Source organism: Aquisphaera insulae, assembly GCF_011064615.1.
GTDB classification, from domain to species: Bacteria; Planctomycetota; Planctomycetia; order Isosphaerales; family Isosphaeraceae; genus Aquisphaera; species Aquisphaera insulae.
Map to the genome: position 1 here is coordinate 1 of NZ_JAALJH010000059.1, position 57671 is coordinate 57671.

Genomic DNA, 57671 nt, shown 5'->3' on the forward strand with positions numbered 1-57671 from the left:
TGTTCGTCAAGTCGGCCGTCGCCGATGGCACGATGGTCGTCCGCTGAGTGAGAAAGAGGCGTGATTCCGCCAGGCTCGTTTCCGGCCGATCACTGGATCCTAACGGAAGTGACGCCCCCGCTCGGTCTTGCCGCGATCTCGTCGAATAATCGACTGCGTAGGGCCCAGGGCGGCCTCGAAAGAAGGCCGCCTTCGGCGCCATCCGCGCTGATGACAGCCTGGCCGATCTCGGACCGAGACGTTCTTCTCGGCGAATCATCCTGGGCGATTCACGCCGACTCGCGGTGGTAGTGGATCTCGTAGAGCTTGCGATAGAGCGGCGAGGTCCGCCGCAGCTCCTGGTCGGTCCCCTGGGCGACGATCTTGCCGTCGTCGATCAGGATGATCCGGTCGGCGCACTGGATGGTCCCCAGGCTGTGCGAGATCAGGAAGGTCGTCCGGCCCTTCGAGAATTCCTCGATGGCCTTGCGGATCAGGGCCTCGTCCTGGATGTCCACGGCGCTGGTGGCCTCGTCCAGGATCAGGATCGTCGGATTCCGGAGCATCGCCCGCGCCAGGGCGATCCGCTGGCGCTGGCCGCCGGAAAGGCCGTGACCGCGCTCGCCGATGAGGGTGTCATACCCTTGCGGCAATTGCATGATGAACTGGTGAGCATAGGACCGCTTGGCCGCCTCGATGATGGCCTCGCGGCTGGCGCCCGGGTCGCCGTAGGCGATGTTCCGGGCGATCGTGTCCTGGAAGAGGATCGTCTCCTGGGGGACGATGCCGATCTGGCGGCGGAAGCTCCGGATCCGGACGTCCTTGACGTCCTGGCCGTCCACCCGGATCGTCCCCGACTCCACGTCCCAGAACCGCGGCAGCAGGTTCATCAGCGTCGTCTTGCCGCAGCCGTTGGGGCCAACCAGGGCCACGGTCTCGCCGTGCTGGACCTTGAGGTGGATCCCCTTCAGGAGCGGCGGCCGCCCCTCGTAGTGGAACCGGACGTCGTCGAACTCGATCGACTCCTCGTGCCGCGGCAGGTCGATCGCGGCGGGCCTCTCCACGACCTGAGGTTCCCGGTCCATCAGGGCGCAGATCCGGTCGGAGGCCGCGGCAGCCCGCTGGATCTTGGAGTGGACGTTGGACAGCTTGCGGATCGGGTCCGAGGCGCCGGCGAGCATCGTGTAGAGCGTGAGCAGCTCCTCGATCGCCATGACTTGCCCGGCGAGCTGGATGTTGAACGGGCCGATCGGCAGGTAGATGGTCTTGTTGAGCACCAGGTAGGAGCCGGCCAGCAGGGCGATGGCCACGGTGATCAGGGTGAGCATCTCGAGGACCGGGTCGGACATGGCGTCGATCATGGCCACCCGCATCGCCTTGCGATAGAAGTTCTTGGTCTCGACGAAGAACCGCCGCCGCTCGGGCCGCTCCATGGCGAATGCCTTGACGACCCTGATCCCCTGGAAGCTCTCCTGGAGGATCTTGTAGATCGACGACATGCTCTCGAGCGATCGCCGCATGGCGCGCTTCATCGTCCGTCCCACCCGCACGGTGACGAGCGCGGATATCGGCACGACGACCAGGGTCAGGCAGGTCAACCTCCAGTTCAGATAGAGGGCCCCGCCCAGGCAGAAGAGGACACGAAGGGGCTCCCGGCTCAACTTCGAGAGGAGCGTCACCAATCCCTGCCCGAACGAGTCCATGTCGTTCGTGAACCGCGCCATCAGCTCCGCGGAGCCCTGGCTCGAGAAGCTCCCCAGGTCCAGCGCCAGGGTCCGCCGGAAGAAGAGGTTGCGAATGTCGAACTGGGTCCGTTGCATGACGTTGGCGACGAGGACTTCCTGGATGAACATGAAGAAGCCCTTGATCGCCACCCCGACGATCAGCAGCCCGATGAGCAACACGAGGCTTCGAAAGCTGTCCGACGGCAGGTACTCGCAGATGAACGGCTTGAGCCTCTGGTATCGAGCGAGCCAGGTTTTCTCCCCGGCCCGGTCCTTGGCGATCTTCTGGACCCGATAGCGGATGGCGGCCCAATCCCCCTCGCGGAGCGCCTTGCTGCCGTGGTTCAGCTCGTTGATCCGGCCTTCCACGACCTCCAACTGGAGCCGGAGGTCCTCGACCGCGGCCTCCTGCGCATCGATCTCCGCCCGAGAGAGTCCCGCCAGGGCCGGCAGGTCGACGGCTCGCTGGCTGAGCCGGAGCTTGTTCTCGATCTCGTCGGACTCGTTCGTGAGCTGCTTGAAGTAGGACGGCAGCTTGGCGATCTCGGCCTCGCCCAGCTCCGCGGCCCGCGCGACCCGCTCCGCCTCGTCGGCCTGGGCGTCAAGCAGCACCAGCCGCGACTCGATCGTGTGGACCTTGCTGGTGACCCAGCGCTGGGGAGTCTCGCTCTTGAAGAGGATCGTGAGCAGGGGAAGGACGGCCCCGAGCTCCGTGAAGTAGAAGAGCGCGACCATGACCGCCGCCGCGATCGAGGCCGCGATGCGGAACCGGTGGGGCCAGGCGAATTTGACCAGGCGGACGAAGTTTTTCATGTCGACCGGAACCGCCGAGAGGTTCGCCCGATGCGCCTCCATGCATTCCCGGAGCATCTAGGCGTGCTCCGGCCATCGAGCGGGGGGTATCTCTACCAGTTCCTTCGAGGACCGGCAATCCGAACTTCCTCGCCGCAAGCTCGGTCCGAAATGTCCGTCTCCGGCCGGCTTGCGCCGGCTCAGCCGCCGCTGGGCCTGGGGAGGAACGGCAGGAGCTGGCGGGCGAACCCGGGCAACTGGCGCGTCTGCATGTAGATCGTGCCCGGCCCCCGGTATCGGCAGACGAAGCCCTCGCCGGAGAGGGCCGACTGCACCATCCCCTTGAGGAAGCCCCCCACGCCCTGCGTCTTGCCGGTGGCCTTCTCCAGGCGGTACTGCACCGAGCCCTCGAAGGCGACGATGTGGCCGGTGTCGACGATGTACTCCTCACCGGGCGCGAGCTGTCGCGCGTGGATCGCGCCGAAGGAGGAGAGGAGCAGGAGCCCGCTCCCCTCGACCGTCAGGAGGAAGAGCCCCTCGCCGGAGAGCATCGCCCGCATCGAGCCCTGGACGCCGATGTTGAGCCCGGGATGGCCGGCCAGGTAGCTCCCCGGCTGGACGTAGAACCGCGAGCCCGACAGCTCCACGGCCATGACGTCGCCCATGGCCGAGGGGGCCAGGGTGATCTCACCCGGCCCCTCCTCCGCCGTGAAGGTCGTCCGGAACAGGGATTCGCCTCCCATCGCGCTTTTCACCGCGCCGAAGAACCCGCCGCCGGACGCGGCCGCCTGGAGCCGGATCGTCGGCGACATGCTGACCATGGCCCCGGATTCGGCCATGATCTGCTCACCCCGGGCGAGCTCGACCAGGGCCAGGCTGAACGCCGGCTCATAAAGGATCTTGTAGCGCACGGGAACGCTCCCCTTTGTCTGGCGAGATCGCCACGGCGAATGACGGGCAACTCCGGGCGGCTGATTTCGAACGATGGGCCGGCCCGATCGCGGCCCACCGGTCTCCCGGAAGAGGCGTCGCTCGCTCCCTCGTCTCAATCGCAGGGATCGGAGATTGCCGGGCGATGCATCCTCCAGTACATTGAACCATACGACACGTGGGATGTCTCCGGGTGGGGCGTGGATCCGAGTCGGCGCTCTCGACCTCACCATCGCGGCGGGAACGCTCGATGAAACAGGCCACACCAAGCCCGGTTCAACCGCCGGCTCACTTCCGGGATTACCTGCACCTGCTGGCGCGACGGACCCTGGATCCCCGGCTCCGCACCCTGCTCGATCCGTCCGACCTGGTGCAACAGACGCTCGTGACCGCGATCGAGAAGATCGACCAGTTTCGAGGTCGCACCAATGCCGAGATGGCCGGCTGGCTGCGGATGATCCTGGCGAACCAGCTGGCTCGGGCGACGCGACGGCACATCAATCATCCCGCCGGGCGACTGAATTCCCTGGAGGCTCAGCTCGCCAGGTCTTCGGGCCGGCTGGAGTTACTGCTGGCGGGCAACGACCCGTCGCCCGGCTCCGCGGTCGCCCGGGCGGAGCTCGCGGTCAAGCTCGCCGCCGCGATAGCCCGCCTGCCGGAGGACCAGAGGACGGCCATCGAGCTGCGGCACCTGGAGGCGCTACCCGTCGCCGGGGTCGCCGAGAAGATGGGCCGCTCGATCCCGGCCGTCGCCGGTCTCCTCTTCCGTGCCGCGAGACAGCTTCGGGAGATCATCGACGCGCGGGGCGAGGATCGGCGCGGAGGAGGCTGAGCTCCGGAACGCGGCATCAATTCTCCTCGCCCTGCAAGCCGGACGGACGTGATCGGACTCGCAGCATCCGAGGTGGGGGCGTGATGATCTCGGGAGTTTCGCGCAGCAATGACCGACTCCTGAGGGTACTGGGTGCCTACTACGAGGCGGCCGGGTCCGGCGCGGAGCCGGATCGGAGCGAGTGGATCGCTCGGCATCCGGAGTTGGCGTCGGAGCTCGCCGAATTCTTCGCCGGCCAGGACCGCGTCCGCTCGATGGTGGCGAAGGCCAGCGACCGTGAGACGGTCCTGCAGATCCCGGAGAGCATCGAGGGTTACCGGATGGTGCGGGTGATAGCCCGCGGCGGGATGGGGGTCGTCTTCGAGGCCAGACAGGAAGGACTCAATCGGGCGGTCGCAATCAAGATGGTCCTGGGCGGCCCCCTCGCCTCGGACGAGGGCCTCAGGCGCTTTCGGGTCGAGGCGGAAGCCGTCGCGGCCCTGGATCACCCGGGGATCGTGCCGATCTACGAGGTCGGACAGCACGCCGACGGTCCTTTCTTCAGCATGAAGCTCATGGCCGGCGGGACGCTCGCCGACGCCCTGGGAAAGTACCAAGAGGATCCGAAGGGGGCCGCCGCGATCGTCGCGGCAATCTCGCGGGCCGTGGACCATGCCCATCGTCGAGGCGTCCTGCATCGCGACCTCAAGCCCTCGAATATCCTCCTCGATGCCGACGGTTCGCCTCACGTCGCCGACTTCGGCCTTGCCTGCAAGCTCCAGGGCGACTCCGACTTAACCTCGACCGGCGTCCTCATCGGCTCTCCGTCGTACATGGCCCCCGAACAGGCGACCGGCCGCAAGGGGGCCGTCAGCATGGCGACGGACGTCTACGGCCTCGGCGCGATCCTCTATGCGCTCCTGACCGGGGTCGCTCCCTTCCGCGGGCGGACTGCCTTCGAGACCCTGCAGCGGGTCCGCGAAGACGTACCCGAGCGACCGCGTCCGAAGAACCCGAAGGTCGATCGTGACCTGGAGACCATCTGCCTGAAGTGCCTGGAGAAGGACCCCGCCCACAGGTATGCCGACGCGGCATCACTGGCGGACGACCTGGACCGATGGGATCGGGGAGAGCCCATCTTGGCCCGCCCTTTCGGCCTGGCCGAGAGGGCCTGGCGATGGTCCCGCCGCAGGCCGTTGCACGCCCTCGCCGTCGGGCTCGCCGCCTCCACGCTGGTCGCCGCCACGTTCGGCTTCGTCGCGGCCAGCCGTGCCCAGGCCAACTTCCTCAGGGGGAACGACCACTTCAATTCGCTCATCCACGTCTTCTCTCGGATCGCGCAGCGGGTCCACGATCGGACGATCCCGGATTCGCCGCAACTGCGAGCCATGAGGGACGAAGTCACCGCGCTCATGCTCGACCGCCTCGTCGACGCGAGCAACCCGGAACGGGCCGATTCGCTCTCGCGCATGGACGCCGGAGGGATCTACCAGCACCTGGCGGAGCTCGAGTTCATCCGGGGGAGGAATGCGGAGGGGAGACGCTGGCTGGCGTCATCGATCGAGCTCCTCGAGCGGTTGACCAGGGAACAGCCCGGCGACGTCGGGCCGCTTTGCCAGCTCGGCCAGGCCCACCATATCCTCGCCCTCCGCGATGCGGGCCTGGGACAGTCGTCTCATTCGGTCAAGGAGCACTGTACGGCCGCGTCCCGGGCCTATGAGCAGGCCTTGCGGATGAGCCCCGACGATCCGGCGCTCCTGAATTACCTCTCGTGGTTCCTCGCGATCAGTCCCGACCCGAGCTTTCGCGATCCCGATCGCGCCATCGCGCTGGCTCGCCGGGCCATCAGGAATCCGACGGCCTATGGGAGCATCGGCCTGTTGAACAACCTGGGCGTCGCGCTCTACCGCGCCGGTCGCTACGAAGAGGCGATCGAGGCCCTCGAGGAATCGGCCCGACGCCGGAAGCGGACGGATGGCTTTGACGGCTTCTTCCTGGCCATGGCCCACTCTCGGCTCGGTGACCCTATCGAGGCCAGGTGGCACCTCCAGGAATCAATCGCCACGATGGAGCGTGAGAGCCCGGCTCATCACGAGTTGATCCTCTTCCGCGCAGAAGCGGAATCTCTCTGTGGCTCCCTCCTCGACGAGGCGCAATCGTCTCCCAAATGATGCCGAAAAACAACCGCCTCGGACAAGTCTGCGGATGACGAGCGTGTGAGTTCGTATTCGCTCACAAGTTTGCCCTCGCTCCGCGCTCGGAAATCTCTTCCCGCGCATCCATATCTGGGAGCGAGTGGATCCGCGCCCTCGCCGGGCGGTGGGAAAGCCTATTCCGCGATGTCCTCGGTCCGTCAAGCCCGTGTCGGAATGCGCAACGCCGCCGTCCCTAACCAATACGTCGCAACCCGGATTCGATCGATGAGGTATCCAGCATCATGAGCAGCAAGATCCGCCATATCTTCGCCCTCTCCATCTCTCTCGCCCTCGGAACGGCCACCTTCAACCCAGCCCGAGGGGCACTCATTCACGAGTGGAACTTCAACAACGTAGTCGGCAGCACAGTCTTCGACTCGGCCGGCAGCCTGAACGGCACGATCGTCGGGGGTGCGACGATCGATCCTGGCGCGGGCGTTGGCGGCAGCGCCGCGCTCGAAGTCTCACCAAGTCATGACGGCTATGTCGACTTCGGCAACGTGCTGCCGATGACCAGCGGCTCGTTCTCGTTCCAGGTTTGGGTCAAGACGAACTCAGCCGGGCTCGCGGGCGGCAAGCATCATTCGGGGTTCTGGAACGGATACTTCATGGGCATTGACAATAATGGTGGCGCGTACTTCTACGCCGGCGGGTTCACCAGCGGGTCGTCGAACGCAGTTGTTACTGACGGCCTATGGCATCAGCTCGTCGGGGTATACGATACCACGGCAAATGCGACGTCCATCTACGTCGATGGCAAGCTCGAGTCGTCCGCGCCGAGGGCGTCGATCCAGGGAAATGACGCCGATTTCATCATCGGTGGGATCAATATCGCCGGGACGAATGGTCGCACGTTCAACGGCCTCCTGGACAACGTGAGCATCTTCAACAGCTCGCTCACCGCGGCTCAGGTCCGAGAGCTTTACGCGAGTCAAGTCGTGCCAGAGCCGGCGTCTGCCTCGCTGCTAGGAATGGGCATCGCAGCCACCATCGGCCTGTTCAGGCTCCGAGGCCGTGCCAAAGCATGAGCCGGCCTGAGCTTTACCAGCTTCCGAGTTGATCCCCTCGGACCTTTCTCAAGAATCCGCCGGGATCAGCCGGATGCCGTTAGGCCCTGCGCTATGCGAAGCCGCCCGATGGAGTGCGTCCGAAAGCGATGCGTAGGCCGCGGCTCGACCGGCCGCCGGAGGGTATCGGATGATACGGGATGAAACCTCCGTTCGCGTGCGAGGCGTCTGGCGATCCACTTTCGATCGCGGAAGTCGGATTTCGGAAACCATCGCCTCTGGCCCTTTGAACGCGATGGTTCCGAGGAGTATATTAATGTCCGGTGAAGGCCCCCCGATCCGGACATCGACACTCTCCCCCACGACGTTGTTCTAGCACACGCCCGATGCAGGGCCGTGAGCGATCGGGGTTCATCTGGATCAACGGGCGGCGGGCGCGTTGGGGCACGTCCGCACCCGTCCTGGACCTCTCCTCGATGCTCTCTCGAGACCGCTCCCGCCGCCGGGCTCGCCGGCCGATGCGTCCGCTCCTTCCCGGGCAGGAACTCGCCCTCGAGCCTCGCCAGCTCCTGGACGCCGGGTCGCTCGGGCTGATGATCAGCGAGTTCATGGCGTCCAACAAGGACGGGCTGAAGGACCAGGACGGCGACGCCTCGGACTGGCTCGAGATCTACAACCCGACGTCCCAGCCCGTCGACCTGTCGGGTTGGGGGCTGACCGACGATTCGGCCGTGCCCCTGAAGTGGACGTTCCCGTCGGAATCCCTGGCGGCCGGGGGGTTCCTGGTCGTCTTCGCCTCCAGCAAGAACCGGGCGGTCGCGGGGTCGGAGCTGCACGCCAACTTCAAGATCGGGGCGACCGCCGGGGGCTACCTGGCGCTCGACCGGCCCGACGGCACCGTCGCCGACGCATACGATTCGTACCCGCAGCAATTCTCCGACGTCTCGTACGGCCATCCCTTCGGCGCGTCCCACCTCGTGGCGGCCGGGGGATCGGCCACCTACAAGGTCCCGACGGACGGCTCGCTCGGGTCCGCCTGGACCGGGACCGGCTTCCAGCCCGACGCGTCCTGGTCGAGCGGCCCGACCGGGCTCAGTTACGGCATGGTCCAGCCGGGATTCGTCGTCCAGTACGTCGAGTCGACCGTCGACCTGAACGACCTGGCGACGGCGAAGGCCGTGCTCGCCAGCCCCTCCCAGCAGCTCGAGTCGCGGGACGGGACCGCGACCGTGATCAACTACCTGGACACCGGCCCGTCGGCGAACTTCGCCGACGACAGCCCCTTCCCGGGCCAGCAGATCGGCGTGGACAACGATCGATTCGCGATCCAGGCGACCGGCACCATCACCATCCCGACGGCCGGGGACTGGACCTTCGGCGTCAGCAGCGACGACGGCTTCGAACTGACCCTCTCCCGGGACGGGCAGACCTACCGGATGGCCTTCGAGGGGCTTCGCGGCCCCGACAACTCCCTGAGCACATTCAACCTGCCGGCGGGGGATTACAGCGCCCATCTCGTCTACTTCGAGAACCAGGGCTGGGCGAGCGTCGAGCTCTTCGCGGCCCAGGGTGCGAAGAGTTCCTTCGACGGCTCGTTCCAGCTCGTCGGCGACACCGCGTCCGGCGGCCTGGCCGTTTCGAGCCCGCCGTCCAACCCGGCCGTGGTCGCCACCGACGTTTCGTCGGCGATGGCGGGCAAGAATGCCTCGATGGACGTGATCCTCCCCTTCGATGTGTCCGACCCCTCCGCCTTCGACACGCTCGCCCTCAAGGTCCGCTACGACGACGGGTTCGTGGCCTATCTCAACGGCGTGGAGGTGGCCCGCCGCAACGCCCCGGCGACCCTGTCGTGGAATTCCGCCGCCGCCGCGGCCCGCACCGGGAGCGACGTCCTGACACCGGAGATCATCAGCCTGACCGACCGGCTCGGCCTCCTCAAGGCGGGCGCGAACGTGCTGGCCTTGCAGGCCCTCAACGCCTCGGCGTCGGACGCCGACTTCCTGATCCTCCCCGAGCTGGTCGGGACGTCGATCGACACCGGCACGCCCGCCTACTTCGAGGACGCAACGCCCGGCGACTTCAACGCGACGGCCTACCGGGGCGTCGCGGGGGACGTGGCCGTCAGTGCCGGCCGAGGGTTCTTCAGCAGCCCGTTCAGCCTGTCCCTGAGCACGGCAACCCCCGGGGCGTCGATCTATTACACGCTCGACGGCAGCCGGCCGTCTCCGACGAACGGCATGCTCTATGGCGGCCCGCTCCAGGTCGCGGCGACGACCGTGATCCGGGCCGGGGCCTTCCTGGACGACTTCATCCCGTCGCACGTCGAGTCGGACTCCTACATCTTCGTGGCCGACGTGATCCACCAATCGGAGGACGGCTCGGCGCCGGCCGGCTGGCCGGGCACGAACAACGGGCAATTCACGATCAACTACGGCATGGATCCGTCGATCGTGGATGACCCGACCTACGGCGGCCAGGCCCTCGAGGACGCCCTGACGGCGATCCCCACGATCTCGATCACGACCGACCTGGCCAACCTCTTCGACCCCTCGAAGGGGATCTACGCGAACCCCTACGGGAAGGGGGACGACTGGGAGCGTTCGGCGTCGGTCGAGCTGATCAACCCCGACGGCTCGAAGGGCTTCCAGATCGATGCCGGGCTGCGGATCCGGGGCGGCTACAGCCGGAGCACCGACAACCCCAAGCACGCGTTCCGCCTCTTCTTCAACAACGATTACGACGGCGCGCTCGATTTCCCCCTCTTCGGCAGCGAGGGGGTCAGCTCGTTCGCCAAGCTCGACCTGCGGACCGACCAGAACTACTCGTGGAGCTTCGACGGCAGCTCCGCCAACACGGCGGTGCGCGAGGTCTTCTCGCGGGACACGATGCGTGACATGGGCCAGCCCTACACGCGAAGCCGGTACTACCAGCTCTACATCGACGGCCAGTACTGGGGCCTCTACCAGTCCGAGGAGCGCCCGGAGGCCAACTGGGCGTCGAGCTATTTCGGCGGGCGTCCCGATGACTACGACGTCGTCAAGGTGGAGAACTACTCCTACGACGTCTACGCGACCGACGGCAATCTCGACGCCTGGACGCGGCTCTACAACGCAGCCGTCGCCGGCTTCGCCTCCGACGCCGACTATTACAGGGTCCAGGGCAGGAACCCGGACGGCACGGTCAATCCGAACTACGAGAACCTGGTGGACGTCGACAACCTGATCGACTACATGCAGACGATCCTGTTCACCGGCAACTTCGACGCGCCGATCTCTGCCTTCCTGGGCAACGACCGCCCCAACAACTTCTACGCCTTCCGCGACCGCACCGGCGCGCACGGCGGCTTCCGGTTCGTGACCCACGACAGCGAGCACACGCTCTTCGACGTCAACCAGGACCGCAACGGCCCCTGGCCGGCCGGGTCCAGCCTCGAGACCTTCAACCCGCAATGGCTGCACCAGCAGCTCATGGCCAACCCCGAGTACCGCCAGCTCTTCGCCGACCACGTGCGGAAGAACTTCTTCGACGACGGCCCGCTCACGACCGACCGGAACATCGCGCGGTTCCAGGCCCGGGCCGCCCAGATCGCCCAGGCGATCGACGGCGAGTCCGCCCGCTGGGGCGACTCCAGGCGCGAGCCGGCCTACACGGTGGCCGACTGGCAGGCCGCGATCGACTATGTCGAGGGCTATTACCTCCCCAATCGCAACGCCGTCGTCCTCGCCCAGTTCCAGAACAACGGGCTCTATCCGAGCCTGGACTTCCCCGAATTCTACGTCAACGGCGTAATTCAGGACGGAGGTCGCGTCCTGTCCGGGACGAAGGTCCACCTGGCGGCCTCGTCCGGCCTGATCTATTACACGACCGACGGCAGCGATCCGCGCGAGATCGGCGGCGGGATCAGCCCCTGGGCGATCCTCTTCGACCCGGCCACGTCCCCGGACCTGGCCCTCGGCAAGACCACCCGGCTGCTGGCCCGCAGCTTCGACGGCACGACCTGGTCCGCGCTCCAGGCGGCCGACTTCCAGGTGAACGACCCGGCCTCGGCGAACAACCTGGTGCTCACGGAGCTGAACTACAGCCCCTACCCGACCAGCGACACGTCGGTCGACCGCGAGACGTTCGAGTTCCTCGAGCTCAGGAACGTCGGCACCGTCGAGCTCGACCTGACCGGCGTGAAGATCACCGACGGCGTCACCTTCGCCTTCCCCGCGAACACGTACCTGGCGCCGGGGGCCTACATCGTCGTCGTGCACGACCTGTCCGCCTTCCGATCGCGGTACGGCAACGCGCCGGTCGTGGCCGGGGCCTACGCCGGGAGCCTCAACAACAAGGGCGAGCACGTCGAGATCGTCGACGCGACCGGCGCCGACATCGTGAGCTTCACCTACTCGAACAAGGCCCCCTGGCCGACGAATCCCGACGGCAAGGGGAAGTCGCTGGTGGCGATCGCCAAGGCGCCGCACAGCGACCTGAGCAAGGCCGGCTCGTGGCGGGAGAGCGTTGAGCAGGGCGGTTCACCGGGGAGCCAGGGCGATACGGCCCCCGACGTGACCGCCCCGGGCGACTTGGCCACGGCCGAAGACACGCCCGTCTTGAATCTCGGCGTGACGATCGCCGACGCCGAATCCGGGGCCGACGCGCTGACCGTCAAGGTCACGTCGAACAACCCAGACTTGCTCCCGGCCGGGAGCATCGTCCTCGCGGGATCCGGGGCCTCGCGGACGCTGGCCCTCACGCCCGCCGGCGACCAGTCCGGCAAGGCGACGATCACCGTGACGGCCGACGACGGACAGGGGGGAGTCACCTCGAAGACCTTCGTGCTGACCGTCAATCCGGTCAACGATCCGCCCGTGGCCAGGGACGACTCGTACGCCGCGGACCAGGACACGACGATCGCCGTCGATGCGGCCGGCGGGTTGCTCGCCAACGATTCCGACGTGGACAGCCCCGGGCTGACCGCCGTGCTGCTCACCTCGCCGGCCCACGGCACCTTGACGTTCCACGACGACGGCAGCTTCTCGTACGTCCCGGACGCCGCCTACCGCGGGGGCGACACGTTCACCTATGCGACCTCCGACGGCCTGGCGCAGAGTGCGTCCGCGACCGTGACGTTCACGCTTCGCCCCGTCAACCACGCCCCGGTCGCGGCCGGCGACTCCTTCGCCACGGACGAGGACACGCCGCTGCTCCTGGGCCGGACGGCGGGCGTGCTCGCCGACGACCTGGACCCGGACCGCGATGCCCTCAAGGCCCAGCTCGTCTCGACGACCGCCCACGGCAAGCTCACCTTCAACGACGACGGCGGCTTCGCCTACCAGCCGGACCTGAACTTCCACGGCACGGACGGCTTCACGTATCGGGCCGGCGACGGCGAGCTCTCGAGCGCGATCGCCACCGTCGCGATCACCGTCCGGTCCGTGGACGACGCACCGCGTCTCGCCCCGATCGCCGACCAGACCGTCTCCGAGGGGTCGACGATCCGCCTCACGGCGACGGCCTCCGACGTGGATACTCCGGCGAGCAAGCTCACATTCTCGCTCGCCCCGGGGGCGCCGGCGGGCATGACGATCGATCCGGACGGCACGCTGACGTGGCGGGCCGACGCCGGGCCGCGGGACGTCGTCGTCGGCCTGATCGTCTCCGACAACGAGAGTCCGGCGATGACCGATCGCCGGGACGTGACGATCCACGTGCTCAACGTCGAGCCGACCGTCGTCGCGGGGCCGGTCGGCTCGGCGGAGGCGGGCTCGACCTTCGCCGCCTCGGGCTCGTTCAACGACCCCGGGACCGAGAGCTGGTTCGGCACCGTCGATTACGGCGACGGCTCCGGGGTCACGCCCCTGGCGATCGGCCCCGGCCAGACATTCCCGCTCGCGCACGTCTTCGCCGCGCCCGGGACCTACACCGTGACGGTCCGCGTCAGCGACGGCAACGCCGCGGGGACCGACGCGTTCGTCGTCACGGTGACCCCGGAGCCGGATCGGACGCCACCGGCCCTCGTCTCGCTCACCGCGGACGTGTCGAAACGGACGGCCGTCGCCCTCCGACTCGGCTTCAGCGAGCCCTTGACCGCATCGCTCGCGACCGGCCTCGGCGCCTATCGCCTGGTGCAGGCGGGACGCGACAAGAAGTTCGGGACCAGGGACGACGTCGTCGTGAAGCTCAAGTCGGCGTCGATCGCGGCTTCGGGAACCCAGGTCGTCCTGACGGCGAAGAAGAAGCTCCAGGCCGGCAAGCCGTATCAGCTCACCGTCGTTGGGACGGGGGCGGCCGGACTCAACGACCTGTCCGGGAACCTGCTGGATGGGGACGGAGACGGCCACCCCGGGGGAGACGGCTCGCGGCGATTCGCGATCAACCGAAAGGGCACGCTCGGGCCGGCGGTCCTGGCCGCCCCGACCGGTGCCACCGCCCGCGGCTTCCATCGCCTACGATCGGGGCCGGGACTCGCGGCGATCCGCGGTTGAGAGGAACCGGCGCGGCGGCCTCGCCCCGGGCGAGGCCGCCGCGATGAAAGGTCAGTATCGACTGCCCCAAAGCCGGGACCTGGACGTGACGTCTTCTGTTGCGCCTGACGCGGCCCGCGATGCCGTTGGGAACCGGGCCCCGGCGCGATCGCCAGCCAGCGCCTGGCTCGGCAGGAGCCTCGCCCTCCCTTCCGGAGAAGAGCCCCTCCCAGCCCGGGAGGGCGAGGCTCCTGCCGAGCCAGGCGCTGGCCGAGGCTTGCCGACAGGCCTCGTTCCCGCGCAACGAATCCTGGACAGGACGCCCGGCGCGTCCAGGCCAACTTCTCATCGCGCCAGGGCGAGGCCGCCGGCTTCGGGTCCGAGGACCGGACCCGTCACGCCATGGCGATCCGCAGCTTCTCGAGGGCCTTCTCCTGGATCTGACGGACGCGCTCCTTGGAGAGGCCGACGACATCCGAGACCTCGCCGAGCGAGTGCTTCTCTTCGCCGTTGAGGCCGAACCTGAGGCGGATGATCTCCCGTTCTCGCGGGCTCAAGGTCCTCAGGAGCGTCTCCACGCCCTCGCGGTCGTCGATCAGGCCGGTCGCGTCCCCCCTCGGATCGGCGAGCATGCGGCCCGAGTCGGACTCGCCGTTGTTGACCTCGTCCAGCCAGACCGTCGGGCGGGTCACCTCCCGGAGCCGCACGAGGTTCTCCTCGGAGACGACCGAATCGGGCGTGTCGTCGAGCCCGCGACTCGACGGGAGGTTGGCCTCCTGCTCCCTCCGGCGACGGTCCGCGGCCAGCGCCCGCAGGCATCGCGGATTGAGGCGGACCGGGTAGGCCCCGGCGGCCACGGCCGCCTGCATCCGCTGCCGGACCCACCAGATCGCGTACGCCGCCAGCCGATTCGAGCTGGAGGTGTCGAACCGGTCGATGGCCTCGAGCAGCCCGCAGAAGCCCTCCTGAAGGATGTCCGAGTAGGGGATCCCGCGATTCCGGTATCGCCTGGCCGAATGGGTGACGAGGTTGAAAGTCCCCAGCGCCAGCTTCGAACGAATCTCGAGATACCGATTGCGGATCTCTTCACGGCGGGGATCGACGACGCCGTCGCCGGCCGCCGACGCGTTCGCATCACCGCCGGCCTCGAGCGCGGCCAGATCCTTGCGGCACCGGTCCAGTCGCTCGAGGAGGCCACGCTCCTCCTCCGGGGTGAGCGCGTCCTCCTCGGGGCTCGTGTGCAGGTCGTGGCGCCTCGTCGTTCGTGCAAACTTCGTGGTGCTCATCTCGTGGATACTCCAGGCATCACCCGGGCCGCCGCCTTGCGGATGCGTGGCGGCGAGGGCGAGCGACGGTTGCGAAAGAACCGGTCGCGACCATCCATACCTTATGCGGAGGCATGGCGGGGCGAACCGCGTCGTGGACGGGTCGGCACACACGTCCCCGTGCCCAGGCGCACGGAGAACGTCGCGGCCCTGGAAGCGTCCTTGCTCGTAACCAATTTCCTGATAAGTCATGGTTGCCGCAGGTCCCGCGGCCGCGGGGCCTGGGCCAAAGTTCGAGGCGCAACGTGGCCTCTTCAGGATCGGGCCGAATCGCGTCGGCTCTCCTAAGGCCCGATCCGTCCCTCACGCCCGCCGAGGTGCTTCGATGCCTCGACCGGGCCGAGGTCCCGGACGTCGCCGACTACACGCCCAGCCCCATCCGTTCCCGAAGGCGGAGCACGGCTCGAAGGAGTCGGACCTTCACGGCGCCTTCCGCAATCCCCAGCGCGTCGGCGATCTCGGCGGTACTGAGCTGCTCCTGGTGCCTCATCACCAGGACCTCGCGGTCCTTCGTCGGCAGGTTCTCGATCTCGCGCTGCACCTGCTCTCGATCCTCGTCCTTCATCAGTCGGCAACTCGGGCTCGACGCGTCGGAAAGGTGCGGACCGAACAGGCCGAGGCTGGAGGCCCCGGGGAGGTGATGGCCGACGTTTTCACGCGTCACGCTCCGCTTGCCGGCGGCGACGTGGCTGCTGTGGGCGTCGACGATCCTGTCGCCCTCGAGCTGCCTGAGCCAGGCCCGAAACGAGATCGGTCCTTCGTCCAGGTACGTATCCAGCCGACGATTCGCCTCGATGAGCACCTCCTGCACGACGTCGGATACATCCACCTGGGACGCAAGTCGACGATCGAGCCGGCTATGGATCGTTCGGTGTACGTCGCAGGGATGGAGCTCCAGAAGCTCGTTCCGCGCCGACGCTTCCCCGAGACGGGTGCGTTCAAGTAGGTCCTGGGTGGTTGCCATCACGTCCTGTCGCATCATTTCACCTCCCACTCCTTACCCGGGAGAGAGTCGCGCAGGGTTACACCGATTCACGAGTTTTTTCGGGGATTGATGCGAAGAACGGTTGTGGCGGGACCGAGCCAGCAGGACGATGAAATAGGCTCGAAATCAATGGCGTTACAGTGCCATTTAAGGCACAAAGGCTCGGTCAGGGAGACGGGATCGCTCGGTGAGGTGCGCCTCCACTTCGTGGCGAAGGGTCGCGATCTTGTGCTTCGACTAAGGTGAGTCCTCGCCCTGATGCGTGAACCGACGCCGGAGATCGGAAAGGGCGAGCTCGGCCTCCCGATCGCGCCGCAGGCTATGGTAGGCCATGGCCAGGAACGCATCGGCCCGGTGGCGGAGGGCGGGAGAATCGGATCCGGCATGTTTCAACGACTGGATCACCTCCGAGAATCTTCCCGCTCGATAGAGGCCCGCGCCGTGGCCGAGCAGGAGGTAAGATCGTAACTGGCCGTCGGAAGCGTCGAGGGCGGAGACGTCGAGGGCGACGACGCGCCGGGGCAGGACCTCGGCCAGCCGCGACCATCGCGCCAGCGAGAAAACGCGGCGGTAGCTGGAGGATGCGCCGGCGACGAGCGATCAGGCCGTCGGCAGCAGATTCGCCACCGTGCGACGCCCGTTGGTCAGGATCGCTGCACCCACGAGGGCCAGGATTCGGCGGAAGGCGGGCCGGGTGAGGATCGGGATGAAATCGTCCCAGAAGCCACGCTATGTCTGGGGTATCACCCCGGCAAGGAAGTTGATCAAGCTCACGGATATCGAACGGCTTCCTGAATCCCCCCACGCTCGGGGACGCGAAATCCGGCTCTCCCCCTTACGAAGGGGGAGTTGGAGGGGGTGCTTGGTGCCGGCCAGGGCGATCGAATTCACCCCCCTGAATCCCCCCTTCGTAAGGGGGGAAGTGAATGCGGGCCGGCTTCCCTGTCAGCGGTAAGAGCCCTATCACGGTGATCTTCTTCCTTGCCGAGGTAATAGAATGGCCATGAGTCCGTCCTCGGCCGGGGTGATGGGGAAGTCGTGCAACCTTCATCCTACCGCCCGATGCGGGCTCACGAACTGCACAGGTCGAGTTTGGTGGTTCATCCGGCAGAAACGCTGACGGCGAGCCGGCTTCCGGCAGGCCATGGCTGAGATGTCCGGTTGGCAGTTGTCAAGAATCATGGCGGATTCACCACTTCGTGGTTCCGGGAGTAGCGGCTCCGCGAACCCTCGATTGTGGAAGGCTGTAAAGCGCTCAACATATGGTGATAAAAAAACCGGGTTCGATGGTTGACTTCCGAGTCATTGCGGACTACTTAACCTATAGGCCCAAGATGCGCCTGTCGGATGTATGACTGCCAGCAAGTGCGAGCGTCCATTCTCTGGATGGACAGCATGGGGACGAGCCCATGACAATCCTCGGTGTCGAGACAGATTTCTATCCCGACGAATTATGGGACCCTCCGTCGAACGTGCTGCAACCCTCCACGGGGAGACAATGGTGGTGTCTGCATACCAAGCCTCGGCAAGAGAAGGCCGTTGCGCGTGATCTAAGGAATGCGAAGATAAGCTTCTACCTGCCCCAGATGATCAGCGAGAGATTGACCCCGAAGGGACGCAGGATTCGGTCGGTGCTCCCGGTCTTCACGAGCTACGTCTTCCTGAAAGGTGACGAGAACGACCGACTGGAGGCCCTACGCTGCAACCGGTTGGTCAATGTTCTCGAAGTCTTCGATCAGGAATCTTTAGACCTGGATCTGCGCCGAATTCACCGGCTAATCATGTCGAGACTTCCGCTCGTTGCGGAACCACTCGTCCTACCTGGAACAACCGTACGGATCATGTCCGGCCCGCTCACCGGCTTGAAAGGGACTGTAATCCGACGTGAGAACAGCCATCGTTTCGTCGCGATGGTCCGGTTCCTGTCTCGAGGGGCCAGCGTTCAGCTTCAGAATTGGCAGGTCGAGGCGGACAAAGGTGGAGAGGCCTGATCGACCGTGCAGGACTTCAGTGACTTCCCGGAATGACTACCTTCACCTGCTGATCTGGCTGATGATCCTACGCCAGTATCCCTGTCGTTCGCGCTGCAGCATCGCGATACGTTGGGTCAGCAGGCTGTGAGTCGCTATGCAGTCGGAGGATTGGCCCGAACCATTCATGTCGGTGGGAGGGGCTTCGGGGATTCTCGAAGTGTTCGTGATGTCACGAACTTTGGAGTCTGGGTCTCCCGAAATGGCCGCGTTCGGGGATTCGGACAGTGCAGACCGCGACGACGCTTGCCGTGAGACGGCGAGTGCCCCGTCGCGAACGGTCTCAGGCTGGCCGACGCTTGGCGCAGCAGTGGCCTGGGGCGAGGCCCTGTCCCCTCCCGGGGCCATGATTTGGGTGAGTTTCTCCTGAAGCGTACTGAGCTCGCGGGTAAGTTGTTCGACCCGATCGAGTTCCGCCCGAACCGTCACGACGTGCTCTCGGTGCATCGCGACGAAGAGTTGGACCATCAAGATCATGTCGTTGTGGAACGACTCCATCACCTGCAGTTGCTGCTGCCACATTGCCGGGGTCATCGGGGCGGACTGGGATAGAGATTGCCCGTCGAAAGACGGCTCGACGCCCATCATTGACAGACCCACGACGGCCTGAAGGGGAGCGCGGACGGCCGGCATCGATGGGCGTGCGATCGATCTCGACCGGAGAGCCAGCTCCCGCCCCTCGGATTGCCCCGGAGCCCAGCCCGATCTCGGCCCATACGATCCTTCCGGGGCCTCTGGCATCGCGCCCGCGGAGATTGGGACATCGTGGCGATGGAGCTCGGGCGAATTGTCCATGTATCGCGAGACGAACGAGAAACGGCCAATTCGGACCGTGTCTCCTGCATCGAGCCAGGCCCAGCGGACCCGCACACCGCCGACAAACACCCCCTCCCGAGACCCCAGGTCCACCACCCAAAGCCCCGATGGGGTCCGAACGAAACTGGCGTGGAACCTCGAGACGCTGCTGTCCGAGAGGGTCAGGTGGCATCCCTCGGAGCGGCCGACAAGGGTCACGACACTCGGGAGTCGCCAGAGCGACTCATCCCTGGATGTCCTTATCGGCCATTCGAGCGCCACCCGGGGAAGGGGCGAGGGTCCGTCCGGGGCGGTCGGCAATGCACGGGGAGGATCGTCCGTGGATCCCGGAGAAACCCGCTTGGTTTCGCCGAGGATTCTGCGGATGGAATAGTCGCCGATGTTGACCACCTGCTCGTGGTCCAGCCAGCCGCGGTCAACCTCGGTCCGTTGATCCGCCCAGACGAGGCCGGTCCGGCTCGGCATCTCAAGACAGAAGAGGCGGCCGCCGACCGCCTGGAAATAGGCATGCAACCGGCTCACTCCCTGGGCTCCCAGTTGCAGATCGCAACGAGGATCCCGCCCCACCAGGAGGAAAGCCTGCCGAAAAGTGCGGATCTCGGGTCCGGAGCTCACCCGGCCGCGATCCCAGCACTCGAGGACCAGGGGATCGTCGACTCCGCAAGCTCGGCAGAACAGGTCGAGCGCAGCCTCATTCATGACGTTCGTGAATCCCGATGCGTCGAGGCCTGGCTCCTCCGACGCAGCCACGGCGGCCAGGAAGGACGGATGAACCTGCTGATATTCGAACGTCCGCGGCCGTTAATTTCAAGGGCGTGAGCGAGCTTACGCCCCTGCCAAGGGCGAACCGCACGAAACTCCCCGCTCGATCACATCCAGTCGATCCGAGATCGGATCGCCCCCCTCCGGGCGGCCGGAGAGTTTGGCCACTGATTCGAGACGGAGATGAGGCGAAAACACCACAAGACACCCCTTGTAAGGCACTTATGCAGCCGCAACATAACTGACCCGTCCGATGGACCGCCAAATTACAAGCAAGCGATCTTGCCTTCTATGCTCCATCCGCCTCCACAGTCATGCGCGGATTATTCCTGGTGAACGAGAGAACGGAGCGAAACGGACAGACAAGCACAAATCCACGAGTCCGGCCATATTGCCAAACAATACCCACGGCTTTAACCACTCCGAGCTTAACATGACTGAGATTGTTTTGAGGAATTCGCATGCAACTGGTTGACATGGTCCATCGACGGTAGCAAGAATGTGTCCGTCTTCGCTGCCTTGAGGTCATGGCTGGCTTCATGCGTTGTCGTGCCGTCACACCATCGTGCTGTTAAGGTTTTGAGCGGCAAGGGTTGCCTTTTGCAACCCACGGGCACGGAGTGTGCGCCTAAGAGACGTTTTGTGCGAGATCTTACTGAAGAGCGCTCGTGCTTTGTCACAGCTAAAGAGACGCGTTGAGGGAGGCGATCCCCATGTCCGAGCCGGAAGCGTTAGCGACGGTCAATTCATGATTTATGATTTTCCGTGGCTAACGCTTCCGGCTCGGAAAGACCCGAAATCTAAGCTGTGACAAAGCGCTAGTCGCCCATTCTCATCCGGATACAGACGGCTGTTCTCTCAATCGTTCGGCGGCCTCCTCGGCAATGCGAACCACTCAATCGAGCAGACCGGATCATTCCAGAGACCACTCAGCAATCATCCCGACACCTGGTCGGCCGGCCCCGAGCTTCAGGGACCGACAGTTCAGTCTCCGGATGATGCCCACTTCCACCAGGCCCCATTCCTGACGGCGCAACAGTCATGATGCGACGAACGAAAACGCCATTCGTGCTCGTTCCGTGGCTCCTGCTCCTGGTCGGCGTGGCCTGGGCGCTCTGGCCGGTGATGGGGACCATGGCCGATCGTTGGGCCCGTGATCCACGGTATGCGCACGGTTATCTCGTCCCCGTGTTCTCTCTGGGATGGCTCTGGAGTCGCCGATCCGCGATGGCGAGCCTGTCGCTCCGACCCAGCGGTTGGGGGCTCTTGCTGATCGCCCTCGGGGCGGCTCTCCAGCTCTTCGGAGGCTACTTCCGAATGAACCCGATCGAGGGGAGTGCGCTGATTCTCTACCTCGCGGGTATCACCCTGTTGCTGGCGGGCCGGCAGGTGTTTGCACAGGCATGGCAGGCGATCGCCTTCCTCGTGTTCATGCTCCCGCTGCCATGGTCGATCGAGAATGCGATGGGCGGCCCACTCCAGGCCATCGCCACGCGAGCCAGCAGCTTCGGCCTTCAGACAATCGGTTTGCCTGCTTTCGCCGAGGGCAACGTCATCCATCTCGAGAAGGGCCGGATCGGTGTCGTCGAGGCCTGCAGCGGGCTGAGCATGCTGATCACCTTCGTGGCGCTCTCGACGGCCGCCGCGCTCGCGATCAGGCGGCCCCTGCTCGACAAGATTGTCCTGGTCGCCAGCTCCATCCCGGTTGCCCTGGTGGCAAACATCGCCCGGATCATGCTTACGGGCGTCCTCCACGAGACGGCCGGCAAGGGATTCGCCGACCATTTCTACCACGACCTGGCGGGCTGGTTGATGATCCCCTTCGCCCTGGTCCTCTACTGGCTGGAGCTCCAGGTCTTGACTCGAATCCTGGTCCAGGAGGAGGAAGAGGCTCCGCTGCTGGTGGGCCTCACTCCAGCGAGATCGGCCCGCGTGCCTACAACCGGCTGATCCCGGGTAACCGCTTTCGGCGTCATCCCGAAGGTCATCTGGTCTCCAATTTTCGTCGCAGTGTTTGCCATGCACGAAGTGAATACACCAAATTCCCGGCTCTCATCCCCCGTCCCTGTCCCGGCAAGCCGCGCGGTCGTCGTTGCCGGGAACGCGGGAAACGTCACCACCATCAGCCGAGGCCCACTCACCAGGCCCCAGGTGACGCCCAGCACGAGCCCACTCGACCTACTCCGTGCCTTGCGACGCAGGCTGACCCTCGCCCTGGGGATAGCCATGCTCGCCGTCGGCGTGGCGGGCCCCGCGGCCTGGTATCTGGTCCCTCAGTCGAAATACCGGGCCCAGGCGACCTTGCAGGTCGTGGCCCAGTCCCCCCAGATCCTCTTCAAGGTCATCGAATCTCAGGGCAACGGGGGGGAGGAATACAAGCGCTATCAGAAAACTCAGGTCAACCTCGTGAAGAGCCGTCTTGTCCTCAATGCGGCCCTCCAGCAAGAGGGCGTGGCCCGCTACGCACTGATCCGATCCGAACCAGATCCCCCCAAGTACCTCCAGGAGAAACTCGAGGTCGGCTTCGTGGGCGAGTCCGAGCTGATGGAAATCGCCCTCAGCGGCGACGACCCCAAAGAGCTGGCCGGCCTCGTCAATGCGATCAAAAAAGCCTACATGGACGAAGTCGTCGACGTCGAGCTCAAGGGACGGACCGCGCGGTACGATCATCTTACGAAGCTGGAAAAGGAATATAATGACCTCTTGAAGGGCAGACGGGAGACGCTTCGCAAGCTCGCCGAGACGGTCGGCTCCGACAATCGAACCACGCTGGCCATGAAGCAGCAGTACGCCCTCGAAAGCGTGGCGTCCATCCGCAATGAGCTGCTGGAGGTCCAGTCCAAGAAGCGAAGGCTCGAGGCCCAGCTCAAGGCCCAGGTCAGCGGCGATGAGCCCCTGACGTTGACGTCCGGCAGGAGGATTTCCCCCCGCGACATCGACCGCATGATCGATGAGGATCCCGCCGTCCTGAACATGATGGACCAGCTCGCGGAGCTCCAGCAGAAGCTCTCGGTCGAGACCATCCACGCGCGTCAAGTGGTGCGCAGGCCGGGCAGCGAGCCGGTGATCAAGTCGTTGCGGTCGCAGGTGGACGGGGCCCAGAAGGCACTCGCCCGGATGCGGCAAGAGGCCCGCCCCGGCGCGATCCGCAAACTGCAGGAACTCGAGCACAGCGGGCAGCAGACGCAGAAGGACGAGGGCCAGCAGGAACTGGCCATGCTCGATGTCCTCGAGAGGCAACTGGACGACGAGATCAAGCACCTCTCCGATGGCAATCAGACCCTGACCGTCCAGACGCTCGACCTTCAGGACAAGCAGGACGAGATCGCCAAGCTCCAGGAGGCAGCCAGCAAGATCGGCTCGGAGGTCGAGGCCCTGCGGGTCGAGCTCAAGGCCCCTCCGCGAATCCGCGTGCTGGAGGACGCCGTCGTGCCGCGCACCCGGGACGATAAAAAGCGCTACATGATGATCGGACTGATCACCCTGGGCTCGTTCTTCGGCTCCCTCCTCGGCATCGCCTTCCTCGAGTTGCGGACGCTCAAGGTCGACACCATGGAGGCTGTGTCCGGCATACTGGGGCTGCAGGTCGTCGGCTCACTCCCGGTCCTCCCCTCGCGAGTGCGGAGCGGCCGCGCCATCGCCCGCAACTCCAAGGACCGGATCTGGCATAACCTGCTGCTCGAGTCGATCGACGCCGTCCGAACCATGCTCGTGCATGCGGCACGGACCTCGTCGTACCGGATCGTCATGATCGCCAGCGCCGAGGCGGGCGAGGGCAAGACCTCGCTGGCGAGCCACCTCGCCACCAGCCTGGGGCGGTGCGGCCACACGACGCTGCTCATCGACGCCGACTTCCGCAATCCCTCGATCCACAGGCTCTTCGACCTGCCCTCTGAACCCGGGCTCGCCGAGGTCCTGCGGGCGGAAATCGAGACCGAGGCGGCAATCTCGGCCACCCCGATCGAGGAACTCAAGGTGCTCGCGGCCGGCCGCTGCGATGAGCGGTTGATCCGACTCCTCGCCCGCGGCGACCTGGGGGCGGTATTCGCCCGTCTCAAGGACCAGTTCGATTTCGTGATCGTCGACACGTCGCCGATCTTGCCGGTCGCCGACGCCCTGATCGTCGCCCAGCAGTCCGACGCGGTCCTCTTCTCGATCTTCCAGGAACGAAGCCACCAGGCCAAGGTCCTCTCCGCCCTGCACCGACTCCAGACCCTGGGGATCGATGTCCTCGGCGCAGTCGTGATGGGAGGCGAGGGTAGCCCTTACGGGACCGACTACTATCGGGACTCGCTGCAGGCGGTCGATCCCTCCCCGTCGAAGGCCTGAGCCTCGCCGGAGAGCCATCCCGCGGCCCGAGGCCCACACTCTCCCAGATCGACGTTCCGCCGGGTACCCTCCCTGAGCCCTGTTACGAGGCGTTCCGACCATGCTGGCCGCGATCCGCATCACCACCGCACTCGCCCTGATCCTCGTGGCGGGTGTCGTCCACGGGAGATGGACCAACCGCTGGAAGGTCTCATCCGCGCTGGCCGTTCAGGCCGCCAAGGTCGATCGCGTCCCACTCACCCTGGGCGAATGGACCGCGACGTCTACGACGATGGATGAGCAGACCCGAACCATGGCCGGCGCGGAAGGCCATCTGACCCGGGTCTACCGCAATCCCCGGCTCGGTCAGTCGATCTCCGTGCTCCTGATCTGCGGACTGCCCGGCGACATCGCGACCCACACGCCCGATGCCTGCTACCCGGGAGCTGGATATACCCTCGGGCCCCAGGCGAACTCCACCGTCGCCTACGGCACGCCGCCGGCGACAGCGACCTTTCGAACCGCGATCGCGCGTCGAGGCGGAGTCCAACCCTCGTCATTGCGGATCTTCTGGAGCTGGAACGACTCCCGGGGCTGGTCCGCCCCCGAGAACGCCCGCTGGTCGTTCGCGTCCGCCCCGGTGCTTCACAAGCTGTACGTCATTCGGGAGACCTCTGGGATTGAGGTCGATCCCGGCGAGGACCCCTGCCAGGAGTTCCTCCGTCAGTTCCTTCAGACGCTGGACGCGACCCTGTTCGCCCACGAAGGGCCCTCGCAGGCCTCGCCTGCCGCAGTTCCCTCCTCCGCCTCCCATTGATTGAGCTCCGCCAAGTGATATCTCAGGAGTCTTCCACCATGCATCCACTCGATATCGAAGGGCCTATTGAGCCCCCAATGATCGCCAGGAGCCCGCGCTCAATGACTGGCCTCAGCTACCAGCAGGTTAAGCCGAAGGCCGATTTCTGCCTGGCGCTATTGCTCCTGATCGTCGCGTGTCCCGTCATCTTTGTTTCCCTGATCCTCGTCAGGTTGACCTCCCGAGGCCCGGCGATCTATTCCCAGAAGAGGCTGGGATTGCGGGGCCGGCTGATCACGATCTATAAGATCCGGACCATGTATCAGAACTGCGAGCGGGACACCGGCGCCGTCTGGTCGTTGCCGGGCGATCCGCGGGTCACTCCCGTCGGTAGATTCCTGCGCTGGAGCCACCTGGATGAGCTGCCCCAGCTCTTCAACGTCGTGAGGGGCGAGATGAGCCTGATCGGGCCTCGCCCGGAGCGTCCCGAGATCATCGCCAAGCTCGAGAAGTCCCTGCCGGACTACCGTCAGCGCCTGGAAGTCCGCCCCGGACTCACCGGACTGGCCCAGGTTCTCCAGCCTCCCGACACTGATCTTGACAGCGTCAGCCGCAAGCTCGAACTCGACCTTCATTACCTCAGGGAAGTGGGCCCCTGGATGGACTTCCGAATTTTCCTGGCCACCCCCTTGCATGTCGTGCACGTCCCCGAATCCAGGATCGCGGGCCTCTTCGGCTTCCCGACAGACGAGCTGCAACCTGCCGCGACTCTGGACGAGTGCCGAAGTCACCTCGATGACTCCCAGGTGACGCCCTACTACGCGGGCTGATCGTTCCCCGTCGGCCGAGAATTCCGCCGCAAGACCTCGTGCTCGTCGCGGGGCCCAAGATGGGCTCACAAGCTCCAGGCCAGATCATCATGAGAAAGCTCAACCTCCCCTTCCTGCTCAGCCTGCTGGCGATCGCGGCCATCCTCGGGGTCACGACCTACTTCGTGCACTCCTGGCAGGTGCGCCGACAGGTGGCCAACCTGCTCAATCGCGCCCGCCTTGCCGAGGAGGCCAGGGACCTGCCGAAGGCCGCCGACTGTCTGGTCCAGTACCTCAGCCTGAACCGCGAGGACGCCGAGACCTGGAAATGGTACGCGCGGATCCTCGACGAGAAGGATCGGGAGGTCGGCGCCAAGGAGCAGGTTTTCCTGGTTCATGAGCGAGCCCTCCAGTTCAATCCCGACGACGAGGCGCTCGAACGGCGTTGCGCCGATCTGGCGATGGAGCTGGTCCGGTACAGCGACGCCGAACGTCATCTCAAGAAGCTCTTGAGCCGAGCGGGCACCGCGGAGAAGCCCAGGGACAAGGCGGAGCTGGGGGAACTGCTCGGTCAGTGCGCCGTGGGAGGGACCCGGTTCGAAGAGGCGGAGTCGCTCTTCCGCCAGTCCATCAAGGACGATCCGGAGCGCGCATCGGCCTACTACAGCCTGGCCCGGCTCAAGGCCGGGAATCTTCGGCAACCGGAGACCGGTGCCGAGATCATCGGCGAGATGCGAGCCAGGAACCCCGAATCGGCCCGGGCTCTGGTCCTCGCCTGGAGGTTCAGGAGCGAGTTCCAGCCCCCCGCCGATCCGAAGGACATCGAGCAGGCCCTCGCGCGTGCGCCCCAGGATCCGGAAGTCCTGCTGGCAGCCGCCATCGCCAGCGAGGAGAAGGGCGATTTCAAGGCCGCCCGCTCCTACTGGAGCCGGGGGAACGCGGTCGAACCTGGCAAACCGGCGTTCGCCATCGGCCTCGCCAGGGCCGAGATCCGGGACCAGCGTCCCGATCAGGCCGAGGCGATCCTGCGGCAGGCTTACAAGGTGACCCCCTCATCCACCCTGGCCATCTTCCTGACCGAGGCCCTGATCCTTCAGGGCAAGATCGAGGGCGACGGGAATGCCGCCGAATGGATCGCCATGCTGCGGTCACGCGGCCTGGGGGACACCTACGCCCGCTATCTCGATTGCCAGGTCCTGGTCCGGCAACAGCAGTGGGAGAAGGCGATCGTCGAAATCCAGCGAGCGCGGGTCCTCCTGAAGGAAGATCCGGCCGTGATGGAACAGCTCCACCTGATGCTGGCCCAGTGCTACCGCCAGGTCGGACGGGACGACGAGCAACTCCAGGCGCTCCAGCAGGCCTCCGAGGCCGGAGGGGCCTCCGACGCCGCGCGGCAGAACCTGGCCCAGGCCCTGGTCCGATCGGGCAAGGTCGATCAGGCGCTGGCCGTGCTCCGTCCGCTGGCCGACCGCCGGCCGGATTTGCAGGCCGAAGTCGTTCGACTCCTGATCCAGCAGACGCTCCGCCAGCCCCGCGACCGCCGGGACTGGACCGCGGCGGAAGCCGCCATGCAGCAGGCCGAGAAGGCCCGGCCGGCCGCGATCGAGGCGAACACGCTCCTTCGTGCCGACCTGCTCCTGGCCGAGGGCAAGCCGGACGAGGCTTCCTCACGACTCACGTCCGCCCTGGAGCGCGATCCGAAGAACACGCGGTATCGTCTGGCTCTGGCGCGGCTCGACGAACAGCGCGGCAAGCCCGACGCAGCCATGAGCCGGATCGACGCGGCCGAGAAGGAACTCGGGCCGGGACTGGAAATCCTCCTGGCGCGGCTCGACGCCCTGGCCCAGCGCGGCCCGGACGCCCGGCCTGCCGTCGCGCAGATGGCGGAGGCCGGGAAGAAGCTCCCAGACTCCGACCAACCGGCCTTCCTGGAACGACTGGCGGGGACGGAATTACGTGTGGGCCAGCCCGAACTCGCCCGCCAGCACCTCCGCGAACTCGCGGCCATCCAGCCCGCCAGCGTCAGGACACGCCTGGCGCTCTTCGACCTGGCCCAGGAGGCGAACGACGTCTCCGAAGCCACGAGCCTGCTCGAGCAAGTCCGCAAGCTCGAGGGTGAAGAGGGGACGACCTGGAGATATTGCCGGGCGATCTTGCTCCTGGGCCAGGCCCGGGTCGGCCAGGGATCGAGCGGGAACCCGGACCCTCGGATCACGGCCGATGTCGAGAACCTCGTGGCCGAGATCGCCAAGCGTCGTCCCAACTGGTGGGGCGCCCCCGTGATCGAGGCCCAGGTCGCCGAGCTCCGGAATCAGCCCGACAAGGCCGCCCTCCACTACCAGCGCGCCGTGGGGCTCGGGAATGTCCAGTCCAACCTGATCCAGCGGCTGACCGCGCTCCTCTATCAGACCCAGCAGTTCGATCAGATCGACGCCCTGGGCCGAACGCTGGCCGACCGCGGCGTCATGCCGGGGGAGCTCGCGGTCATCGGGGCGCTCAACGCGCTCCGCCGCGGAGAGCTCGACCAGGGCGTCGCCCTGGCTCGCCAGATCTTCTCCGAGAATTCTCGCAGCCCCTTCGAGCTGCTTTTCCTGGGCCGCATTCTCCTGTTCGCGCAGCGAACCTCCGAGGCGGAGAAGCCGCTTAGTCGGGCCCTGGAACTGGCCCCACAGAACCCCGAGAACTGGACCACCTTCGTGGAGCTGCTCCTGAAGGCCGGCCGCAAGTCGGAAGTCGCACCGCTCCTGGAGAAGGCCAAACTCGCCCTGCCCGCCAAGGATCGGCCCCTCACGCTCGCAGTCTGCCAGGCCATGGCCGACGACGACCAGAACGCGGCCGACAGCTTCAAGGCGGCTCTCGCGCTCCGGCCCGACGATGCCACCACGCTTCGCCGGGCGGGCGAGTTCTACGTCAAGATCATGGACATGGAGAAGGCCAGGGAGGTCATGGCCCGGATCCTCGACCCCGCAACGAAGTCGCCCGAGGCCAACATCACCTGGGCGCGGCGGGTTCAGGGCCTCGTCGGCATGTCTTCCGGAGGTATTCCCCAGATCGACCAGGCCCTCGGCCTGATCGACCAGAACCTGAGGGCCGACCCGTTCAGCTTCAAGGACCAGACCGCCCGCGCGATCCTCCTCTCCATGCGGCCGGGGCGCCGCGAAGAGGCGATCCGTGCGCTGGAAGCCCTGGACCGGAATCATCTCCTTGGGCTCAATGAACAATTCACCCTGGCGATGCTCCACGGCGCCGAACGCGACTGGGCGAAATGCCAGGCCAGGCTCCTCAAGATCCTGGAGCGATCCCGGGAGCCTCGCTATCTCGTTTACCTGGTGAGCATCCTCCTCGAGCAGGGCGACCTGGCCGCCGCGGAGAAGTGGCTCAGGGAACTGAAGCCCCTGCTCCCCGACAATCTTGCCGCGATCGAGCTCGAGGCCCGGGTGCTCAAGGCCCGCGATCGCGCCAGCGACGCCCAGTCACTGATCCGAACGTTCAGCGGATCACACCCCGACCAGGCCCTCGCAGTGGCCGACCTGCTGGAACGGCTCGGGATCCTCGACGAATCGGAGTCGACCCTGCGGCGATTCGTGGCCGAGAAACCCGATGAGCCGACCCGGATACTCCCCCTCATCGGATTCCTGGCCCGCCGAAATCGCCTTGAAGAGGCCCTGCCCCTCTGCGACCAGGCCTGGAAGACCTGCCCTCCCGAGGCCGCTGGCGACGCCTGCATGACCGTCGCCTCGAGCCGGCAGGCGAGCGACGCCCTCCGCCGCAAGATTGAAACGGGAATCCAGGAGGCCCTGAAGCGAAAGCCGGGCGAGCCGAGGCTGCAGGTCAACCTGGCCCAGCTCTTCAGCCTGGGAGGGCGATTCGACGAGGCCGAAGCGACCTATCGGGACGTCCTCGCCCGGGAGCCGAAGAACATCGCGGCGCTCAACAACCTCGCCTGGCTGCTCGCCCTGCATTCGAAGAAGCCCCAGGACGCCCTGGGCCTGATCAACACCGCGATCGAGGCGGCGGGCGACGTGGTTCCCCTCCTGGACACCCGGGCCGCGGTCTATCTCCAGATGGAGCAGCCGGAGCCGGCCCTGAAGGACCTGAAAGCCGCCCTGGCCGTGAACCCACGATACCCGAGCCTTTCCTTCCACCTGGCTCAGGCGCATCGACAATCCAGGAACGCTCAGGAGGCGCGCAAGGCCTTTGAAACGGCGCGACAACTGAGCCTGACCCGTGAAACCGTGGACCCCCTGGAAAAGGAGACCTTTCGCCTGCTGGAGAGCGACGTGCAGGGGCCCTGACGCGACCTGCCCGCGCCAACTTGTACGGTCACCGCGGAGACCCGGTCGTCCTCGACCGTCTCTCGCCGGAGGATCCTCGAGCGGGTCCTCGGCAATCACTTGATGGATGCGCACCTTTCCGATATCTTGTCATCCAATCCTTTCTTCTCCTTTCACCGAAGACCGAATGAGATCCAGGATGCTCGGAGAGGTGCGAGAACGCCATGGATGTGTCCGGCCCCTGCCGGCTCGTTCGCGACTCCGTCGGGCCGATCGGCCCGCAGGATCGAAACCCAAGGAGGCCCCGGAGTCCGCGTAAGGCTGTCTCCCGATTCGATGCCCGGCAGACGTTTGCCCGGGCGACCCGATCACGATTCTGATCCGGTTCCTTTCCCTTCTTCTGAGGAGAGTGATTCCATGACACGCTTACGTCTGGCTGCCATGAGTGTGGCAGTCGTCCTGTTCAGCTCGTCGATCGCCTCGGCGGATCCGGTCAACAATGTAACCAATACCTCGACTTCAGGCAGCCCAGGCTTGTCCGGCAGCATCACGGGCATCGCGAGCGACAACACCGTCCTCTACAACGGCGGGGTGTCCGCCTTAGCGTTCTCGACCCATACGACCGGAGGCTATGGCGGGGACTCTCAGATCCTCGTTGGGCAGAACTTCAGGACCTTTTGCATCGAGCTTACGGGCGGGCTGGTCGGTGACTCCAATACGGCGATCGAGACCGTCCCACCCGCTGCGGCTCCTCCGAACGGGTATGGCTATGTTCAAGGCGGAGCCGATGTGATCCTCCAGCGGGCCGCCTGGGTCATCTACAATGCCGGGAGCCTGCTTTCTGGGTACAGCGCCAACATCGTTGCCGCTGCAACCCAGCTCGCCGTGTGGGATATCATCTACGATGCCGGCACACTCGCACAGGGCGACGTGTCGAACTTCGGCAATGGTTCGACTGGTTTCAAGGTGAATTCCGGGTTCACCGAGGGCTCAGCGAGCGCGGTTACCCAGGCAAATGCCCTTCTGCTAGCGTCCTGGAACTCCGGGGACGTCAAGCTCGGTGAAGGAATCGTGTTCCGCCAGGGCATCACGTACAACCACACCACCGGCCAATACAGTAGTGCTGCCAATGGTCAGACGATCATGGCCGCCGTCCCCGAGCCCAGCACCTTTGCCATCGCCGGCGTGGGCGCCCTGGGCATGCTCGGCTACGGCCTGAAGCGGCGCAAGATCTCCTGAGCCCGCTTCCCTGGGCTCCCGGAAAACCTGACCAGATGACGACGGGACTGAACCCGTCCGACTGGTGGCCGGCCACGCTCCTCGCTTTCGAAAGAGGGCGAGGACTGCGCCGGCTGGTTCTTCGGATCATGACCTCGCCGGCGGGAAGGCCCCCCTGGGCGTAACGATGAGCCTGACGAGAGCGAAACCCTGATTCGCCCTGGCCACGTTCGACGGGCCCCCAAGGTCGCCCTTCCCTTCAGCCCAGTCCCATTCCGTCTTTCAGGAAAGGCTCCTCATGCGGTGCTTGCTCCTGGCTGCCTCGAGCATGGCAGTCATCATCCACGGAGCGTCGGCCGCCTCGGCGGACCCAATCAACAACGAGACCCAGACGACAATCGGGACTGGCCTGACCGGCAAGATCACGGTCGTCACCGGTCTGGACAGAAAGGGCAATCCAATCTACCTCAAGACAAGTTCCGGCAAGGACTTACAGAGTACAAGCGTGGCAGCCGAGGCGTTCTCGACCCGGACGACCGGCGGATACAGTTGGACCGTCGGAAAAACCACTTATACGAACGATCAAATCTACATCGGTCAGACTTTCAAGACGTTTTGCATCGAGCTCTCGGGCCGGCTGACGGCGAGTGACGATTCCAATACGGCGATCGAGTCCGTCCCCACCGCGGAGACCGGTCCAAATGGAGTGGGTTACGTCCAGGGAGGTGCCACTGAGGTCCTCCAGCGTGCAGCCTGGATCGTTTCAAACGCCGAGAGCCTGCTGATGTCGCAAGGCATCACCAGCTCGGCCGTGGTCAACGCGGCGACCCAGCTCGCCGTCTGGGATATCCTCTACGATGCCGGCACGACCGCCAAGGGAAACGTCCTCTCGTTCAGCAACGGGACGAGTGGCTTCGAGGTGGATTCCGGGTACGGCCTGAATAACAAGCTCGGCACGGACCCGAAGAACCGGTACGACGTCACGCAGGACGCCACGGCCCAGGCCAACTTCCTCCTGACCGCATCATGGGGCGATGGAAACGTCCAGATGGCTCGTGGGATTGTGTTCCGGCAGGGCGTCACCTACGAACCCGGCAACAAGAAGGCCGATGACGACGGATACTATGTCAAGAAGGCCGGCCAGACGCTCCTGGCGGCCGTCGCCGTTCCCGAGCCCAGCACCTTCGCCATCGCCGCTTTGAGTGCATGTGCCGTGCTCGGTTACGGGCTGCGTCGGCGCACAATCTCCTGAGCCCACAGCCGTGGCCTCCCCCTTTCCATCTGACCAGGGCGACGGGATCGATTCGCTCAAGAGGAAGTTCAGTCATGGCCCTCGCCCCCATCAGGGATGAGGGCCATGACTGTTTGATTCGCGGATCTTCACGCGTCTGGGAAGCATGGACGTGGAGACACCGTCGCGGAGGATCACCCTCACTTCGTGACGACATCCTGCTCCCTTGACCGACATTCAAGGATGACGAGCCCATGGGACGAGGTGGCAACAGGATTCCTCCCCGACGAAAGCCCACTCCCAGTCCCTCTCAGGAGTCCATCCAGGCCACTCCCTCGCCCGCCGATCCGCCAGCAGCCCCGGCTCAACTCTCCCGTTGGAAGAAGCTCGCGTTCGCGACGGTCGCCGTGTCCGGGTCCCTCGCGATCCTGGAGTTTGCCCTCTGGGCCTGCGGGGTCAGGCCGGCCTATCTTCGCAACGATCCCTTCGCGGGATTCACCCCGAGATCGCCTCATTTTCAGATCAAGACCGAGGAGGACGTCGAGGTCGTCTCGGTCGTGCCGAGCAAGAGCGAAACGCTCAATCCTCAGCTCTTTGCACGCCACAAGAGCCCGGGAACGTACCGGATCGTCTGCCTGGGCGGGTCGACAACCTACGGCCGACCGTTCTTCGACCTCACGTCCTACCCCGGCTGGCTCCGCCAGTGCCTGGCGAAGGCCGACCCCACGTTCCGCTGGGAAGTCATCAACGCCGGCGCGATCAGCTACGCCAGTTACCGCATCAAGGGCCTGATGGCCGAGCTTGCCCAGTATGAGCCCGACCTGTTCGTCATCGATGTCGGCCACAACGAGTTCCTCGAACGACGCACGTACGCCGACGTCCTCAGGACCCCGCGCCTGATCCGCGAGGCCGCCGGCCTGATCAGCCAGACCCGGATTGGCGCGGTGGCCGAGCGCTCCCTGGAAGCGGTCGGATTGCTCAACCCGCCCCAGCTCGACCGCTCAACCGGGCTCACCGAGGAAGTCAGGCGGGTCCCGGTCTACGCGGTGGGCCCCGAGGCCTACCACCGCGACCCCGTTTTCCGCCGTCAGGTGCTCGACCACTTCGAGTCGGGCCTGAGGACGATGGTGGATCTCGCCCGAAGCGTGAAAGCTCGGGTCATCCTCGTCACTCCCGCCTCCAACCTCCGCGACTTCGCCCCGTTCAAGAGCGAGAATGAGCCTGGCCTGGCTCCCGACCGCCTGCGAGCATTCCACGAGGCCTATCAGCGCGGCCGTGACCTCCTCCGTGCCGGGAAACATGCCGAGGCCCTGACCGCCCTGGACGCCGCGCGTTCCATCGACGCTCGCCACGCCGACATGAGCTTCCGGCGCGGGCAAGCCCTGCTCGCCCTCGACCGGCGTGACGAGGCCAGCGCCGCCTTTCTCGAGGCCCGTGAAGAGGATATCTGCCCATTCCGATCCCTCACCGAGACCACCGAGATCATCCGCCGGGTGGCGAAAGATCTCGGCGTCCCGATCCTCGATTTCGAGGCGATCGCCGCCCGGGCCGCCGCCGACGGGATCCCCGGTGACGACCTCTTCTACGATCATGTCCACTTCAAGCTCCCCGGCTCGCGGCTCATGGCACTCGAACTGCTTGACGCCCTCAAGGGACAGGGACTCCTCCAATCCTCCACGAAGTGGGGGCCATCGGCGATCGAGGAGGTGGGGCGATCCATCGAGGGGGCCATCGATGGCCCGCGTTACGCACATGAGCTCTACGCCCTTTCCGGGCTACTCCAGGGGCTCGGCCAGCTCGAGCAGGCCCTGAAACGGGTGACGGAGGGCCTCACGCTCAGCGGCGGTGACCTCGATGGCTATTGCCGGGCGGGCCAGTTGAGCGGCGAGCTTGGGGCCGTGGACAAGGCCACCGACTTCTACCGCCAGGCGTTGATGCGAAAGCCCGGCGCCCCCTGCGCCGAGGAGGGACTGGGCGCCCTCCTCCTGGACGGAGGACATCCCGGCGAGGCACTTGAACATCTGGCCGCCGCCGAACGGACCGAGCCGAACTCGCCCTCGATCCTGAATCGCCTGGGCGTCGCGAACGCCCTCCTGGGCCGACATGATGTTGCCGTGCAAAAGCTCCAGCGAGCCGCTCAGCTCAGCCCGAAGGACCCGGCGATCCACCGCAACCTCGGCCTGGCAGAGGAGCGGCGAGGGAACACGCGAGAGGCGATCGCGCACTATCGAGAGACCTTGCGGCTCAAACCCGACGATCCCGGAGCCGCTTCGAGCCTCAACCGCCTCGAAGCTCATGTCCGCGAGACGAATCGGCTGCCCTGAGATGAGCCATCGGGCACGAAATGGTGAAAATCACACACGATGCCTCCCTCAGTCGCCTCCCGTCATCAAGACGATGAAAACATGAGACCAGGATCGCATTGCGTTCGTCTTGCGTGCACAATACCATCATGGCCAGGGATTGCGGTTTTCCTCGTAGCGGCTCTTCTCGGTTGAGACTTTCGAGGTCTCATTGAGAGAAAGCGGGCTCGATGCGAACCGCCCGCTGGTCCGGTATGACGGCGAGAAGGGTGTAACTGCAACCCACGGGGACGGAGTCTGCCCGGGAATGGCATCGGAACGCACCCGGGCCTGATCAGATTCTCAAGGCCGTATCGTGCCATTTGGACCCTTCTCAGGCCTGACCGGAATCCCGATCGTCTCGAGGTCGAGGATTCGCCTCATCGAGGGCTCAGACGACGTGCTCGGATCATGCACACAGTCGGTTCAGGGAGTCGAGTTCGAGCCTATTCCTCCGGACTCGAGGGCGGAACGACTGGAGGTTCCGTTCATCACCGTCGTCGTGCCGGTTCGAAACGAGGCCCCATTCATCGCCCGGACCATCCAGCAACTGGCCGGGCAGGATTACCGGACGGACCGCTTTGAAGTCCTGGTCATCGACGGCGGGTCGACCGACGCCACGCGCTCGATCGCAGAGTCTCTCGCGAGCAGGCATTCGAATCTCAGGGTTCTCGAGAACCCTCGTCGCCTCTCCAGCGCCGCACGGAACATCGGGATCCGCGAGGCCCGGGGCGAGTTGATCGTCGTCGTGGACGGCCACTGCGAACTGGAGGGCCGCCGCTATCTTCGCGACCTGGCCGACGCCTTCGCCCGGAGTGGTGCCGACTGCATCGGCCGTCCCCAGCCCCTTGACGTCACGGGAGCAACCCCACTCCAGCGGGCCATCGCCGCCGCCCGATCGAGCTGGCTGGGCCATCATCCCGACTCGTTCATCTATTCGACCGAGGAGCAGTTCGTCCCGGCCCAGAGCGTGGCCGTGGCGTATCGCCGCGAGGTCTTCGACCGCGTGGGCGCGTTCGACGAGCGATTCGATGCCTGCGAGGACGTCGAGCTGAACCACCGATTAGACCGGGCGGGCGTTCGCTGCTTCTTCACGCCGACGGCCCAGGTGCGTTACTTCCCCCGGTCCAGCCTACTGGGCCTGTTCCGTCAGATGTCCCGCTACGGTCGCGGCCGAGTCCGGCTGTTACGAAAGCACCCCGAGACCTTTTCACCCGGCGGCCTCATCCCGGCCGCCTGGTTGATGGGACTATCCGTCGGCCCGCTGCTGGCAATGACCTGGCCCCCCCTATGGTGGATCTACGGCGGTACGATCGCCGTCTATCTCCTCGCCGTCCTGGCGACCTCAGCCGTGATCGCCGCGCAACGACGCGAGCCGCGGCTGCTGGGCTGGCTCCCCCTGGTGTTCTCGACCGTCCACGCCGGGGCGGGGTGGGGGGCGCTTGCCGAATTTGTGGCCGGCTGTCGGCTGATCGTCCCGCCAGGGTAGTCGCTGGGCTCCCCGGATTGACACCCGCGCTTTGCCGAAGAGGGGCGCGTCTTTACGACAAGAGAGGCTCCATGATGGCGGTATCATCTCCGAACACGATCGAACGGGACCTCGCCCTGGATGACTTGATCGTCATCGCCGGAGCGGGGGGCTTCATCGGCGGTGCCTTAACCCGCTACTTCCACGACAAGGGCTTCAGCAGAATCCGAGCAGTCGACCGCAAGCCGCTGCCGGATTGGTTCCAGCGAGTGCCGGGCGTGGAATGCCTGTCGATGGACCTGGGCGAGAAGGCGAACGCCACCCGGGCCGCCGAGGGTGCCACGGAGGTCTACAACCTGGCCGCCGACATGGGGGGCATGGGCTTCATCGAGCAGTTCCGCATAGAGTGTCTGCGTAGCAGCCTGATCAACACGCACCTGATCGACGCCGCCTGGCGAGCCGGGGTTCGCCGCTATTTCTACGCCTCGACGGCCTGCGTCTACAACACTGAACTCCAGAAGGACCCCAATGTCCGGGCACTGAAGGAGTCGGACGCATACCCGGCGATGGCCGAGCGCGGATATGGCTGGGAGAAGCTGTTCGCCGAGATGTTCTGTGAGGAGTACTGGGCCGAGCGGGGCCTTAAGACGCACATTGCCCGGTTCCATAACGTCTACGGGCCGAATGGGACGTGGTTCGGCGGCCGAGAGAAGGTGCCGGCGGCGATCTGCCGCAAGGTCATCGAGGCCAAGGACACAGGCAAGACCGAGATCGAGATCTGGGGCGATGGTACGCAGACGCGGAGCTTCTGTTTTGTCGAGGACTGCGTCGTCGGGATCGACCATATCACACATTGCAACCGGCTGATCGCGACTCCGATCAACCTCGGTACCCAGGACATAATCTCGATCAACGACCTGGTTAGCCTGGTCGAGGACATCGGCGGCGTGAAGCTGACCCGTCGGTACAAGCTCGATGCCCCCCGCGGCGTCGCCGGGCGGAACAGCGACAACACGTTCATAAAGAGCGTCTTGAACTGGGAGCCCAGCACGCCCTTACGTACCGGGATAACCAAGACTTACGCGTGGATCGAGGAGCAGTACCACGATAGAAAATCCGGCAAGCGGGTTGTCCAGGACTGAGCAAAAGAACCCGCTCAATAGGAGTCCTGTAGTGACCGAACCGATCCGAGTCTTGGAACTCCGTTGCGCCGATGGGCCCGGTGGCGGCCCAGAGAAAACGATCTTGCACGGTGCAGCTCGATCCGATCCTTCACGTTTCGCTATCACCGTTTGCTACCTTCGCCATCAGCAAGACGCAGATCAATCAATCCGGGGACGGGCCGAGGAACTCTGCTTGGATTACTGCGAGATCCGACAACGCGGCCCACTGGACGTACGCGCGTTCAAGGAACTTCAAGACCTGGTCCGGGCACGACAGATCGACATCGTCCATGTCCATGACTACAAGACGGACTTCCTCGGGCTCTGGCTTGCCCGCAGTTCGCAAGTGATACTGGTCGCGACGGCCCACGGCTGGACCGGACACAGCCGACGGGAACGCTGCTTTTATTATCCCTTGGACCTCCTCCTCCTCACGCGGTATCCTATCGCTATTGCCGTATCAGGACAAATCCGAGACATATTGATCAAACATGGCACTGCCCCCGACCGGATTCGTACGATAGTCAATGGCATTGATCATCAAATATACCGACAAGATCCGACTCGAATCGAAGCGGTTCGATCCGGCTACGGACTGAAATCCGACGAGGTCGTGATCGGTGCCGTAGGTCGTCTCGAGCCTCAAAAGAGATTTGACCTGCTATTGCAGGCATTTGCGCTACTCAGACCGGTTCGGCCCGGGCTCAGACTTCTCATAGCCGGTGAGGGAAGCTGTCGATCTGAATTGGAATCACAGGCGGACAGCCTGGGCCTGAATGGGTCATGCCGGCTCCTCGGCCATTGTGCCAACGTAATCGAGTTCTTCCAAGCGATCAACGTTTGTGTGCAGTCCTCCGACTACGAGGGGACATCGAACGTGGTGCTCGAAGCCATGGCGATGGAGGTTCCCGTGGTCGCCACGGCCGTGGGGGGAACCGCTGAGATTGTGGAGGACGGGGTTCACGGGATCATTCTGCCACCCAGAGATCCAGTAGCAATGGCCGACGCTATCGCGAAGGTACTCGACGAACCGGAGGCGACGGAGGCCAGGGTCCGGGCAGCCCGATCGCGTGTCGAGACGGAGCTTTCCTTTCAAAAGAGGCAGCAGAGACTCGAGGCCGTCTACGAGGAGCTGGTGGAGTCGCACAATCGGTGAACGGAAGCCGTCTCTGTCCGATGACAAGAGCATCAGCGGACGCCGAGGGCGATTTGATGACAGCTCCACGTAATTCCATGTCATTGCATAATATGGCGAATTCAAGTCAGCCCATCCGTGTCTGTTTCCTGATCGATCGCCTCATGATGGGTGGCACCGAGACACAGCTCCTGGCACTGATCCGCAACCTCGATCGCTCGCTAATACAACCCTACCTGGCGCTACTCGACGGGGAGGAAGAGGCGTCCCGGGCTCTCGAGCCGGCCGGCTGCCCCGTAACGCGATTGGGCGTGAAGCGACTTCTCTGCCTCGGCTCCCTCGGCAAGCTGCTAGCATTCTGCCGCTTCCTGAGGCGGGAGCGGATCGATGTCCTCCAGGTCTACTTCCCGGATAGCACCTACTTTGGGACCCTCGCCGGCCGCTTGGCCGGCGTGAGGTCCATCCTGCGGACCCGTAACAATATCAACCATTGGATGACCGCGACGCACCGCCTACTGGGGCAGATCCTCAATCGATGGGTGACCGTTACGGTCTGCAATTGTGAGGCAGCTCGAGAGGCCATCCTGGCCGACGAGCGGCCGGACCCCGATTCCGTAGTAGTGATCGAGAATGGGGTCGACATCGAGCGGTTCGCGCACATCTCGCCGGTGAGTCCGAAGCGTGACCGGTCCCGGCCTCGTCGCGTAGGAATGGTGGCCAACCTCCGGCCGGTCAAGGGGGTCGATCTGTTCATCCAGGCCGCAGCCATCGTTGCCGCGAAAGCCCCGGACGTGACGTTCCACGTGGCGGGCGAGGGCCCCCAACGTCCCGAATTGCAGGACTCTATCAAGGGACTGGGGCTCGTAGACCGCCTTCAGCTTCACGGCCGAGTCGATGACATTCCGATGTTCCTTGCCGAGCTGGACGTCGCCGTCCTCAGCTCCCGCGCCGAAGGGATGCCCAATGCTCTGCTCGAGTACATGGCAGCCGGTCGTCCTATCGTGGCGGCGAACGTCGGCGGCGTACCGAGCGTTGCGTCGCAAGGGGTCCATGCCTGGCTCGTCACACCGGAGTCGCCCGAATTGCTCGCCGAAGCCCTGTCCGGTTTGCTCGACAACCCCCGGAGGGCGGCGGAACTGGCTGCGGCCGGGCGAGAGCACGTCCAGTCCCGCTTCTCCCGAGCGGCCTCGGTCGGCCGGTTCGAGAGGCTCTTCCGCGACGTTTCGTCGGCTTGACGATGCCCCTCGGCTCCCGCCACGACGACGAGGCATAGAGCCGGCCACGCTTACCGAGAGCGAACGAGAATGTCGACCAACCGCAGGCCGGGCATCGCGATCCTCGATGAAGAACTTCCTTACCCTCCCGACTCGGGCAAGCGGATCCGCACGTTGAATCTGGTGCGTCGCCTGGCGGATCGCTTTCGCATTGTCTTCATCGGTCACCAGGGACTCGGGCCCGAACAGACCCGCGACGCCGAGGTCTTCCTCCGCGATCACGGGATCGAGCCCGTGGTCGTCGAGTGCTCCGTGGCCGTCAATGGGGGACCACTGTTTTACGGACGTCTGGCGGCTAACCTGTTGTCTCCGCTGCCGTACTCAGTCCAGCGTCACAGCACTGCCCAGATGCAGACGGCCGTGCGCCGGATGGAGATCGAGAGCCGCATCAACCTCTGGCAGGTGGAATGGACTCCCTACGCCCAGAGCTTGAGGGGCCGGGTCCACTCGCCCTGGGTCGTGATGGCCCACAACATCGAGTCCCAGATCTGGCGGAGATATTACGAGACGGAAACCAACCCCTTGAAGAAATGGTACATAGGCCGACAGTTCCGCAAGTACCTGGACTTCGAGCGCGTGATCTTCAACGAAGCGGGCGAAGTCATCGTCGTGAGCGAGCCCGACGCCCGGCTAGCCCACGAGCTCTACGGGAGGTCCGAGGTCGAGGTGGTTAGCAACGGGGTCGACATCGACCACTATCTCCCAGGAACCACTCCGCGGGACTCAAAGGCTATCTTGTACGTCGGCGCTCTTTTCTGGCGCCCCAACCTCGACGCCGTCCAAGTCCTGCTCAGGGAAGTACTGCCACGCGTGCTCGCCGAGGAGCCCGATGCCCGGCTCCAAGTCGTCGGCCGCGACCCCCCCCCATGGCTCGCCGCAGAGGTTGCCCGGGCATCGAATGCCACCCTCTATCCGAGCGTGCCCGACGTCCGCCCCTTCCTCCAGGGATGCGGACTCCTGGCTGTCCCACTCCGCATAGGAGGCGGGTCCCGGCTGAAGATCCTCGAGGCACTGGCCTGCCGCTGCCCGGTCGTTTCGACCAGTGTCGGCAGCGAGGGACTGGACCTGGTCGACGGCCGGGACTATATCCGGGCTGACGACCCCGCGGAGATGGCCGCGGCCATCGTGCGCTGCATCCGTGATCCCCGCCTGGCCAATGAGCTGGCACGATCGGGACGCGACAGAATCCTGGAGAGCTACTCCTGGGACCCGCTGGCCCAGCGGTTGGGAGAAATCTGGGAGACTCGGCTCCGAACGGCCGCACGACCGGGAGCCCCGCCACGGCGACCATGCGGCCTAAGCTCCGGGCAGATCGCCGAAGATCGAGGATGGCCGGCCGGGAGTTCTTCTGAAGAAGAGATCGATTCACGAGGCTTGGCATGATTATCGAAAGCGACTACCTGACCGAAGGGCTTTTCGGCCAGATCTTTATCTGGATGCTAGAGGTCCTGCCCTACATCGAGTCGCGAGGATGGAAGCCAGAATGGCGTATCCGATCCCGCAACTACGGCGACCCTGAGACCGCAAACATCTTTCCCGGTATCATCCGGACCAACTACGATCCCGAGCCGGGAGGCGAAATTCAGTCGTTCGAAAAACTGAATTTCTTTCATAAACATCAGTTCCGGCATAACTACCGGGCGGCCAACCGACTCTGGAACACCTACTTTCGCTTCACGGACGACATCTACGAGCGCCTGTACGCCTTCCAGCGGGAGAACCTCGAGGGCGAGACGGTTCTGGGGATCCACTATCGGGGTACAGATAAGAACGTAGACCGATTCCAGACAAACCCGACCTCCCGCTATCAATTCCTCTGCATTGTGGAGGACTTCCTCCGAGTCCATCCGGATGTCACCTCGGTGTTCGTCGCGTCTGACGACACGCGATTCATCGAGGCCATGTGCGGGTTCCCGCGGGTCCGGTTCTATCAGCAGGCCCGCTCCCAAGACGGGCGGCCGCTGTGGAACGACCAGAAGTGCACCGACAAGCAGGCCCTCGCCAAGGACGCCATCCTCGACAGCCTGACCCTGTCGCACTGCCGGTACGTCCTGAAGAGCATGTCGCAGCTTTCTGCCTTCGTGAAGATCTTCAATCCGGACGTCGAGGCTTATCGGGGATCCGCCTGCAAGCCCGACTGGTTTCCCGAGGCCTACGTGCCGCTTTACCGGAGTGAGGACAGGGCGGTCAAGGGCCTTCTCCGCGTCCTCCAACGTGGAGACGCGCGGGCGCCAATCCACACCAAGGCAATCGAGGCCCCGGAACGAATCGGTAGGCTCGCCTCGCAGGTCTGGAAGCGGCGGGGCACCCTCGCCTCTCGGACGCGGCTGGCCCTGTTCGGCAAGTGACCGGCCGCGCCAGGCCGAAGAGGAGACAGGAGAGGCCCATGGCCACGATCAAGCCCGCCGCCTGGCTGAAGGAACACCAGCGCAACGTCTATTCCCAGGCCGGGGAGGACGGCATCGTCCAGAAGATCCTTGAGTTGCTGCCGCAGAACGACGGCTGGTGCGTCGAGTTTGGTGCCTGGGACGGCGTCGAGTTGTCCAACACCCGCAACCTCATCCGCAACCGGGGCTACTCAGCCGTCCTGATCGAGGGGAGCGTGGAGCGGTTCCGCGCTCTGCAGAGGAACTGCGCCAGTGACCCGAACACCATCGCCATCAATACGTTTATCGGCTTCGAGAAGGACAATGACCTCGACCGAGTCCTGGCCTCGACCCCAATCCCGCCCGATTTCGATTTCCTGTCGATCGACATCGATGGAAACGACTACCACATCTGGCGGGGGATGTCGGCCTACCGGCCGAAGGCGGTGTGCATCGAGTTCAACCCGACGATCCCCCCGCAGCTTCGCTTCGTCCAGCCAGCCGACCCGCGCGTCAACCAGGGCGCGAGCTTGCTCTCGCTGGTCGAGCTGGGCAAGGAAAAAGGCTACGAACTGGTCTCGGCGTCGCGGTTCAACGCGTTCTTCGTCCGGGCCGAGGACTTCCCACTCTTCGAGATCGAGGACAACCGCCCCGAGGCCCTCTGGACCGACCTGGAGAGCATTACCTACCTCTTCTCGGGGTACGACGGCCGGGTCTTCCTGCAAGGTAGCCGCAAGTTCCCGTGGCACAAAATCGCCTTCCGCGAGACAAGGGTCCAACACCTCTCCCGGTTCCTTCAAAGTTATCCCGGCAACTATACAATACTGCAAATGATTGGCTTCGCCATCTATTTGTTGTTGCACGAACCTCGCATGTTCGTCAAGGAATCCGGCGAGAGGCTCCGGCTGCTCCGGCGGCGCTGGGCACGGAGGTTCAAGGGGCGGTCATCCTGATCGACGCCCTGGAGAGCCCAGAATGACCACGCCCGTTACGGCCGACGAAGCTGGCGGGGCGGTGTTGCCCCAAGGCATCGGCATCATGAATCATTTTCAGGCCATTCCAAAAGAGGAGAGCAAGTTTCATGGGAGGGTCGATCTCGGATCCCGTTATGGGGGTGTCCTCGGCCATCACTCGCCTCTCCGGCGCGCGGGTGCCCAGGATCTGCATTGAGACTGGTACTTATCGGGGAGAGAGCACCGTGCGATTCGCCTCGCTATTCAGCGAGGTCCACACCATCGAGTTGAGCGAGCAGTGGCACTCGTTCTCGAAGGAGAAGCTGGCCTCCTACCCCAACGTGACCTGCCACTTCGGCGACAGCGTTGAGGTGCTTCGCACGCTGCTTCCGACCATCGGGGAGCCGGCGGTCTTCTTCCTCGACGCCCACTATTCAGGCGGGACCACCGCCATGGGGTCCGAGGAGGTCCCACTGTTGCGGGAACTGGAGCTAATCTGCCGGCGTGAGCAGAAGGACACTCTGATCATCGACGACTCGCGGCTCATTGGCAAGGCCGGCGAATGCGGCTATGATGGCGACTCGATCTATCCCCGAATGGCCTATGATTGGCGGAACGTGACCACGCGGAAGATTCGGGAGATCACCGGGACGGCACTGCATAACCCCTGGGTCTCCTGGTGGGACAAGATCCTCATCCTGAGGAATCGAGCCCTGCCGCAGGGGCTGCTGACCACCCTCCTGGCCTCACCTTTCAATGTCGTTGATGTTCCCCTCCGTCTGGGCAAGCGGATGGCTCGCGCGACTCTGAAACATTGACGGGCCGCCTGCCGGGGAGACCCACGGGCGGCCGTCAGCACCTCGGCGTAACGGGGCCGAGATTGGAACACGGCTGACGATGATCTATCTGTTGATCGGCTACATGTGGCTGTTTGTCCACCGGCCGTTTGAAATCTGGAGCTGGATGGGTTCTTGGCACATCGAGCGGATCTATCTCATCTTCACTGCGGCGTACTGGCTTATCGGTTCCCCTGGGAAGACCTGGATCAACAACCGGTTGATACCTGCCTTCTTCTTCTTCGGCATCACCTTCGTCCTCGCCTACGTCGCCAGCCCCTACCAGAACTACCTGACCAGCAGCAGGACGTTCGAGGAATATCCCAAGCTCTTCGTCTTTTTCGTGCTGGCCCTCACAAGTATACATAGCGAGCGGGACCTCAGGCTCTTGACGACGGGATATCTCGTCATCCTCGGCCTCTATATGAGCCACTCGCTGCTGGAGTTCCATCGTGGCCGCCACGTCTATCGGATGGGCATCCCGCGCATGATCGGTGTCGACGAAACGTTCAATGACCCCAACACCTTCGCCGCCACGATCCTCTACTCCCTGCCGCTCTCCCTCCCGTTCTGGCCGGAGGCCTCCACGCGACGACGCCTCCTGATCCTCTATTACATGGGCCTATCGGTGGCCTGCATCCTCCTGACGGGATCGCGATCCGGGCTCGCCGGCCTGATCTGCTTCGGCGCCTTGTGCTTCAGGAGGCTACTGGGGAACTGGAAGGTGCTGTTCCTGGTAGCGGCCGCGGTCCCGCTGAGTTGGAGCGTGCTGCCGGATAATCTCAAAGACCGATTCCGTTCGATCTTCGACCCGAGCGTCGGCCCGAAGAATGCCCAGGAGTCGGCGGAGGGGAGATTGACGGGGCTGTACGACGGCATCGCGCTGTGGCAAGGAAGTCCTGTGCTTGGAGTGGGGCCCGGGGCGCACGGGGCGGCGACAGGCCTCGGGATGCAGTCACACAACCTGTACGGTCAGGTGCTTGGGGAGACCGGGACCCTCGGCGCCCTGGGCCTACTGAGCATCATCGCCGGCTTTGCCCTCAACGCGATGGAGGCCCGGCGGCTCGCTCGTCATCGGCCATCGCCCGATTCCCAGTTCCTCGCCGGCCTGTCAATGAGCATTCTAATGTCCGTGGGCCTCCTACTGTTCAAGGGATATAGCGACCACAACCTCTACCGCTACACCTGGCTCTGGTTCGGGCTCTTTCAGGCGGCCGCGGTCCAGTTCCTCAGAGGAACCCCGGAGGGGGCCGAGCCCGTGTGGGAGGACCACGCCGAGGGGGGCGGCGTGAAAGCCCTCCGATCGCGGCGCTGCGTACCGTACGCTGGGGGGACCAGTTCCGTTTAGGATAGGTAGGCCCATCACGCTCGCCTGGCCCGGACGCGCGAGCCCCGAATCCGCGGGACCCGCTCCTCCCACCAGTAGTGTCGAGACGTCCGATAAGCGGGGGTTCCCCCGAAAGCCCGTGACCTTCTGGATCGTGGAGACGAGTTGCCATGGATTTCTACGCCCCCGTTGCACGCGCGTTCATCGGACCGCTCTGGGCCGCCTGGGAGCGCAGCCCTTATCTCCGGCATTTCCGCGAGCTGAAGGACCGGGAGTACGAGGCCGCTCCAGTCGCCCAGAAGAAGCAGTGGGACGTCCTGCGGGGAATGATCCGCCACGCCTTCGATGAGGTCCCATACTATCAGTCCGTCTGGACAGGCGCAGGCATCGACCCGGAGCGGATCCAGGATTGGAATGACTTCGAGAGCATCCCTGTCCTGACCAAGGCCGACATCCGCGCGCACGGACCGGAGCTGATCGCTCGTGGATATGATCGACGTGACCTGAGGAGGAAGGCGACATCTGGCTCGACTGGGGTGTCGCTGGAGGTGTGGGTTGACGAGCCGAGCATGCAGTTCAAGCGGGCTTGCACGCTGCTCGCAGACGAGCGCAGCGGCTGGCGATTCGGCGAGCCGGTGGCGATGATCTGGGGAAACCCCGAGTACCTCAAGCGGGGCTGGCGGGGCCGACTCCGCAACACCCTGCTAGAGAGGGCCCGATACCTCGACACACTCAAGATGGACGAGGAGACGATGGCCCGGTTCGCTGCCGAGTTGACTCGACGCCCCCCCTCTCTGATCTTCGGCCACGCGCACTCCGTCTACCTGTTTGCCGAGTTCGTCCACTCGCGCGGCCTCGGGCCCATCCGCCCGCGGGGAGTCATCACCAGCGCCATGATCCTGCACGACTGGCAACGGCAAGCGATCGAGGGCACCTTCGCCTGCAAGGTCACAAACCGCTACGGGTGCGAGGAAGTAAGCCTGATCGCCTCCGAGTGCGAGCGACATGAAGGGTTACACGTCAATGGCGATGGTGTCTATGTCGAACTTATCCGGGACGGCCGGCCCGTGGGGCCGGGTGAACCGGGCTCGGTGGTCGTGACAGACTTGACCAACCGCGCCATGCCAATCATCCGCTACCAGGTGGGGGACGTCGCCAGTTGGGCCGACCATCCTTGCTCTTGCGGTCGCGGGATGCCCCTGCTCGAGAGGGTCGAGGGACGAGAGGCCGATTTCGTCTCGACGATACACGGAGAGCTCATTTCCGGAATCTCCTTGACCGAGAACTTTGCGATGTTGGTTCCCGGCATCGCTCAACTACAGATCATCCAGGAGGAGTTCGATCGATTCACATTTCGGATCGTCAAGGGAGATGACTTCGGACCCGAGAGTCTAAGCCGAATAGCGGAACTCGTGGCTCAAAGATTCGGGCAAGAAAGCAAATTCGACTGCGAGTTCGTCGGAATGATACCCCAGGAGCCTTCGGGGAAATATCGCTTCTGTATATCCAAACTTCCTAATGCATTCTCGGATCACAAAATCAGTGTTGTCTCAATCCAATAGTCGCAACATTTGTACGCTGCGTCGTGAATACTACCAACAACTACGGAGTAACCGTCCGCGTGGAAAAATCAATCCCGGCACGAAGCCTCGCCAGCTAAGGGGTCATCATCTGGCCGAATGTAACCCTGACCGACGACCGTCTCCCGCAGCCCCTGGCTCGCGGTCTTCGCGCGTGGATGCACAGCATGGAGCAAGAGATCACAAATAGCGCCTCGCCTCTCGACGGAGAGCAGCGGCGGACAGCCTCGGCGGGTCGTGGCGGCATGGCCTCCGCTCCGCAACGACGACGTCCGCGACTCGCGGTCAGTTCCGCAGTCAACTGGCTCGGCTTCGCCGCCAGGATCATCGTCTCCTTCTTCATGGCACCCATCCTGATACACGGCCTGGGGGATCGCCGCTATGGAATGTGGTCTCTCGTCGAGTCAGTGATTGCCTATCTATCACTGTTTGATTTGGGACTTGCCGTGACTCTCGTCCGTTTCGGGGCTCGATTTGAGGCCCAGCGGGATTGGCGATCCTTCAATCGAGTCTACAGCACCACCCTGATCCTGTTCGCTGGCATCGGCTGGATTGTGTTCGGAATCACCCTTGTTCTCGCGTTGGGTTGGGAACGTCCACTCGGTGTCCCCACCGACCTCTCGGCTGAAATTCGCTACCTGTTGCTCCTGCTTGGGCTAAACATGGCACTCAGCCTACCACTGGGTGTCTACTCAACGCTCTTCGATGCACTTGGCCAATACCCGACCAAGGTCGCGATCCGCACTTCCTGGACATTAGTCTCGGCCGCCCTGCTCGTGACGGCCATCCGATCCGGGCACGGTCTGATCACGGTAGGACTTGTTACCGTCGCTTGTACCCAGGCCGAGAACTTGATGATGGCCGCGGTGATCCACCGGCTCGTTCCCGATCTTCGCTTTTTGGCCAGTTCCGTAAACCGAAAGTCGATCCGAGAAATCTGGGGTAACAGTGCCTATGCTCTCGTCGCCATGATCGCGGGCAGGATCTCCTTTCAGACCGATGCCCTGGTCATCGGTGGCTTCCTGGCCCCCCAGTGGATCACGTTCTTCGTAATTGCCGCTCGATTGGTGGAGTATTCGAAGGATGCGGTCCGGGCGTTCACATTGCCTTTCACATCGGCGTTCAGCGCCCATGAAGCGGCCGGTGACATTCGGGCGATCCAACGATCATTTCTGACGGGCACTCGGGCGATGCTCTGGATCATGGCCCCTGTGCAAGCTGGCCTCCTGACATTGGGGAAGTGCTTCCTTGCTCTGTGGGTGGGGCAAGACCATGCCTCCTCATCGTTCCCAGTGCTTGTCATATTGGCCTTACCACTAATGCCCTTCGTGGCCCAGATCGTCGCGGCTCGAGTGCTTTATGGATTGGGACGCCTTTCCATGTTCTCAATCATAGTGTCATCGGAAGCGATCGTGAACCTCTTGGGTAGCCTGGCCCTGATTCGCCCGCTCGGAATCCGAGGAGTCGCTCTGTCTACGACGGTGCCGAACCTGGTGGCGAACATTTTCGTGATTGCCATGGTATGTCGACTTCTAGACATTCGGATTCGAGACTATGTGATCTTGTCGTGGGCGAAGCCGACTCTCCTCGGTGCAGCTGTCTTCATTGCATGGTTTTCACTCAACCATATCTTCCCGATCGATTCGTGGACGTCCTTCCTGAGCGTCGGCCTCTTAGGTACGATCGCGTATGCTGGCGTCGCGCTCCTCTGGGAGTTGGGCCGGACAAGGATCCAGGAGTGGGCAAGATTCTCGGCCACTCCTGTCCCTTAGCAGAGGAGCCGACTCCAATCGATTGAGAGGAGGGGTATCCAAGCCTGGAGAGTCGTCAGAGCGTGATGCCGATGCTCTGGTTCCCCGTCAGTTCGACTACTTGGGACTGAGTCCTGTTTCCCGCCGTGACCTTCACCGTGAACGGGCCTAAGTTGGTAGTCGTGACCTTGGAAGGATCGGCCCCCGGCTGTGCGTACAGAGTCGCGAGCACCATGATGCCGGTGAACCGCCCTTCGGCGTTGCTGGTGCCGGAGTAGACCAATCTGTTATTGCCATCGAAGACGCTCACGTTGGCTCCTGAGACCGCATTGCCAGAGGAACCGGTGACCGTGCCGTTGAGTTGCCAGCCGATCGTGACATCTTCTGCCGCATTGCCGAGGAATGTGATCCTCGGCGTCGCCCCGTTGGTGTAGTTCATACTAATCAGGCGGATATTATGTGTAGTATTTGCCCAGCTTCCGGCCGCAATGCTCGTGTAAGTCATTGCCGCACCGCTGGCTGACTTGGCGATCGTATTCCCTGTGAATGTGACATCCTGATTTAGCAGCCCGTAGGAGTCGTTGTCACCTATGTTCAATGACGTCACGTTGCTCTCGAAAGTGTTGCCGATGAGAGTCAGGCCGGTACCGGCATCGAGCCCGGAGATCGATAGCCCCAGAGCACTGGAGGCGTAGGGGCCCGAAAGGTTGGGGGCTGGCGACAACACGATCCCCTTGAAAGTGTTGTTTTGCAGGATCACATTCGAGTTCTGGTTCTGACCTGAGCCATTCAAGAACGTGAGCCTTGCACCGATCGCACTCCAATCCTGGTCCACGGAAGTATGAGCATAGAACATGTTATTGTATATATTTATATTGCTTACAGTGCCAACTCTCGCCCTGATCCGCAAGGCGGTCGCTTCCATCGAGGTCTGCCCGTACTCCAGGAACGGATGTTCCTGCACATCGACGGAATTGTCGTGGATCGTCCCGTTCGTGATAACCCCAGAGTCAATGCCGTCCAGCATGATACCGCGGCCGTTGACCTGGACGATCGTGTTGTTTGCGACCTCGAACGAGTCAACTCCTGGGGCGAACGCGATGGCGTAACTATCGGTGACTAGTGCACTAATGCGAATATCGTTGTTCTTGATAATGATCGAGGAAAAGTTGGTCCTCGAAGCTCTTTGATACCCGGAGACAACGATCCCCCCCGCAAGACTGCCGCTGATGTGGTTCCCCTGGATGTTGAGCGCCCCTTGAGATCGCTGCAACTCGATGGCCGGCCCGTCGTGCATGCGGTTCGTCATGCGGAGAATGCCGCCTGTGATCGTACTGTTGGTGATCGTGGCTCCGTTTGTCCAGTATCCGTCGATGCCCGAGGCATCATTGCCATTGACGAAGATCGCAACATTTTTCACGGTGAAACCGCCGGTCATCTCCTCCAGGAAAAGTGCTGAGTTGGCGTATGCGAAGGCCTGGCCAGCGGCAATCGTCCCGTTCTCGATCGTGAAATTCTGGACACGGCCCACGTTGGCCAAGACCGAAGGAGTTTGGAGTTGTGTGCCGAATTTCCAGTAATCAGGCGAGGCGACGACGCCATAGTCGCCCGAAGGGACGAGCATGGAATAGTCGGCGTCCGCGATGAACGTCTGGCCCCCCACGGCCGTGACATCCACCTTCAACTTGACGGCGTTGGTGGTCGTCGGTGTGAATGTGACTACCGGAGCATAACCACGAGTCGCCGAGGCCGAATTCGCACTCCCAAGCACTGCCCCGGTCACGGTGTCGATCACGGAAAGCGTCACCGTAGCTTCCTGGTTGTTCACTGCGGGAACTTTCACGCTGATCACTGCAGTGTAGTCGCGGTTAGCCTGGGGGATGGTGATCGCACTGGAGACGATAGTCGACGTGCCGGTGATCCCCGGAATCTCGAGAAGTTGGTTGCCCCACCAACCGGTTTGCCAGTTTGCTGTGGACGTGGTCTTGATCGTCGCCCCGGGTGCGTTAGAAACATCCCAACTTGGGGGAGCCTGACCGGGGGTTCCTGTTTCGAATCCTCCATTCGGGACCACGATCGGCGAGCTATTGCAGTAAGTGATCGTGTGACCATTGAGGTCGAAGGTAATGCCGCTGGCTAGTGCGATGAATGCGGTGCCGCTTGTCGTGACATCCGTCTGGAGTTGGTAGGTCACGCCCGGTTTAGTTAGGTAGTATGGTGCGGGACCGTTAGCTTGAAGCCACGTCGCATCGATGGGAATCACCGTTGCCGCAACAATCACGATGGTGGCTGTGGATAGCACGCTGGTTCCTCCGTCCTTGTCTGTGACCGTTAGGCCCACGGTGTAGGTGCCCGGCGAACTGTAGCTATGTGAAGGGGTCTGGCCCGTTCCTGTCGTCCCATCGCCGAAGGCCCAATTATACGCGAACCCCGCGAGCAAGTCAGCCGTGTTGGGATCCTTCGCCGATCCCACGAAGGCCACGGGCGATCCGACATTTCCGTTAGTTGGTCCGGAGATCGAGGCTGTCGGTGCGACGTTTGCGACGTTGACCACCATGGTGGAAGTGGCGGTGCTGCCGGCGCTGTCTGTCACGGCCAGGACAACGTTGTATATACCGTTGTCGGCATAAGTATGAGTCGGAGTGAGCGTTCCGGTTGCCGTTGCACCGTCGCCGAAGTTCCAGTACATGGCGGTATATGGAGCGGATCCTCCAGTGACCGCGCCAGCGAACGTCACGCTGGTGTTCTCAGTGGTTGTGAGTGCTCCGCCTGCGCTGACCGTCAGAGATGATGAAGACGTGATCGTTAAGGTGGATGTCGCGGCCGTGCTCACGCCACCGTCCTTGTCCTTCGCCGTCACCGAAACCGTGTAGTTGCCGGCCGAGGCATAGGCGTGCGTCGGGGTCGCGCCGGTGCCGGTCGTGCCGTCGCCGAAGTTCCACGCATACGTGAAGCCGGCGGCCGTGTCCGCCGGGCTCGGGTCCGTCGCCGTGGCCTTGAACGACACCGGCGTGCCCGCGGTCCCGGTCGACGGCGCATTGAGAGTGGCGGTCGGCGTCACGTTCGCCACCGTCACGACCGTGCTCGAGATACCGCTACGGCCCAGGGCATCAGTCACGGTCAGAGTCGCTGTGTACGTACCCTGATCGGCATAGACGTGCGAGGGGGCCAGGGGGCCCGAGAGTGAGGTCGCCGTCGCCGGTTCGATGAAAAGGCCGCCGATCACGGCGTTCGCACCCGCCAGGCACGTCACCTTGAACTGGACGTGACCACCCAGGTTCCAGCTCACGTACTGACCGCCCGAAAAACCGCTCACCGTCCGGCTATCCAGCACCACCCCGGTCGAGGCATCGACCACGTCGATCCGCTCCGAACGCTTCGTCGTATCATAATCCATCAGGTACAGCGACAGACGGTGAGCCTGGCCGTCGGTCAGATTCACGTCCACCGTGAAAGAGGAGCCGTACCAGCACGCGGCAACCCGCGTCGTCGAACCTGCCGCCGTCTTCTGGAGGGCCCGCACGTCCGTCGTGGACGAGGCCCACGTGTAGGACCACTGGCCGGAAGGGGTCACGGCCGCGTAGGACGGATAGCTCGAAGCGTCACCCAGCACGTTGTAGCCAGCGAGACCGTAGACTCCCTTCCAGTTCCCCTGCGTCGCGGTGTCCGTTCCGATGTAGGTGGCCGCGTTCCCACTGACGGTCTTCCCGCTGAACGAGGTGCCGTCGCCGTAGTTCCACGTGTAGGTGTACGGGCCCGTCCCGCCGGCAACCGACCCGACCAAGGTCATCGAAGACCCCTCGTTCCCCGCCAGAGGCGTGCCTGCGCTGATGACCAGGGCCGACGTGATCGTCACGACCTTGGTGACGGCGGTGCTCACACCACCGTCCTTGTCCTTCGCCGTCACCGAAACCGTGTAGTTGCCGGCCGAGGCATAGGCGTGCGTCGGGGTTGCGCCCGTGCCGGTCGTGCCGTCGCCGAAGTTCCACGCATACGTGAAGCCGGCGGCCGTGTCCGCCGGGCTCGGGTCCGTCGCCGTGGCCTTGAACGTCACCGGCGTGCCCGCGGTCCCGGTCGACGGCGCATTGAGGGTCGCGGTCGGCGCCACGTTCGCCACCGTCACGACCGTGCTCGAGATACCGCTACGGCCCAGGGCATCAGTCACGGTCAGAGTCGCTGTGTACGTACCCTGATCGGCATAGACGTGCGAGGGGGCCAGGGGGCCCGAGAGTGAGGTCGCCGTCGCCGGCTCGATGAAAAGGCCGCCGATCACGGCGTTCGCACCCGCCAGGCACGTCACCTTGAACTGGACGTGACCGCCCAGGCTCCAGCTCACGTACTGACCGCCCGAAAAACCGCTCACCGTCCGGCTATCCAGCACCACTCCGGTCGAGGCATCGACCACGTCGATCCGCTCCGAACGCTTCGTCGTATCATAATCCATCAGGTACAGCGACAGACGGTGAGCCTGGCCGTCGGTCAGATTCACGTCCACCGTGAATGAGGAGCCATACCAGCACGCGGCAACCCGCGAGGTCGTACCCGCCGCGGACTTCTGAAGGGCCCGCACGTCCGTCGTGGACGAGGCCCACGTGTAGGACCAATGGCCGGAAGGGGTCACGGCCGCGTAGGACGGATAGCTCGAAGCGTCACCCAGCACGTTGTAGCCAGCGAGACCGTAGACTCCCTTCCAGTTCCCCTGCGTCGCGGTGTCCGTTCCGATGTATGTGGCGGTGTTCCCGCTGAACGAGGTGCCGTCGCCGTAGTTCCACGTGTAGGTGTACGGGGCCGTTCCACCGGCCAACGTGCCGGTGAAAGGCACGCTGCTTCCCTCGTTGACCGTCTGGTTGGAGCCGGCGTTCGCCGTCGGCGCCGCGTTCACGTTGACGGTCACCGGACTTGCCGAGACGAGGCCGTTCGCGTCCACTATCGTGAGCATCGCGGTGTAGGTGCCGGGCGTGGTGTAGGTATGGGTCGGTTGGAGAGAGCCGCTCGACGTCGGTGTCGAGTTGCTTCCGTAATCGCCGAAATACCAGCTCACGCCCAGCGGGCCAGTGCCGCTGGCCTTTGCCTGGCTGAAGGCGACCGCAGCGCCAACATCCGTTGTGATCGCTGACCCTGCGCTGGCCATCGGCACCTGCACGGTCCCTGGAAGGATCGACAGTCCGTCGAGCCAGAAGTAGGAAGAGCTCTGGTTCAGGTTCTGAACCTGCATAGCGAGCCGCCCACCGGTGACCTTGACCTGGTAGGCCGGCGTGATGAATTGCCCGGGCGACGTGGCGATGCCCGAGGCGACCTGCTGCCCGTTGAGCCAGACGGCCACCTGGCTCTGCGAGGCGGTCAGCCTGCCCAGCGTTGGAGCCACGGTGTAGGTCCCGTTGGGCAGGTCAACCAGGAACGTGGCATTGTTCGAGTAGGCGAAGTCGCTGGTCACGGGGTTGGAGTTGGGCCACCAGTCACCTCCCCCGTAGACGCCGTTGCTGCTCTGCCAACCAAATCCTGTGGTTGTGCTGTAAGCCGCATTGGAGGCCCCGGTGTAGCCAGGAGCCACGGCATAGCCTGTCGGGCCGAAATCGAACTGAAGCGAGCCAGCGATGCTCAGGAGCTGACGGTCCTCGAGGACCTCGAATCGCGGTCGGGGCCGGTCACGGCGAGATCGGGTCCTTGCGGCGCCGACACTCTGGATGCGTGAATCGCTGCTGTGGCGCGGAAGGTGGCTAGACCACATGGGCGGCGAGCTCCAGTCGGAGGGATTCCCCGGAGGTGAGATCTCACGGCGTGTATGCGGGGACGGGGGTCGATCCCGAGCTCGGAAGGGGTTCATCACCGAACCGGGCCTGTGGGGGAACTCCATCCCCTCCAATCAAGAGAACCCTAGATTCAAGATGCTCCGTTTGCAAAAGCGATCTTTCTTTTTTTATGCGACCGGGACAGCCCTGTGGCGATGGACCGCGTCGTCCGGGCCCGTACCTACGAACCGGGCCCCAGTAAGGCACGGGCGGATCGGATGAGGCCCATGGTGACGCATCGAAATGCTGGCTCGGTCGGCGGAGCCGGGGAAATCGTGGCATGAATCAGGTACATCCGCATGGTGCCCTTGATGCTCTCGAGACGGCCCACCAGGAGACCGTCCGGCGATCTGCGCATGGACGAAGATCAGTTCGTGCGGCGGAGCTGGCCCGACGCCGACCTTTCCCAACCGAACGCGGCCCTCGGCCGCTTTTCCAGCCTTGATACCGAATCGCTACTGCCGCCGGATCAACGCGTGCCCATCCTCCCGGCCTGCCACTTCGCTGTAGACTCGATTTGCCGCATCACTGCAAGGGCCCCGGTCTTCTCCCCATCTCTTGCTGATCAGCCGCGTCCACCTCCACCGGCATGGCCGCATTCAACGCAATCGGGTCCGGCGACCCAATCCTGACAACCGGCCGCCTCCATCCGGTCTTGCCCAGCCATGGCGCGAGGAGGCTCACCGTATCTCCATCCCGAGTGCGCCCGACGGAGGCCGCCGATCGCGACCGGCCCTTTCGTCGCCACACGATCCGCGACGGTCCTTGGCTTTCGCAGGCCTCTGCGGAGACGAGAAAACGTCGCTGAAGTACCGCAGAAGATAGATCGCCCGTCTTGGACCAGAGGCCGACATTATTCCGCACCCGAAAGCTGGCCGTCAAGACAAAAAATCGTCGCACTTTCATTTAATTCCCAATCAATGTGTCTTGTCTTGATGATTGGTCGTCAGCATGACCGGAGCGTTGCGAGACTCGATGTCCGAGTCGAGCCCTCAGGATTGCCCCCGTATGAGCTATTGAGCATCTAGACATCGTTGTCGGCATGATGGGCCCGACCACGGCATACGACTCATCGTTCCAGAGTCTGGGATGTCGGACGAGATTTCAGAGTAAGAACCATGATGTTTCCAGGATGCCACGTGCGTGCTCTCACGAATTGACCTGGGGGGATTCGGTCAATGTGCTGCATGTCATTGAGCCTGACATTGCTCCTTTTCCTCTCCTCGCAGCCAGCTCCAGGTCGGGCCGGCACCATCTCTGAACGGGAGGTCTGGGACATCATTCGTTCACCCGATGGCGACATCGCCTTCTCGATGCCGTCGAGACCGGATCGCGAGACGCGAAATGCCCGCGGCACCGAGGGCCCGCTCGAGATCCTTTCCTACTCCTGCTCGGTCGATGGCGTGGACTACCGGCTTCAGCGAATTCGTGCCCCCCGAGCAATCCCTCCCAACCAGATTCTTCCCCAGCTCGATCTCCTCAAGCCGCGCTATCTCACGGTAGGAACTCGACTCATCAAGGAGTCACCGATCGTCGTGGATGGTGTCATCGGCGATGACCTCACGTACGTGCCTCCTTCGCCCCCGCACCAGGCCGCCGCGACTTTACGAACTCGCCACTTCATGCGCGGTTCTTTCTACTATGCCCTGACCGTCACTTCACAACCCGGCAAGCCCCTACCTGACTCCGCCGCCCGCTTTCTCGCATCGCTCACGTTCGAAGCCGTCGTCCGTGAGCACCAAGCTCGAATGAAGGCACCCTCGAGTTCGCCAGACCGGTCCGGCACCGGGCCACAACTGTCCCCATCCCGCCCCGGTCGCCCCGCTTCCCGAGTGCCGGGCAATCCCGCAGTTAAGCCCCGGGTGCAGTCGTCGCGCGAACGGCTCGATGAGTCCTGGTCCGAGAGCATCGTATCCGTTAACGAAGCTGACTCGTCCAAGCCAGATGAAGAGAATCCGCGTCAATAAACTAGAAAGCAATTATCAAGTTTGATTATTTATGCATAGACCTTATCTATGCTATGGTCAACGGCTCCTCATTCATCCCGCCAAAACCTTGCGACGTCGATCGGCAATCCCGGAACTCGAGGTTTCTTGTCAGCCTGGCGTGCGTGAATAGGTCGTTTCTTGGCACATCCTTCCATTTCGATGTGATCCGTTCTATCTTGATGGAAGTCCCACAAGCACACCATCATCGAATCACGCAGGATTGCTGAAAAAACGAGCGATCTCGACGTTCGGAGGGAAGTTCGGCCGTGAAGCGAACGCAGGCACGGGTGGGCCGCGAGGATGGTGATTCGTTCTGGTTTCCGGGGAGGGGAGAGTAATGCGAGCGATCGTCACCGGAGGGGCCGGATTCATCGGGTCGCACCTGGTCGACCGGCTGCTGGCCGACGGCGCGGACGTCCTCGTCGTGGACAACTTCGACCCGTTCTACTCCCGGGAGGTCAAGGAGGCGAACCTGACCATGGCCTTGCGGAACCCGCGGTGCCGGCTGGCTGAGCGGGACATCCGCGACGGGTTCGAGGCCCAGGTTCTGGTGGAAGAGTTCCGCCCGGATGTGATCGTTCACCTCGCCGCGCGAGCGGGGGTGCGGCCCAGCATCGAGGCGCCGGGACTCTACGCCGATGTCAACGTGACCGGCACTGTCCGATGGCTCGAGGCTGCCTGCCGGCTCCAGCCTCGGCCTCGGTTCGTGTACGCGTCGAGCTCGAGCGTCTATGGCGACCGCCCCGACGCCCCTTTCCACGAGTCCGACCCGGTCGACCGCCCCATCAGCCCGTACGCGGCGACCAAGAAGGCGTGCGAACTGCTCGCCTACACCTTTCATCACTTGCACGGCCTGCCCGTCACAGGGTTGCGGTTCTTCACCGCGTACGGGCCGCGCAACCGCCCCGATCTGGCGATCGCCAAGTTCACTCGGCTGATCGATCGCGGCGAGCCCGTCCCGATATACGGCGACGGGACGAGCCGGCGCGACTACACGTTCGTCGAGGACATCGTCGACGGCATCGTCCGGGCGATCGACCGATGCCGGGCCCATCATCTGTACAACCTGGGGAACTCGAACCCCGTCGAGCTGGATCGGCTGATCAAGGCGATCGGCGCGGCGCTGGGGAAGGAGCCGGTGGTCCAACGCCTGCCCGAGCAGGCGGGGGACGTCCAACAGACGTATGCCGACACCAGCCAGGCTGCGGCCGAACTTGGATACGTGCCAAGGACCTCACTCGCCGAGGGGATAGCCCGA

General features: G+C 64.2%; 33 protein-coding genes (1 of these 33 running past the window's edge). 27 read left to right on the top strand and 6 right to left on the bottom strand.

The features are described 5' to 3' along the window. Window positions 1-269 precede the first annotated feature (269 nt). Together G6O54_RS25355 and G6O54_RS25360 are read right to left on the bottom strand one after the other, a co-directional pair. Window positions 270-2573: an ABC transporter ATP-binding protein gene (locus G6O54_RS25355; protein ID WP_250847076.1), complete on the bottom strand. Its 2304-nt coding sequence runs from the start codon at window positions 2571-2573 to the stop codon at window positions 270-272. A 122-nt stretch (window positions 2574-2695) separates the two neighbouring features. After that, window positions 2696-3406, bottom strand: a complete 711-nt coding sequence (locus G6O54_RS25360; RefSeq protein WP_165229412.1) for a TIGR00266 family protein — start codon at window positions 3404-3406, stop codon at window positions 2696-2698. A gap of 269 nt (window positions 3407-3675) precedes the next feature. Here G6O54_RS25360 and G6O54_RS25365 point away from each other — a divergent pair, with 269 nt between their 5' ends. The 4 genes from G6O54_RS25365 (at window position 3676) to G6O54_RS25380 (ending at window position 13908) form a co-directional block, all read left to right on the top strand. After that, the gene (locus tag G6O54_RS25365; RefSeq protein WP_165229415.1) at window positions 3676-4257 is read left to right on the top strand and encodes a sigma-70 family RNA polymerase sigma factor; all 582 of its coding nucleotides are present in this window, start codon (window positions 3676-3678) and stop codon (window positions 4255-4257) included. Window positions 4258-4340: 83 nt separating this feature from the next. After that, the gene (locus G6O54_RS25370) at window positions 4341-6407 is read left to right on the top strand and encodes a serine/threonine-protein kinase (protein ID WP_165229418.1); all 2067 of its coding nucleotides are present in this window, start codon (window positions 4341-4343) and stop codon (window positions 6405-6407) included. A 266-nt stretch (window positions 6408-6673) separates the two neighbouring features. Beyond that, the gene (locus G6O54_RS25375; protein WP_165229421.1) at window positions 6674-7459 is read left to right on the top strand and encodes a LamG domain-containing protein; all 786 of its coding nucleotides are present in this window, start codon (window positions 6674-6676) and stop codon (window positions 7457-7459) included. Between the two features lie 497 nt (window positions 7460-7956). After that, complete coding sequence (locus G6O54_RS25380) at window positions 7957-13908, top strand: cadherin-like domain-containing protein (protein ID WP_165229424.1); 5952 nt, start codon at window positions 7957-7959, stop codon at window positions 13906-13908. Between the two features lie 374 nt (window positions 13909-14282). Here the strand turns inward: G6O54_RS25380 and G6O54_RS25385 are convergent, their stop codons facing one another. Beyond that, window positions 14283-15173, bottom strand: coding sequence for a sigma-70 family RNA polymerase sigma factor (locus tag G6O54_RS25385; protein WP_165229426.1), 891 nt, complete (start codon window positions 15171-15173; stop codon window positions 14283-14285). Window positions 15174-15573: 400 nt separating this feature from the next. Further along, window positions 15574-16194: a sigma-70 family RNA polymerase sigma factor gene (locus G6O54_RS25390; protein ID WP_250847077.1), complete on the bottom strand. Its 621-nt coding sequence runs from the start codon at window positions 16192-16194 to the stop codon at window positions 15574-15576. A 1412-nt stretch (window positions 16195-17606) separates the two neighbouring features. Here G6O54_RS25390 and nusG point away from each other — a divergent pair. Then, the gene (gene nusG, locus G6O54_RS25395) at window positions 17607-18188 is read left to right on the top strand and encodes a transcription termination/antitermination protein NusG (RefSeq protein ID WP_165229429.1); all 582 of its coding nucleotides are present in this window, start codon (window positions 17607-17609) and stop codon (window positions 18186-18188) included. Window positions 18189-18230: 42 nt separating this feature from the next. Here the strand turns inward: nusG and G6O54_RS25400 are convergent, their stop codons facing one another. After that, window positions 18231-19742 carry an FHA domain-containing protein gene (locus tag G6O54_RS25400; RefSeq protein ID WP_165229432.1) on the bottom strand — a complete coding sequence of 504 codons (1512 nt, stop codon included), beginning with the start codon at window positions 19740-19742 and terminating at the stop codon, window positions 18231-18233. Window positions 19743-20873: 1131 nt separating this feature from the next. Between G6O54_RS25400 and G6O54_RS25405 the strand changes: the two genes are divergently transcribed. The 20 genes from G6O54_RS25405 (at window position 20874) to G6O54_RS25500 (ending at window position 48657) form a co-directional block, all read left to right on the top strand. Continuing rightward, window positions 20874-21755 carry an exosortase/archaeosortase family protein gene (locus G6O54_RS25405; protein ID WP_165229435.1) on the top strand — a complete coding sequence of 294 codons (882 nt, stop codon included), beginning with the start codon at window positions 20874-20876 and terminating at the stop codon, window positions 21753-21755. A gap of 240 nt (window positions 21756-21995) precedes the next feature. Then, window positions 21996-24134 carry a polysaccharide biosynthesis tyrosine autokinase gene (locus G6O54_RS25410; RefSeq protein ID WP_165229438.1) on the top strand — a complete coding sequence of 713 codons (2139 nt, stop codon included), beginning with the start codon at window positions 21996-21998 and terminating at the stop codon, window positions 24132-24134. Between the two features lie 100 nt (window positions 24135-24234). After that, window positions 24235-24930: an exosortase-associated EpsI family protein gene (locus G6O54_RS25415; RefSeq protein ID WP_165229441.1), complete on the top strand. Its 696-nt coding sequence runs from the start codon at window positions 24235-24237 to the stop codon at window positions 24928-24930. Between the two features lie 101 nt (window positions 24931-25031). After that, the gene (locus tag G6O54_RS25420; RefSeq protein ID WP_250847078.1) at window positions 25032-25739 is read left to right on the top strand and encodes a sugar transferase; all 708 of its coding nucleotides are present in this window, start codon (window positions 25032-25034) and stop codon (window positions 25737-25739) included. A gap of 89 nt (window positions 25740-25828) precedes the next feature. Next, the gene (locus G6O54_RS25425; protein ID WP_165229447.1) at window positions 25829-30013 is read left to right on the top strand and encodes a tetratricopeptide repeat protein; all 4185 of its coding nucleotides are present in this window, start codon (window positions 25829-25831) and stop codon (window positions 30011-30013) included. Window positions 30014-30409: 396 nt separating this feature from the next. Beyond that, window positions 30410-31231 (top strand): PEP-CTERM sorting domain-containing protein, encoded by an 822-nt coding sequence (locus tag G6O54_RS25430; protein WP_165229450.1) that lies wholly within the window; start codon window positions 30410-30412, stop codon window positions 31229-31231. 277 nt (window positions 31232-31508) lie between these two features. Then, entirely contained in the window at window positions 31509-32462 is a 954-nt protein-coding gene (locus G6O54_RS25435; RefSeq protein WP_165229453.1) for a PEP-CTERM sorting domain-containing protein, read from the top strand. 386 nt (window positions 32463-32848) lie between these two features. Next, window positions 32849-34765, top strand: coding sequence for a tetratricopeptide repeat protein (locus G6O54_RS25440; RefSeq protein WP_165229456.1), 1917 nt, complete (start codon window positions 32849-32851; stop codon window positions 34763-34765). Between the two features lie 418 nt (window positions 34766-35183). Continuing rightward, window positions 35184-36272, top strand: a complete 1089-nt coding sequence (locus G6O54_RS25445) for a glycosyltransferase family 2 protein (protein WP_165229459.1) — start codon at window positions 35184-35186, stop codon at window positions 36270-36272. A gap of 71 nt (window positions 36273-36343) precedes the next feature. After that, window positions 36344-37393, top strand: a complete 1050-nt coding sequence (locus G6O54_RS25450) for an NAD-dependent epimerase/dehydratase family protein (RefSeq protein WP_205679036.1) — start codon at window positions 36344-36346, stop codon at window positions 37391-37393. A gap of 31 nt (window positions 37394-37424) precedes the next feature. Continuing rightward, window positions 37425-38570 carry a glycosyltransferase gene (locus G6O54_RS25455; RefSeq protein WP_250847079.1) on the top strand — a complete coding sequence of 382 codons (1146 nt, stop codon included), beginning with the start codon at window positions 37425-37427 and terminating at the stop codon, window positions 38568-38570. A gap of 143 nt (window positions 38571-38713) precedes the next feature. Next, entirely contained in the window at window positions 38714-39784 is a 1071-nt protein-coding gene (locus G6O54_RS25460; protein WP_165229465.1) for a glycosyltransferase, read from the top strand. 162 nt (window positions 39785-39946) lie between these two features. Further along, window positions 39947-41206 carry a glycosyltransferase family 4 protein gene (locus G6O54_RS25465; protein WP_250847081.1) on the top strand — a complete coding sequence of 420 codons (1260 nt, stop codon included), beginning with the start codon at window positions 39947-39949 and terminating at the stop codon, window positions 41204-41206. Next, the gene (locus tag G6O54_RS25470) at window positions 41203-42171 is read left to right on the top strand and encodes an O-fucosyltransferase family protein (RefSeq protein WP_165229471.1); all 969 of its coding nucleotides are present in this window, start codon (window positions 41203-41205) and stop codon (window positions 42169-42171) included. Before G6O54_RS25465 ends, G6O54_RS25470 begins: the two co-directional genes overlap by 4 nt. A 38-nt stretch (window positions 42172-42209) precedes the next feature. Beyond that, the gene (locus tag G6O54_RS25475; protein ID WP_165229474.1) at window positions 42210-43142 is read left to right on the top strand and encodes a class I SAM-dependent methyltransferase; all 933 of its coding nucleotides are present in this window, start codon (window positions 42210-42212) and stop codon (window positions 43140-43142) included. A gap of 22 nt (window positions 43143-43164) precedes the next feature. Then, window positions 43165-43359, top strand: a complete 195-nt coding sequence (locus G6O54_RS25480) for a hypothetical protein (RefSeq protein ID WP_165229477.1) — start codon at window positions 43165-43167, stop codon at window positions 43357-43359. Window positions 43360-43387: 28 nt separating this feature from the next. Beyond that, entirely contained in the window at window positions 43388-43960 is a 573-nt protein-coding gene (locus tag G6O54_RS25485; RefSeq protein WP_165229480.1) for a hypothetical protein, read from the top strand. Window positions 43961-44039: 79 nt separating this feature from the next. After that, window positions 44040-45326 (top strand): O-antigen ligase family protein, encoded by a 1287-nt coding sequence (locus G6O54_RS25490; protein WP_165229483.1) that lies wholly within the window; start codon window positions 44040-44042, stop codon window positions 45324-45326. A gap of 149 nt (window positions 45327-45475) precedes the next feature. After that, window positions 45476-46867: a phenylacetate--CoA ligase family protein gene (locus tag G6O54_RS25495; RefSeq protein WP_165229486.1), complete on the top strand. Its 1392-nt coding sequence runs from the start codon at window positions 45476-45478 to the stop codon at window positions 46865-46867. Window positions 46868-47052: 185 nt separating this feature from the next. Continuing rightward, window positions 47053-48657: a lipopolysaccharide biosynthesis protein gene (locus tag G6O54_RS25500; protein ID WP_165229489.1), complete on the top strand. Its 1605-nt coding sequence runs from the start codon at window positions 47053-47055 to the stop codon at window positions 48655-48657. 55 nt (window positions 48658-48712) lie between these two features. Here G6O54_RS25500 and G6O54_RS38660 read toward each other — a convergent pair whose 3' ends face one another. Continuing rightward, entirely contained in the window at window positions 48713-54364 is a 5652-nt protein-coding gene (locus tag G6O54_RS38660; RefSeq protein ID WP_165229491.1) for a PKD domain-containing protein, read from the bottom strand. 1248 nt (window positions 54365-55612) lie between these two features. On the opposite strand from G6O54_RS38660, the gene G6O54_RS25510 reads away from it, so the two are divergent. Beyond that, the gene (locus tag G6O54_RS25510) at window positions 55613-56392 is read left to right on the top strand and encodes a hypothetical protein (RefSeq protein ID WP_165229494.1); all 780 of its coding nucleotides are present in this window, start codon (window positions 55613-55615) and stop codon (window positions 56390-56392) included. Between the two features lie 358 nt (window positions 56393-56750). Next, on the top strand, window positions 56751-57671 hold the 5' portion of the coding sequence (locus G6O54_RS25515; protein WP_165229496.1) for a GDP-mannose 4,6-dehydratase. 33 nt of this gene lie beyond the right edge of the window; only the first 921 of its 954 coding nucleotides appear in the window; it begins with the start codon at window positions 56751-56753; its stop codon lies beyond the right edge, outside the window.

What these genes read in the sequence shown, in the direction of transcription:
- G6O54_RS25355 (WP_250847076.1), bottom strand. Translation starts at nt 2,573, where the DNA reads ATGCTCCGGGAATGCATGGAGGCGCATCGGGCGAACCTCTCGGCGGTT.
- G6O54_RS25365 (WP_165229415.1), top strand. Translation starts at nt 3,676, where the DNA reads ATGAAACAGGCCACACCAAGCCCGGTTCAACCGCCGGCTCACTTCCGG.
- G6O54_RS25370 (WP_165229418.1), top strand. Translation starts at nt 4,341, where the DNA reads ATGATCTCGGGAGTTTCGCGCAGCAATGACCGACTCCTGAGGGTACTG.
- G6O54_RS25375 (WP_165229421.1), top strand. Translation starts at nt 6,674, where the DNA reads ATGAGCAGCAAGATCCGCCATATCTTCGCCCTCTCCATCTCTCTCGCC.
- G6O54_RS25380 (WP_165229424.1), top strand. Translation starts at nt 7,957, where the DNA reads ATGCGTCCGCTCCTTCCCGGGCAGGAACTCGCCCTCGAGCCTCGCCAG.
- G6O54_RS25385 (WP_165229426.1), bottom strand. Translation starts at nt 15,173, where the DNA reads ATGAGCACCACGAAGTTTGCACGAACGACGAGGCGCCACGACCTGCAC.
- G6O54_RS25390 (WP_250847077.1), bottom strand. Translation starts at nt 16,194, where the DNA reads ATGATGCGACAGGACGTGATGGCAACCACCCAGGACCTACTTGAACGC.
- nusG (WP_165229429.1), top strand. Translation starts at nt 17,607, where the DNA reads ATGACAATCCTCGGTGTCGAGACAGATTTCTATCCCGACGAATTATGG.
- G6O54_RS25400 (WP_165229432.1), bottom strand. Translation starts at nt 19,742, where the DNA reads ATGAATGAGGCTGCGCTCGACCTGTTCTGCCGAGCTTGCGGAGTCGAC.
- G6O54_RS25415 (WP_165229441.1), top strand. Translation starts at nt 24,235, where the DNA reads ATGCTGGCCGCGATCCGCATCACCACCGCACTCGCCCTGATCCTCGTG.
- G6O54_RS25420 (WP_250847078.1), top strand. Translation starts at nt 25,032, where the DNA reads ATGACTGGCCTCAGCTACCAGCAGGTTAAGCCGAAGGCCGATTTCTGC.
- G6O54_RS25425 (WP_165229447.1), top strand. Translation starts at nt 25,829, where the DNA reads ATGAGAAAGCTCAACCTCCCCTTCCTGCTCAGCCTGCTGGCGATCGCG.
- G6O54_RS25430 (WP_165229450.1), top strand. Translation starts at nt 30,410, where the DNA reads ATGACACGCTTACGTCTGGCTGCCATGAGTGTGGCAGTCGTCCTGTTC.
- G6O54_RS25435 (WP_165229453.1), top strand. Translation starts at nt 31,509, where the DNA reads ATGCGGTGCTTGCTCCTGGCTGCCTCGAGCATGGCAGTCATCATCCAC.
- G6O54_RS25450 (WP_205679036.1), top strand. Translation starts at nt 36,344, where the DNA reads ATGATGGCGGTATCATCTCCGAACACGATCGAACGGGACCTCGCCCTG.
- G6O54_RS25460 (WP_165229465.1), top strand. Translation starts at nt 38,714, where the DNA reads ATGATGGGTGGCACCGAGACACAGCTCCTGGCACTGATCCGCAACCTC.
- G6O54_RS25470 (WP_165229471.1), top strand. Translation starts at nt 41,203, where the DNA reads ATGATTATCGAAAGCGACTACCTGACCGAAGGGCTTTTCGGCCAGATC.
- G6O54_RS25475 (WP_165229474.1), top strand. Translation starts at nt 42,210, where the DNA reads ATGGCCACGATCAAGCCCGCCGCCTGGCTGAAGGAACACCAGCGCAAC.
- G6O54_RS25480 (WP_165229477.1), top strand. Translation starts at nt 43,165, where the DNA reads ATGACCACGCCCGTTACGGCCGACGAAGCTGGCGGGGCGGTGTTGCCC.
- G6O54_RS25490 (WP_165229483.1), top strand. Translation starts at nt 44,040, where the DNA reads ATGATCTATCTGTTGATCGGCTACATGTGGCTGTTTGTCCACCGGCCG.
- G6O54_RS25495 (WP_165229486.1), top strand. Translation starts at nt 45,476, where the DNA reads ATGGATTTCTACGCCCCCGTTGCACGCGCGTTCATCGGACCGCTCTGG.
- G6O54_RS25500 (WP_165229489.1), top strand. Translation starts at nt 47,053, where the DNA reads ATGGAGCAAGAGATCACAAATAGCGCCTCGCCTCTCGACGGAGAGCAG.
- G6O54_RS38660 (WP_165229491.1), bottom strand. Translation starts at nt 54,364, where the DNA reads ATGTGGTCTAGCCACCTTCCGCGCCACAGCAGCGATTCACGCATCCAG.
- G6O54_RS25510 (WP_165229494.1), top strand. Translation starts at nt 55,613, where the DNA reads ATGTCATTGAGCCTGACATTGCTCCTTTTCCTCTCCTCGCAGCCAGCT.